Raw genomic sequence first — 57671 nt, forward strand, 5'->3', positions numbered from 1 at the left:
GTAAACCTGCAGCGCCGCTGACAATAATGGCAGGTTTGTGAACGCCTTGATGTTTTAAGTTAAAGAAGTGGCGGATCCAAGCGCTTAAACCAATTAAGGTGCACAGTATTAACCAGCTGTGGCTATGTTGGTAAATCATTGGGTAATGATTGCTAATCATCAAAAAAATCACCGGCAGGGTGAGGTAATTATTGTGCACCGATCGGCGTTTAGCTTCTAAACCCGGTGCGGGGTCTACGGTTTCGCCTGCGCTAACTTGTGCCACCATTTGCTTTTGGCCGGGAATAATTTTAATCCAAACGTTGGCCACCATAATGGTGCCAATTAACGCACCCATATGAATAAATGCCCCGCGGCCACTAAATACTTGAGTGAAGCCATAACAAAATAGCGCGCCAATGATTACCAAGCTCAAGCTAAGCAGCAGAGGTTTGTTGGCAATGGGCGAACGTAATAACCCTTCGTATAGGGCAAAGCCTAAAGTAATACCGCCCACTCCTAAGGCAATAGCTTGAGTGGTACCTAGTGCCATTATTTGGGGGTCGATTAAGTAGGCGTCGGCCCGTAAATAATAAATCCAAAACAGCAGCAAGGTGCCGCTTATCCAAGTGCTATAGGCTTCCCATTTAAACCAATGCAGTTTCTCGGGCATTTTCTCTGGGCCGACTTGGTATTTGGCAACTTCGTAAAAGCCTCCGCCATGCACAGCCCATAAGTCGCCTTTAATGCCTTTTTGTTTTTTCCAATCTGGCGGCGTCTTTAGGTTGTTGTCTAACCAAACAAAATAAAAGCTCGCACCTATCCAGGCGATGCCTGCAATAACATGAAACCATTTAATAAATAGTGCTAACCATTCATACAGCTGTGGCCACATAGTGTTGTCCTTTTTTATAAACTTGCTTACCTGCTACATAGGTGGCGTTAATCATGCGGTCGTCACCTAAGGTGTTAATGGCAAATAACTGTTCACTTAAATCGCGCGCTTTATTTAAGCGCTGGCTAAGCATTGGCGTGGGCTGCATATCAAGTTCAACAAAGTCCGCTTCGCTGCCCACATTTAAATTGCCTACTTGGGTGTCTACGCCCATGGCAACGGCTGCGCCTTGAGTACACAAATACAAGGAATCGAAAGGGCTTAGGCTGGTTTGTTGTAGCTGACATACCTTGTAGGCATCGGCTTGGTTAGCAAACATGCTTAGGCTAGTACCGCCGCCAACATCGCTGGCGAGGGCGACCGAAACCCCGTTGGCTTGGGCACGCTGGTAGTTAAATAATCCGCTGCCTAAAAACAGGTTTGATGAAGGGCAAAAATTGATGGTAGCGCCCGATGCGGCTAAAGCGATGTATTCCCTGTCGGTGAGATGGATACCATGTCCAAATAGCGACTTTTCTCTAACTAAATCATGGGCTTCGTACACTGCCAAGTAGTCGGAGTAATCAGGGAATAGCTCGTTAATCCATTGCACTTCGTTGGGGTTTTCAGACAAGTGAGTTTGAATGAATGTGTCTGGATGTTCATTGGCTAATTGGCCAGCCTTAGCCAGTTGAGCTTCACTAGAAGTGGGCGCAAACCGTGGAGTAATGGCGTACAACTGACGACCATTTTTATGCCACTGCTCAATCAATTGCTTGCTCTCGTAATAGCCACTATCTGGAGTATCTTGCAGCGCCGCGGGGCAGTTTCTGTCCATTAATACTTTGCCGCAAATCATCCGTGCGTTATGGCTTTGGGCGGCTTCAAAAAAGCTAGTGACGGATTGCGGATGAACCGTGGCATACACGCTGGCAGTGGTGGTGCCATGAGCAAATAGTTGCTGTAAGAAAAACTCAGCTTGGCCGCGGGCGTATGCGGCCTCAATAAACTGTTGTTCTGCAGGGAAGGTGTAGGTATTTAGCCAATCTAATAGTTGCTTGCCAAAACTGGCAATCACTTCAACTTGGGGATAATGCACATGGCTATCAATTAAGCCCGGAATGATTAAGCCTTGATGTTCAACAATGGGTAATTGCGCTAGCGGCGTAGTCTCTGCTTGAAGGAAGTCTTTAGCGTCACCAAGGTGAGCAATAAGACCGTGCTTAACCATTAATACGCCATCTTCCCAATATTGATAATGCTCACTGGGATTTAGGCTGGCTTTAGGAAAATGCAATATGCTGCCGCGATGAATCTGTCGCGTCATATTAGCTGCCTCGATAGGTTGAGTAGCTAAAGCCACTTAATAGCAGAGGAATGTGGTAATGGGCTTGGCTTTCTTCGCTGTTAAACACCACATCAGCTAAGGGAAAGAAGCACTGTTTAAAGTGTTCATTACAGTAGTCTTCGGTGATAAAACGCAGGCAGTAACAATCGGCGTCTAACTGTAATTCGGCAAAGCTAAAGCGGCCATCTTGATTAGTGACGCCTTTAGCTAAACTCTGAGTTTCGCCAAATCGAAAAATTTCTACGGGAATGCCAGCCGCAGGCTGGCCACAACTGGTATCTAGTACATGGCAGCTCAATGTGCTCAAAATAAGTTCTCCATTCTAATAAGGCTGATTTGCTGCTGTTGCTTGGCAGCAGTGATTAATTCCTGTTGGCGACTTTGGCCATAACGTTGCTGTAATAAGTGCAGCATTTGTTCGGCTGACTTACCGCTGGCGCACACGATGAAAATGAAGCCGTAACGGCGTAGGTAATCTTGATTTAGTTTAAGTAGCGCGTGTAGGGTAGTTTGTTGAGCATCGGCCACTTGGGCTTGTTCAGCTTGGCTTAAGTTTTTGCCTTGGCTGTATTTTTTTTGCAGGCTGCTTAAATCACCAATCATCGGGTGACCAGCAAAGGCCTCTAACCAGTCCTGCTCAGTTAGCTGACTAAAGGCTTGCATGGCCATTTGGTAGCAATGCTCGGGTGATTGAAAAGGGCGTAAACTGGCCAGCTGTTGCAGCCAGGTTTTACTGGTGCATATACTGGCCATTTCGCTAATAAACTGGCTAAGCGGCAAGTTGTTTAACTCACTTAGCGTTTGTTGCACTTGGTTATTGCTCATTGCTTTCTCCGGCCAGTTGTTTACGCAGAGAGTTAACCGTTTGCCACTGTTGTTTATGTTGGTTTCTTTTAGTGCTGATTAAGACTGGCTGATCAGCGTTTGAGTAATCGTTATGCAATAGGCTGATCAGTTGGGCACTCACCGACACGGCTACTTGCATTGGTAATTTCCCTTTCACTTCAGGTAAGCCAATAGGACACACCAATTGCTCACTAAGCTCTGGCTTAGCCAGCTTTTCTGCTAGTCGGTATTTAAATCGCTGGGCTTTGATGGCCGAACCAATCACGCCGACAAAGTGTAAATCTTGGCGCGTTAGTGCGGCCAAACTCAGTTCAAAATCTAAACTATGGTCTTGGCTTAAAATCAGCACATTACTGGCTGATTTTAGTTCGCTAATGGTTTGTACTGGCTCTGGATGATAGTGGGTGTTCACACCTAATTTGGCGATTGAGTCCAACCAGTCTTGTCGATTATCAATCACCTCTAGGCTAAACGGCAGTTGTGACAGTATTTGGCACAGTGCATGGCTAACATGGCCTGCGCCATAAATGGTGATATGTGCTTGTTTAACCGCGAAATATTCAAACAGTACTTGCACCGCGCCACCGCAACATTGGGCTAAATCGGCCGCTAATGAAAAACGCTCTATTTGAGTACCGTTTTGGCCGTGTCGCAGATGATCACGGGCGTGCTTGATCACCTGATATTCTAGATTTCCACCACCTAGGGTATCGAATTGCTGCTGTTGGCTAATCACCATTTTTGCACCATTCGCACGGGGAGTAGAACCCGCTTCAGCAATAACCGTCGCAATGCAATAAGCCTGTTGTTGCTCCTTCAAATAGCCACACGCGTCTAACCAATTGTGAGGTTGTAAACTCTGATTCCAGTTATGCATCTTGCGCCTCCAAATAATCAAATTGGCGTTGGCAGGCCATAAGTATTCGCTCGCCAGTGGCGGGAGCATTTAACTGCGGTGCGAGCTGATGCTGGCTAATTGATGCAACCGCATCATAAATGGCGCACCAGGCGCTAATGGCTAACATAAAGGGGGGTTCGCCCACCGCCTTTGAGCGGTAGATGCTGTGTTCGGGGTTCATTTGGTCAAACAAACTAATGTTCATTTGTTTAGGGTAATCGCCAATAGTGGGGATTTTGTAGTTAGCTGGGCTTTGACTTAGCAGGCGACCTTGCTCATTCCACACTAATTCTTCAGTGGTTAGCCAACCTACACCTTGAATAAACGCGCCTTCAATTTGGCCAATATCAATGGCAGGATTAAGGCTAGCGCCCACATCATGCAGAATATCGACTCGGTCTAGGCTCATTTCTCCGGTAAGGGTATCTATGCTTATTTCGCTACAAGCAGCGCCTAAGGAAAAGTAGTAAAACGGTCGGCCTTCGGCTTGCTCACGGTTGTACCAAATCTTCGGTGTTTTATAGAAGCCCGTGGCAGAAAGTGACACCCGATGCATGTACGCTTGCTGCACCAGTTCACCCCAGCTAATAGTATTTTCACCTACAATAACTTGGCCATTTTCAAATTGAATGTGCTCTTCGCTGACTTGGTAGTGGCTTTGCGCAAAATCTAACAAACGTTGCTTAATGTCTGCGGCCGCCAAATGCGCTGCCATGCCGTTTAGGTCACTGCCCGAAGACGCTGCGGTAGGCGAGGTATTCGGTACTTTGTCGGTACGCGTGGATGTGATGAGCACGTAGTCAAAAGGAATACCAAGAGTTTGCGCCACAATTTGCTGCACCTTGGTATGTAAACCTTGGCCCATTTCAGTACCGCCATGGTTTAGCTGAACACTGCCGTCGGTATACACGTTAATTAATGCACCCGCTTGGTTAAGGTGTTTGGCAGTAAAAGAAATGCCAAACTTAACTGGGCTTAGCGCCAGCCCTTTTTTAATGGTGGGATTACTGTGGTTCCATTGGTTTATTTGTTGGCGCCGCTTACGGTAGTCGGCATTTTGTTCAAGTTGTTTGAGCAAGTTACACATATCTTGGTGCTGCTCAACGGGCATGCCGTAATGGGTGGTGGCATTGCCTGCGTGGTAAAGGTTTTTGTAGCGAACATCTAAGGCGTCTTGGCCAGTAGCAATGGCAATGTCTTGCATGGCTTGCTCGATAAGCATCATGCCTTGAGGGCCACCAAAACCACGAAAGGCTGTGTGCGATACGGTATCGGTTTTAAGGCGATTACCCACTACTTCTGCCTGACTTAGGCTGTAGGCGTTGTCACTATGGAACATCGCTCGGTCAACAATGGCGTCAGACAAATCTGGCGAGTGACCACATAGCCCGTTTACTTCTAGCTTGGCACTTTCAATCACACCATCACGGCTTACACCTAGTTGATAGCGATTGTAAAAGGGATGGCGTTTACCGGTTACCGCCATATCTACGCTGCGTGGTAAACGAATTTTTACTGGCTTACCGGTTCGCCAAGCCGCGAGGCTAGCCAAGCATGCCCATTGGGCGGCTTGGGTTTCTTTGCCGCCAAAGCCGCCACCCATGCGGCGCATATCTACCGTGACTCGATGAAAGGCAATATTGAGCACTTCGGCAATCAGTTTTTGTACTTCGCTAGGATGCTGTGAAGAGGTATACAGTAAAATACCGTCTTCGCTTGGCATCGCTAGGCTTACTTGCCCTTCTAAATAGAAGTGTTCTTGTCCACCGATGTGTTGCTCGCCGCTGAGCACAAGTTCGCTTTGCTTAAGTGTGTCTTGGCTTACCGCTTTGCCCATTCGATGAGCAGGGCGAACAAAGGGAGTTGGGTTGCTGGCTTGTTTAGCTTGCGCAGCGTTTAATATAGGCTCTGCTTGTTGCTGATATTGCACTACATTTTGGCTTGCTTGCGCTGCAACTTGCCAGGCACGCTGGTGGTTATGGCAGAGTACTAGCGCAATCGGTTGCTGGTGATAGCGAATCTCCTGCTCACTGAGCAAGGGGTCACCTGGGAATATTGGCCCAATATCTTGATGACCGGGAATATCGTCACAGCGAATAACCGCCACTACGTCTGGATTGTCACTGAGTGAGTCAAGTTGTTGCTGACTAATACTACCCTTGGCAATTTGGCTGGTAATAACAGCAGCGTGTAAACACCCTGCGGGCAGGTTTTGGTCGTCTACAAATAGTGCCTCGCCAGCCACTTGTTTCGCTGCACTTTCGTGAGGGACAGATTGGCCTACAATCTCGCTAACACCCACTTGATGTAATTGCTGAGTCGTTAGTTTACGCATGGGCAGCTAACCTCGTTGGCAATTGGTGGCAGTATAAATAGAAGCGCTTGAGCAGGTTTTGCACTAGCATCACTCGATAAGCAGCGCTGGCTCTTACATCGTCAATCGGCTTGATAAATTGCGGCACCAACGCTTGTAGTTGTTTAAGCTTTTTGGGGGTAAAGGTTTCGCCTAGCAAACAGTTTTCTAGCTCAGCTAAGCGCACTGACTTTGCGGCTACACCACCGGCAGAAATCACGCAGTGGCTTACCAGTTTATTGCTGTCGTATTTGAGCGCTACGGCTAATACCACCGTGGCAATATCATCTTCATAGCGCTTACTGACTTTGTAGATTTGATGCTGAATGTCGGGGTCTAAATCGGGCAAGTGAATTGCGCTAATCCATTGCTCTGGCTTTAAGCGCGTTTCACGGTAACCAGTGATGTAATCTTCTGGAGCATATAGTTCGGTGCTGTAGCCATCATCTAATTCAATTTTTCCGTTCAAACTGATCAAAAGCGGTGCGATATCGCCAATAGGTGAGGCGTTACCCAAACTGCCGCCTAAGGTGGCGCGGTGGCGAATGGTGATACTGCCTAATCGCGCAAAAATCTCATCGGTAGTGGGGTAGTGTTGCTGCATAAAAGTATGAACGTCACTTAAGGGTACGGCGGCGCCTATCCGCCAGCCACCGTCAAGTCGTTCGATTTTGCTTAACTCTGGTAGGGCGGTGAGATCGATGATCTTGGGAATGCGCTGATGCAGCTGCGTAACTTCTAAGGCTAAATCTGTGCCGCCGCCTATCCATTTCGCGTCGGGGTGTTGTTGGCGTATTTCGGCAAGCTCTTGGCGGTTATTAGGTTGCCAATAATTAACGCTATCTAGCGGCTCACATTCGCCCATCCAGTGTTGTACAGCAGCTTCATTTTGCTGAATATGATCATCGGCTGCGGGCGCAGCGGCTACTTGTTGAGCGGCTTCTATTAGCGGGCCATAGCCGGTGCAGCGACACAGGTTGCCAGCTAGGTAGTCTTCGGGATGTTCAGGTTGTTGCTTTTGGCGTGATAAGGCATACAAAGACATTACAAAGCCAGGAGTACAAAATCCGCACTGGCTGCCGTGTTTATCTACTACCGCTTGTTGAACCGGGTGTAATTGCTGGCCTTGCTTTAAATACTCTACAGTGATGATTTGTTTGCTATGCAAAGAATGTAGCGGAGTGATACAGCTATTAATTTGCTGGTAGCTTAATTTACCGTGAGCGGTCTTGCTCACCATTACCACGGTACACGCGCCACAATCGCCACTGGCGCAGCCTTCTTTAGTCCCCACTAAGTTGCGTTGTTCACGCAAGAAGTTAAGCAGCATGGTGTCTGCCGCTTGCTGACTGAGCGCTATCGCTTGGTCGTTAATCATTAGCTGTAACATACTGCTCCTACCTTTGTTACAAACTTAAAGCTGTCTACATGGTCAACTTTAAAGTTAAATTTTTTAATTGGTTTCAGTGTCGCTGCGATAGGCGTAGGTATCGGCAAAACGCGATAAAATCCAATCGCCGGCGCTAATCTCTGAATACTTCGATGATTCACCCTCGGCCAAACATGAAGGCAAAGTGTTTACCGGCGTATCAAAATCTGGCTCTACAAAAAAAGGCATAGAGAAACGGGTAGTTTGCTTGTTAGGGCTGGTGACCCGATGTGGCGTAGATTTGTACTTACCATTTGTCCAACGCTGCATTAAATCACCGATATTGACGACAAAACTGTTTGCTACTGGTGTGGCATCTAACCAATTGCCGCTTTTGTCCTGCACTTGCAAGCCCCCAATGTGATCTTGATAAAGCAAGGTGATGCAACCGTAGTCGGTATGTGCGCCAGCACCGTTACTACTATTTAGCTGTGGCGGATAATGAATCAGCCGCAACACACTAATCGGGCAGCTAAAGTTTTTACTAAAAAAGTCTTCCGCTTGGCCTAAAGCAATAGCCATTGCCTGTAGTATTTTGAGTCCAACCTGCAGGGTGAGTTCGTAATGCTGCTGCATTAGCTGAGCAAAGCCGTCAAGATTGGGGTACTGGTTGGGTCCGTACAGCAGTGAACATTTGGCCACTTGTGGGTGATAGGGGCTTAAATCCAAGGCCATATCATAGGTTTCTTTAAAATCTTTCGGCCCTGCTGGGTCTAATTGTTCCGCGCTAACTTGGCCCCAACCACGGTGATTAACCGAGCGTTGTATATCGATTTTGCTTTTTTCATCTTCGCTTAAGGCAAAAAACTGGGCGGCCATGCTTTGCACCGCTGCAAATTGCTCTGGTGGAATACCATGACCGGTCACGTAAAAGAAACCTTTGTCTCTACAAGCTGCATCTATCGCGTCCACCACTTCTTGCCAACTTTGGCTGTCTGCTTGGTTTAGTGCGGCAATGTCAACAATAGGTAATGCTAAGGTCATGCTTGTATCTCTTAGTGAGCCCAGCTAAACGCTGGGCTTTTAAGTCAAATGCTACTTTGGAATGGTGGCGTCGATACCTTCTACGTACCACATCACGCTGGCTAGCTCTTTGTCGTTTAGAGTTTTACCCGCCGGGATAACTTCCTTGCCTTGGTTGTCTTTCATCGGGCCAGTGAAAGGATGGAATTGGCCAGACTTAATTTTAGCTTCTGAACTGCTAATGGCGGCTTTTACCTCTTCGGGTAAGGTTGGGTTAACCGATACCACCTGAAGGATTTCTTCGGCAAAACCACCCCAGTAATCTTCTGGTTTCCAAGAACCGGCCATCACTTCTTCTACAGTACGAATATAATGTGGTGCCCACACATCTCGAATTGAGAACATATGTGCGGTAGGGGCAAAATGACTCATGTCAGAGGCTTGTCCAATGCCCATCATGCCGCGTTTTTCTGCTGCGATAAGTGGCGCGGGGCTGTCGGTGTGTTGCAAAATAATGTCTACACCTTGGTCCATTAAGGCATTGGCAGCGTCGGCTTCTTTACCGGGGTCGTACCAGGTATTTACCCAAACAATTTTAATTTGTACGTCTGGGTTAACGCTTTTAGCACCAAGGTATACCGCATTAATATCGCGAATGACTTCTGGAATAGGGAAAGAGGCAATGTAACCAATAACGTTAGTTTTGGTGGTCATGCCTGCTGCTACCCCCGATACATAACGTCCTTCATAGGTACGAAGTATGTAGGTAGAGACATTTTTGCTGCGCTTGTAGCCGGTGGCGTGTTCAAAACGTACTTTAGGAAAACGCTTAGCCGCTTTAATAGTGGGGTTCATAAATCCAAACGAGGTAGTGAAAATCACATCGTGGCCCGATTTTGCCAGCTGAGTAATCACTCGCTCGGCATCTGCACCTTCTGGTACATTTTCTACAAAAGTGGTGCTTACTTTGCCGCCAAAGTGTTGCTCCATCTCGATACGACCTTGATCGTGCTCATAACTCCAACCGTGATCACCTACTGGGCCAACGTAGACAAAACCTACTTTTAGTGGCTCGTCTGCTGCCATGCTAGCAGGGGCAAGTAAACTGCTTACAGCAAACGCCGCTGCGCTTATCCATTTATTTAGTTTCATTAAGAACTCCGTTTCTATTTCGGCAGTGAGGTGTTGATTAGTGATAGCAAAAAGCTGGCCACTTGGTCATGTTTTTTGATTTAAGTCAAAAAAGCCCATTTGCACAAGCTTTGTTGAGATTACTGGTAATAATTGTTACAGCGCTAGTGGCTGTTGATTGTTAAATAGTGGTGCAGCGTTTAATTGAAAACGCACCACACTTAGGCATTCAGCACCGTTTAGCTTTTACCAAGCATAGTTGATGTAGCCAAAATGTTGCGGCTGTGATTTATAGGAATAAAAAGGAGAGGGGAACTAGCCGCTAAGCTTGATGCCGCGGCTAGTGGTTTTGCTTTATTTTGCGCTTTATTCTACAAAGCGTATTAATTGATTAGCTTGACTACCACACTGCCACTGCTGAATAGCAGCAGCTTTGTTAGCGCTGGCATTTTTTACATCAATACAGGCGTTAGATTTTTTAGCGCGCAGTTCAAACCACCCGTTTTGCTTGTCTACTAACTTCCAAGCTTGGTTGGGGTTATTTGCTCCACAATTGTATTGCTGAATTGCCGCGCCATTGGCTTGACTACCATTGGTTAAGTCCACACACTTTTCGCTTACTTGTGCTTCAATCGCAAACCAATTATCACCTAAGTCGGTAAACATAAAACGCTGGTTAGTATTTTGAGTATTACAGTCCCATTGGTGGTATTGGCTGCCATTTTCAGTTCTACCGTTGGCTACGTCCATGCACTTATAGCTGTGTTTAAACTGTAGGTTAGTCCAAGACCTTGGTGGGGTAATGCCTTCTGCAACAACGCTTAAGTTGTTTATTTGGTCGCTAGCTATATTACTTTGCCATTCGGTACCTACTGGTCGAATGCTGTTTTTAAGCGTGTAACCGTTTGACGCTACAGGTATGTCATCTAATTCAAGATTTAGCTGAGCAATGCCTTCGCCTGCCTCTACCGTAGTGGTAGCTTGGGTCAGCCATTGATCGTTTAACCACAGCTCTACAACTATATCGCGATGTTCAGTGGCGCTATATTCAACATCAAATTGCTGTTGCTGAGCGTGCGCTAACATTTTCTCGGTTACGAGCAATTTAGTGCTGTCTTCGCTAGGAAGAGCATTAACAATAGTAATGTTAGTGATTTGCTCAAAATCGATGTTTTGTTGCCACGAAGCACCAACCGGGCGAATAGACCCTTTAAGGATGTAGGTGGTGCTACCTACCACAGGTGCAGTGCCTAGTTTAACGGTAACGCTCGCTCGGCCGTCACCGGGTTTCACAGTGGTTTTGCCGGCTGCTAGCCAATTGTCATCGTTCCAAATTTCAACGACTAGGTCGCGCTCTATCATTGCTGAATAATCTAGTTCAACGGTGTATTGCAAGGCGCTAGTTAACTCACTGAAGCTGTCTACAAATACCAGTTGATCGAAGCCCGCGCCATTATCATCTTCAATACTAATGTCGTTGATCTGGCTTTGTTGAATAATGCTGGCAACGTCGCCGCCTTGTGGGCGGATATTGGTTTTGAGTATGTAATCTTCTTCGCCTGCTTGAGTCGGCGTATTTAAGCTGATCTCGAAGGTTTTACTGCCTTTACCTGCGGCTACATTTTGGGTTTGTCCTGCTAGGTAGGTTTGGCCATTCCACAGCGATACCACAAGATCACGGCTCATAGAGGCTTCATAGTTCACCGTTACGGCGTAATTGCTACCAGGTGCAAGGCTGATGATTTGTTCTGCAAAGCTAATTTTGTCTTCGTTTGAGGTGGCATTGCTTTGGTTGTGAACCTCTAAAACTACCGAGCTAACACGGCCGTCAGAGTCAGGGAAAGTAAGGCTAATGGTGTTATTTTTTGCTAACAGTTGATTGCTTACAGGTATGCGTAATGTACCAAAAAAGTCATCCCGCGAGCTTTGGTCGCCACCTTTCCAGTTACTGGGTACCGAAACTGCGGTGCCATTTACTTTCACAATTGGCTGTTTTGATTTGTTGTGTTTACGGCCAATACTCACTTTAAGTATCGAATCGCCATTCGCTAAATCAACATTGTTAATGCCAAAGTTAAGCGCTTGATTAGCTGTAATTTTTTGCAGGTTAGTACTGCTGTAATAATTGTTTACCTTAACGGTATTATTTAACTCAAGGTTGCCGTTGAAGCGATAAGCCAATACTACGGTTTCACCAGGAATTAAATCTACAGAATTAGGTGTGTTAATGCTGGCTTGGTCTTGGTAAATAGGGGCTTTGTTGGTATAAATCTTTAGGGACTTTTTACTCACATTGGCAATACTGCCAAAGCTATTTACAAAATCTAAGTTCACTTGTTGATTGCTTTCAGACAAGCTATTTAGGGCTACGTAAGCGGTGTCACCATCAACAAAAGCATGTACTTGTACATCTTCATAATCAGAGAGTGTTTTTACCCGTAGGCCTTTTACTTCAGACCATAACTGGTAGAAGTGGATTCGCGGTGTCCAAAAGAACTTAGTGGGTTTGCCATTCACAATGCTGGTGGGATCGGGGCGTGATACTACGGCTCCGTAAGGTTCCCAGTTATTGGCAGCGTTATAGTGCCAAGCGGCTTTACCGGTAATAAACGGAATAGACGTAAGCAAACGGTCTTGGCGGTCTATTAGTTGAAATAGCATGTTGTTAATTGAGCGAACCGACTGCACGCTGGCAATGTCGCTGTAACTATCGCCATAGCCTTTTTCAATTCCACCGTATTCGGTAATGGCTAGGGGTTTAACTTGGTCCCACTTGTGGTAACTGTAGCTTTCAACTAAATCTAAGATTGCGTCTAAGTTACTGCCAGAGCGCTGGCTATTTGCTCCGGTTACGTTAACTCCATCGTATAAATGCACCGAAAACGCATCCATGTATGGACCTGCGCTATCCATAAACATCTTCATACGTGTATCAAAGTGTTTAAAGTCCCACAATTCCATGGATGGCCACGCACCGGCATAACCAATTAATTGGGTATTGATGTTTTCTTGGTCAAACTTTTTGCCAATTTGCTTAAATAGCTCGGTAATTTTGCTACGCGCTAGATCGTCATCGATGCCAAATTCACCGGCATGTACAAAGGGTTCGTTGATTGGCTCATAGAAAATAGGGCGCGTGCTGTCGTCAAAGTAATATTTGAAGTAGTTGGCGGCCCATTCTGCGGCTTTTACCGGATCTTGGTTAGCTGCGAACGCATTGCGAGGGTGATCGGTAACGATGTAACGATCTGAAAAGTAGGCATAGTTTCTATGGTTCTTAGTGTTAGCCACATTTTTTGCGCCGTTGGTTTTGGCGGTGGCTTCATTAGGGTAAGAATCGTGCCCTTTGTGCGCTGAGAAGGGGCTCCAAAAGCCGCGACCAAAGCCTGCGTTTAGCTCGTTAGTTAGGTAATCCAATTCGTCACTGGTGACTTGGTTTTCTGAGTGGGTGGTATGTAGATTAAAGTATTTCTCTCGGTCTAACTTAGACACGCCACCAATAAATTTTTGGGTGCTTAAATCAATCGTAACGGTGGGTGCTGCATAAGACCCGCTGCTGACTAACAAGCTAAACGTCGCTCCGATCAGTGCCGAGGCAGTTGATAATCGCATTTGTATCTCCATGATAGTGTTTTAAAAAACATGTGGCATGGGTGTTAGTTAAATGCCTTGTTATAAGCCTGAGTCTTCGCGACTCAAGTTTGGCTACAACAAATCTAGTTTGCGCAAGGTAACACTCATATCATCCTGATATTGCTAAGCTTTGTCCCTGTATCTTATTACTTGCTTGGATTACTTTTATTGGGGGGCGAACTTAAACCAGTTATGGCTGGGCAAGATACTAGAACAGGCTTAATTGATATTTAAATTAAGAATTGAGTTTGTCACTAAGCTGTGAGGTATATCACGCAAAATTCTTGGTTTTAGTGCTTACGTGTCGTTAATGAAAGACAGTTATCTGACTGTTATTTATAGTTTTTTAATGCTTGTTTATGATTGGCACTTTTAGTAACTCTAGTAATGGCAAACAGCAGAAAAACGGTTAAAGCTACCGGTTTAAACAAATCGCTTATTAGGCTTTTGGAAGTGACACCATGTGGTGCAGGGTTTGCTAAATTCGCACCAATATCACGCTTGCTACAGATGTTTTTGCTGGCACATTCTACTCGGCATTATTTTCTCCCTTCGCGCTCTACACCTTTGATACAGGCCGCTTGTAGAACTCCCGAATGTTACAAAAAGGTAAATTGGCAAGTTTATTGCGTTATTAAGCTGACTGAGTGGTCAGGTTGGGCGGCGATAGCCGAACGCTAATGAACGGAGCCAAAGATGAAAACCGAAGCATCGCAGGAACTCATTTACACGCTAGACGAGCAGCCCAAAGCGACCGAAGCTTTTTTTGCAGGATTACAGCATGTGTTGGCTTGTTTTGTTGGAGTGATTACCCCAACACTGATTATTGGTGGCGTACTAGGTCTAGGTGAACACATCCCTTATTTGATTAGTATGGCCTTGATTGTATCGGGCGTAGGCACCTTTATTCAGGCGAAGAAAATTGGCCCAATAGGCGCAGGCATGATTTGTGTGCAAGGTACTAGCTTTGCATTTTTGGGTTCGGTATTGGCCGCTGGTTTTATTGCCAAAAGCCAAGGTGGCGGACCAGAAGAAATGCTATCGCTTATATTTGGCGTATGTTTTTTAGGTGCCTTTATCGAGATATTTCTTTCTCAGTGTTTAGTGGCGATGAAGCGCATTATTACACCGCTGGTGACCGGTATTGTTATCACTATTATCGGGATCTCACTGATTAAAGTGGGCATGACAGATTTGGCGGGTGGCTTTAAAGCGCCTGACTTTGGGAGCTTACCAAACCTCGGTTTAGGGTTTGTGGTATTGGCGGTGATTATTGGTTTAAACCGCTGCTCAAATCCTTGGTTACGTTTATCATCAATTGTGATTGGATTGGCGATAGGCATGGTGATTGCCGCGTTCATGGGTAAGTTGGACTTTTCAGCAGTGGGCACTCAACCTTGGGTGAGCATTCCTATGCCGTTTAAATACGGTTTTAACTTTGATTGGGTGGCTTTTTTACCGGTTGCACTTATTTACTTCATCACCGCCATTGAATCTGCCGGAGATATCACCGCCAACTGCGCGATATCGCAGCAGCCAATTAAAGGCGACGCTTATTTAAAACGTATTCGTGGCGGCGTATTGGCTGATGGAGTTAACTCTTTGTTAGCGGCAACATTTAACACCTTTCCCAATACTACTTTTAGTCAGAACAACGGAGTGATTCAACTGACTGGCGTGGCTAGCCGTTATATTGGTTACTACATTGCGGCCATTTTGGTGGTGCTGGGTTTGTTCCCAGTATTGGGTGCGGTGCTACAACAGATCCCTAAACCTGTGTTAGGTGGAGCAACCCTTGTTATGTTTGGTACGGTTGCTGCTGCGGGCATAAAAATTATCGCCAGCGAGGCACTTAATCGCCGTAAGTTACTCATAATGGCGGTGTCTTTTGGGGTAGGGTTAGGTGTGACCATGGTGCCTGATTTACTGCAACACGCGCCTAAACTGGCTCAAAATGTTTTTGGTTCTGCGGTGACTTCGGGCGGCTTAATTGCTATTGCACTAAGTTTATTGCTATCCGAGGAACAGGTCGAATCGTCAAGTTCGGTGGAGACTTCTGCCCGCGATTCATCTGGTTAAAGTTTGTTCACTAGCTAGCTTGAATAAACGGCGAGCTTTTGGCAGAATGACGGCAGGTGCTAAAGGGGCGCCTGCCCGCCAAGAGGAACTCACCCTTAAGTACGCTAAGTTTAGCGACCTATCATTACGACACTGTATGTCATTCTGAATATTGTTTTGCGGGGAACAACATAAGTATTTAGGAACATAGAGATGTTATCAGCTATTGAAGAACTTAAGATCCGCAGTAAAATTTTGCTTAAACAGCGTCATACTGCCGACTCTCCGTTACCCGCCTTAGCCAAAGGCAAATCACCACAACTTAAACACGCTTTATTGTATGTAGCACGCCAAGCGGGATTTAACGATTGGCAACACGCCCAAGCGGTATTGTCCTGTGAACAAAGCGAGCCTAAACAACAAGATAGTGGCAAGTTTTGGTATTCCAATGCTTGCATGGCGTTGCTTAACCACTGGTGTGCTAGCTACCAAGAAGCTCTAGCACTGCAGACTAAAAGGGGCGGGGTAATACTGCCTTACAAAAGCCAGTTTGTGGTGGCCGACGGGGTGTATTTGCAAGCACTGGGTTTAGCCGCCAACGATCCCTTATGGGAAAGCCTTAACCATGATTGGTGCCAAGGCTCGCAAGCCGTTCGCCAAGAATTAGCCTATAAGCGTTTATTAGCAATGCAAACTGCCCGTTATAAAGTGTGTTAAAACGTCAGTGATCCTTAAAACTAAAAGAGGTGAGTGTTGCTCGCCTCTACTACTGCTTTTTATCAGTATGTATAAATAGTTTTAAATCGCGCTTTTGTATTGGCCGTTTGACTAAACAATGCCAAGGTGTTGCAAATGTGATTATTTATCAAACCTATCTCAAGACATTTTAATGCAGACGATTATCGAGTTAGTAAAACAAGATCTTCTTCGAATACAGGCGCTTGAGCACGTTCGAGCCTTAACCTTACCCGATTGCTATATTGCCGCTGGATTTGTTCGAAACTTAGTGTGGGACCATTTGCATAACAAGGTAGTACCTACCAAGCTAAACGATGTAGATGTTATCTATTTTGATAGCAGCGAAACTGGCCCTGACAAATATTTGGCCTATGAGAAAGTGCTTAGCAGCGCAATGCCTAGTTTAAATTGGCAAGTACGTAATCAAGCCATCATGCATAAACGCAATGGCGACCCGCAATACCTGAACTCATTAGATGCAATGCGTTATTGGCCTGAGAAAGAAACCGCGGTGGCAATTCGCTTGCTGGATAAGCATCGCTTCGAGTGTATTGCTGCATTTGGTTTTGACTCTTTGTTTAGGGCACAAATAAGCTATAACCCTAAGCGGCAGAGAGCGGTATTTGAGCAGCGGGTAAACGCGAAAGGCTGGTTAACAGCATGGCCAAATCTACAACTTATTTATGAGTAAAAGCAGATAAGTAGATACGAGTGTTCCACTTCTTCACACACTAAGCCTAGGCCATTGAAAGAGCAGATTATTCTAGCTATTGCTCTTACTGGCTTTTTGCTTGATGCTAATGATTCACTTGTTAATCTACAGGCTTAAACAAGTCTTTTACTGTGTTACTAAACTGATTCTTAGTGCGCCTAACAAGAACGCGCTAGTTATGTAGGATACATAATGGCTGAATTTGTAATGAATGCGGGTGGGGAGCGGTTTCGTTTCGCCAGCTTAAAAGAGTTAATGGCGAAGGCTTCACCCTTGAGAAGTGGTGACCAGTTGGCTGGTGTTACTGCTTCTAGCGATCACCAGCGGGTAGCGGGGCAAATGGCCTTAGCCGAGCTGCCTTTAAGCCATTTTCTTAATGAAGCTTTAATTCCTTACGAACAAGATGAAGTAACGCGACTGATTGTTGATAGTCATGATGCTCAAGCCTTTAAGTTTATTGCTCATCTGAACGTGGGCGATTTGCGTAATTACCTGCTAAATGAACAGGTCGGCGCGGCGGAGCTGGCAGCCTTAGCACCCGCGTTTACGCCTGAAATGTTGGCAGCAGTTAGCAAGTTGATGCGTATCCAAGATCTCATTTTGGTTGCCAGCAAGTGTGAAGTAGTGACGGCATTTCGCAATACCTTGGGATTAAGTGGAACCTTGTCGACGCGTTTACAGCCTAATCATCCTACCGACGATCCCGCCGGTGTGGCGGCGAGCATTTTAGATGGCTTATTGTATGCCAATGGTGATGCGGTGATTGGTATTAATCCCGCTACCGATAATTTGCAGGCTGTTACCACCTTAATGAAGATGCTGGATGAAGTGATTCAGCATTATCAAATTCCCACTCAAAGTTGCGTGCTTAGCCACGTAACTACCCACTTAGAAGCGATCAGCTTAGGCGCACCAGTAGATTTGGTGTTTCAATCTATTGCGGGTACCGAGCAAGCTAATCAAGGTTTTGGTATTAATTTAGCGTTGTTAGATGAAGCCTACAGTGCTGCGCTATCGCTCAAGCGTGGCACTAAAGGTAACAACGTGATGTATTTTGAAACCGGCCAAGGTAGCGCGCTTAGTTCAAACAGTCATCATGGGGTTGACCAGCAAACCTGCGAAGCCAGAGCCTATGCGGTCGCGCGGCGTTACAAGCCCTTATTGGTTAATACCGTGGTGGGTTTTATTGGCCCTGAATATTTGTATAACGGTAAGCAGATTATTAGAGCCGGTTTAGAAGACCATTTTTGTGGCAAGTTAATGGGCTTACCTATGGGCTGCGACATTTGTTACACCAACCATGCTGACGCCGACCAAGATGACATGGACATGTTATTGGTGCAGTTAGTCAGTGCTGGGGTTAACTTTATAATGGGCATTCCTGGCTCAGATGACATTATGTTGAACTATCAAACCACCTCTTTTCATGATGCCTTATTTGCTCGGCAGATTTCTGGGAAAAAACCTGCGCCAGAGTTTGAGGCTTGGTTACAACAGCAACAGATTACTGATGACCGTGGTCAATTAGCACTTAAGCAGCAGTTGCCAAAAGCCTTTGATGTGGTGAGTAAGGAGTTGCACAAGTGAGCGATGACAAATCTAAATCATTGGTGACTAAACCTGCGCTCGCAGAGTTGGTGATTGAGAACCCTTGGCAATCATTAAAAACACACACCGATGCGAGAATTGCCTTAGGCAGAGCGGGTTCTAGCTTACCCACCAAAGCACATTTAGCTTTTCAATTAGCTCATGCGCAAGCGCGAGACGCTGTACTAATGCCTTTGGATTATCAACAGCTAGCGGAGGATTTAGCCCACTTTGACCTAGGTGTTAATCACCTCAGCTCGCAAGCCTGCGATAGAGCTACGTACTTACAACGTCCCGATTTAGGCCGGTTGCTTGATGAGCCATCGAAACAAACCTTAGCGAATGACTTCGCTAGTTACGATATTGTGCTAGTGCTGACCGAAGGACTATCTTCTGCCGCAATTAGAGAAAACGCCAGCTCAATGTTAGCCGCTTTGGTGCCTAAGGTGGTTGGCTTAGGTTTATCTATCGCGCCATTGATAATTGTTGAACAAGGCCGAGTAGCTGTAGGTGATGATGTAGCTCACGCCTTGGGAGCGAAAATGGTGGCAATACTGGTGGGCGAGCGGCCAGGTTTAAGCTCGCCCGATAGCTTAGGCATCTATTTTACCTATCAGGCTTATCCTGGCATTGAAGAAGCCAAACGCAATTGTTTATCTAACATTCGCTCGGCAGGCATGTCGGTTGACGACGCGGCATTTCGCTTAGCTTATTTAATTGAGCAAGCTAATCAGTTGGGGTACTCAGGCGTAGAGCTGAAGGACAAAACTAAAAGCAGTAATGCCAAGGTTGGTCAAAACTTTTTGCTTCCTTAGGCAAAGTGACAATAGAGTTGTCGACCTTAGAGGGTAAGTGCTCATTAGTGACCCTAAAGAGGCTATGTTTAGAGTAATGACAGTCAATAATGGGTTACTCAATGCCGCAACCCATTATCGATAAAAGAGGTGAAGGGTTAACGGAACTGAGGCATAAAGTCTAAATTTTCGTCAATCGTTTCATTTAACGCTTCTTCTAAAATACTGCCTGTTGTGACTAATGGATTCAGAATTAGCGCTCGGTGGGCGATATTACGATCACCTGTTACTGCTGCTTCAACGGTTAGTGTTTCAAAGTCTTTCATCATTTGAATAAGGCGTAATGTATCTGAAGGGAACGGTGAAACGTTTAGTGGTACGGGGCCAGAGCGAGTAATCATACTACTTACTTCAACCGCACAATCATCTGGCAGACCAGCTATAGTGCCATTGTTGCGTGTATTAACGTGCATGATGGTACGTTTGTCGTTGTAAATTGAGCTCATTAGCTCACAAGCTGCTTCAGAGTAATATTGACCGCCTCGTTTCTCTAGCTCTTTAGGTTTCTCGCTAAGAGCTGGATTACGATAGATATCGAACAGGCGTTCTTCCATTGCTTTAACTACTTCACCGCGGGTGCCCTCGTCATTTGCCTCTACAATTTCTTGCTGCATGATATCTTGGCTAGTGTAGTAATAACGTAAGTAAGCACATGGAATCATGCCCATGTTACGCAGTAACTGTTCGGGCCAATCAAATGCCGGTATGTTCGCAGGAACCAGCGTATCGTTACCCGACAGCATCTCATCAACGATGTCTTCGAGTTTGTCTTGACCGTTAATAAGTACTTGTCGAGCAAAAATGAAGTGGTTTAATCCCGCAACTTGTAAGACAAAGTCTTGCTCGTTTACATCAAGCATTTTGGCAATGCCTTTTTGCATGATAACCGGCACATTACATAAGCCGACTGCTTTCACCTTGGTATGTTTTAAAATGGCTTCGGTCACCATGCCTGATGGATTGGTAAAATTGAGTAACCAAGCATTTGGACACAACTCTTCCATTTCATGGGCAATTTCAAGTGCGATAGGGATAGTACGGCAAGCATTAGCAAAACCACCAAGACCGTTGGTTTCTTGCCCAATCATGCCGTATTTTAGAGAAATACGTTCATCGCGAATACGACCTTCGAGACAACCCGCGCGGAACTGAGAGCAAACAAAATCAGCATCTTTTAAGGCTTCTTTACGATCCAGTGTGACATGCACATTTATGTGTTCCAAATTGTTTTTAGCGAGCATACGGCGTGTTAGATCACCGATAATGTTGACCTTGTCGTGGCCTTCTTCGATGTCTACCAGCCAAAGTTGACCGATAGGAAGTTCGCTGCTGCGATGAATTAGGCCTTCAATAAGCTCTGGAGTGTAACTAGAACCAGCACCAATAATGGTGATTTTAAGTTGGTTTTTCATATGAGGCTTCTCTATACGGATTAATTGAGTTAATTAAAGGTCTTTCCATTAAGGGCGACAAACTAAAATAAATGTTATATACATTAGCTACACTAATTCATAAGCATAATGTTTAGTTTAATGGACAAAAAACAACAGCAACTCACCAACATGCACACATTCAGTGTGGCGGCTAAGTTTTTAAGCTTTACTAAAGCGGCGGAAGAGTTGTTTATTTCTCAGGGGGCGGTAAGTCAACGAATCAAGCAGTTAGAGCTGCAACTCGGCTTTATGTTGTTTGTAAGGCTGACAAGGCGTTTAAAACTCACCGTAGAAGGAGAGCGCTTACTACAAGCGCTTAATCAATCTTTTGACCTGATTTTTTCTGAGATAGACGATATTAGGTTCAAGGAGTTAAGGGGAGAGTTGTATCTTGGCGTTGCGCCGACATTTGCGCAAAGCTGGTTGTTAAAGCGTTTACCTGAATTTCAAGCGATGTACCCCAATTTGAATATCAAGCTAAGAGTGAAGGCGAGTCCGTTAAATTTTCAACATGAACCAGTGGATTTGGCTATCTATTATAGCGAAAGGCACCACGCTGAGTTTTTCAGCCAAAAGCTATTTGATGAATACATTACTCCGGTTTGTTCGCCTAGTTATTATGAGAATCAATTGAATACTGTTGATAACAAAGGTGAGCCGCTTGAAAGTAACCTGCTGTTAGCTGAAAATTTTAGTGACCTGACTTTAATCCATTGTTCTGAATCGCTTGAATCGAACCAACCTCAACATGAATGGAAGTTATGGCTTGAAAAGCAAAGTGATGAGCAAGTGAAACGATTAGTGCTTCCTGAGGCTAGCATGATAGTTAACCATGCCGACATGGCAAATTCAGCCGCGAGTTACTCAATGGGCATGGCGATGGGAAGAATTGCGCTAATAGAAGAAAAGTTGCAGACGAAAGCGCTAATCGCGCCTTTTGAAAGCGTATCTTCAGGACGTGCTTACCATTTAATTTGCCCTCAAGGGCAGCAAACAAGGCCAAGAAATAAGGCTTTTATTGATTGGTTGATGGCCTGCTTAGCTAAGGCATAAGCCATCAACTACTACAATACTTGGTCAAACTGGCTAAAGGCTTAATATCTCGTAGCCATCAACAAAGGTGTTGTAAAACTGAGCCATTACTTGTTTACAGTGATTAGAGCAGTAAGTGTTGGTTGACGGAAATGTTTAGAAGGTTGCGATAGCTTAAGTAGCTAAGGCTTTAAACATAATTAAACAATCTACCAAGCCTTGTTCGCTGTGTTGATAACCATTGGGAATGGTGCCGATAACATCGAATCCCAGCTTTTTCCACAGAGCAATGGCCGCCTCATTGGTAGAGACAACCGAGTTAAATTGCATGGCGCTAAAGCCGAGTTGTAATGCCTGCTGTTGAGAGTGCAAGCAAAGCTGCCGAGCAATACCTTTGCCGCGAGCCGTTTCACTAACCATATATCCACAGTTACACACATGGCTACCAGGTCCCATTGCATTAGCTTTTAGGTAGTAGCTTGCTAGTATTTCACCATTTTCTTCATATACAAAACACTTAGCTGGCAATACACACCAAAGCTCATAGGCTTCTCGCTCACTCATATTCGGATCAAAGGCGTAAGTCTGTTGGGCGCGAATCACTGCCTCGAAGCTTGGCCAGAAGGCGCTAAAATCCGCTTGGGTCATGGCTCTTATCATTTGAGTCTTCCTTTGGTATTCGCCGCTTCGCTTTGAGGAGTGCAGAGAGTTATGTGTTTACATTAACTGTTTTTGTTGGTTGGCAAAAGTCACAAAACTGTCGCTCATGGTCATGCCCAGGTCTTGATGATCCCAGCTATCGAGCAAGGCATGATAACCCTCTTTCCCCGCTAAGGTGTAAGCCGAAGAGACCCCTCGGTAGTTCTTATCTAGCTCAAGCGCCTGCCACATATTGCCGTAGCGTAGTTCTACCTTGCTTACACGTTGGCCTGCAGGTTTATCACCTTGGTAGTGGTAACGCAGTTTGTAAAAGTAGGGAAAGCTGCCGTCTCCAGTGCCTATAAAGCCATTGTTCGTGGCGTTATCTATAGAGCTTTCAATAACTTGCAATAATTGTTTACCTGATACTAGATAGCTAACAATGGCAATTTCAAAGGGTAATAAACGGCCGCATATTTCCGCTTTAGTAAGCGGGCCCGCTTTTAAGGACACACGCACACCGCCAGCGTTATGTAAGGCAAAATCGGTGGGCTGTTTGGCGTTAGCGGCTTGATAAAAACCTTGGCATACCAGTGGTGATACTTCACTGCCCTCGGGTAACTTGCTGGTGGGCATTCTAGAGTGCAATAATGGCTTGCTCAATGTAGTCACAACTTGGCGGCGCATTTCGTCAATTACTGGACGATATTCTTGGTTGATGATCTTGGCCATTTGCTGATCATCAGGGTAGTGGCTCACTAAGGAACTCGCCGCCAAATAATCGGCAATTTGAGCGCGTATCTCGGGTGATACTGGCTGACCATGTTGCAAAGCTTGCCACTGGTTATCGATTAAAAAACTCACGCCGCCATCTACCGAAATAACCTTACCTTCGCTATCAAATTCTAAGCGTTCTAAGCCGATAGATTCAGCATGTTTACCCGCTTGCAGAATGAGGCAGCCATGATGCCAATGCTGGCTTTGTTGAGTACTTTCAATACCAATTTCAGAGAAATCACCGGTTAATGTGTGTGAGTGGCCACCAACGATCAGGCTTATGCCAGATACGGCCTCCGCTAAGGCTAAATCTCCGCTATGGCCTAAATGGCTTAATACCAAGATGTGTTTTATGCCTTGTTGTTGCAAATGGTCAACGGTGGCTTGGGTAGTCGTAATGGCGTTTAAAAAGTGGCAATCGGCATCGGGGCAACCAATGTTATGCATCAGGTCGTGGGTAATACCAATAATCGCCAGTTGTTTATCGCCTAATGGCTTAAGTAGGTACTCAGCTATTTGTTGCTGATTGTCGTAGCAATAGAGGTTTTTATGGGGCGCTAAAGGTTGCGGTTTCTGTTGATCTTCTTGGCTTAAATCCATGTTGCCAGCAAGCAAGGCGAACTTAGCTTGATCAACAAATTGTGATACTGGCGCGTTACCAAGATCAAACTCATGGTTGCCAATGGTCATGGCGTCAGGCATAAGCAAGTTAAGTAAACGGGCGTTAGCTAAGCCTTTGAATTGGCTAAAATACAAACTGCCTTGAAAGCTGTCACCTGCATGTAGCAATATACTAGGTACCTGCTGTTGTTTCGCTATTTTCCGCTGTTCGGCTACTGCACTAGCAATACGCGCATAACCTCCGCATTGCGCATCAATTTGGTAGCGTTGTCCATGTAAGTTGATGTGAAAATGGACTAAAGAAGACTCAAAATGGGAGTGGGTATCGTTGATATGAGCCAAGTAAAGCGAATAAGTCATAGAGTCTCCAACAAGCGGGAAGGCATGATACGCCAATTTATTACTTCGCTTGAACCATTCAGTGATATTTATTTTCCCACTGGCGGTGTTAACCACCAAAAGAACAAAGCCTCTAGTAAATAGAGGCTTTGAATCAGCTTGATACTAGAGTGTTAATGGCGTCTAGAATCAAAGGGCTTGGCCAAGCTCATGGGGGCTGCCAGCTTTTGCCGAATAGGGTTAGAGCTAATAATTACCATCACTACAATAGTGGCTACATATGGCATCATTGCTAGCAAGTTGGGTGAAATGGTAAAGCCGATACCTTGCATCACTAAGTGCAAGATAGACGCAACACCAAACAAGTAGGCGCCAACCATTAAGTAACCCACGCGCCATGAGGCAAATACAACTAAAGATAAAGCAATCCAGCCGCGGCCTGCGGTCATGTTTTCCATCCACATTGGCGTGTAAGAAAGAGACATATAAGCACCGGCTAAACCAGCAAACGCACCGCCAATAAGTACCGCGATATAACGTACTTTAATCACTTTAATGCCTAAAGCGTTGGCCGAGTAGGGGTTTTCGCCTACCGCGCGCAAGGTTAAGCCCGCACGGGTTTTGTTTACTACCCACCAGCATATTGCTACCAATACAAAGCTGCCATAAACCAGTATGTCGTGGTTAAACAGCAATGGGCCAACAAAAGGAATGTCGCTCAGTAAAGGGATCGCAATGGGTTTAAATCCATTAACGGTAGAGCCCACTAAGCTTGCGCCCAAAAAGGCACTTAAGCCTGAACCAAAAATGGTTAATGCTAAGCCAGTGGCGACTTGGTTGGTATTTAAGTTAAGTGATAGTAGCGCGAAAATACCCGCCATCATCATGCCTGCCACCATGGCAAGCAACAAACCTAAGGCTAAATTGCCACTAAAATAAGCCCCCGCAAACCCAGCCATAGCACCCATTAACATCATGCCCTCTTGGCCTAAATTAAGTACGCCCGATTTCTCGCAAATTAGTTCGCCCAAGGCTACTAGCAATAACGGTGTGCCGGTTTTGATGGCCGCCACTAAAATTTGTTGAAACAGTTCCATGTCCATTAAGCGGCTCCTTACTTAGTGCTAACTGGGGCAGTTTTAGAGTTTGATTTATTGGGCTGCCAGACGATTTTGTAGTGAATGAGAAAGTCACACGCGAGCAAGAAAAACAGCAAGATGCCTTGGAATAGGCCAGTAATTGCTGTGGGCATACCCAACTCAATTTGGGCTAAATCGCTGCCCATGTACAAGGTACCCATGAAAAAGGCCGCGAAGATAATACCAAAGGGATTAAGCCTGCCAAGGTAAGCCACAATAATGGCTGCATAGCCATAGCCTGGCGATACTTGTGGAATGAGCTGACCAATGGGGCCGGTCACTTCTGCCACGCCAGCAAAGCCAGCCAGCGCACCAGCACTCAGCATAACGCTCCAAATAATAAACTTACTGCTGTAACCTGCGTATCGCGCGGCCGGTTGGTCTGAGCCAAATACGCGCAGCTGAAATCCCGGTAAGGTGCGGTACAAGATAATCCCCGAACCAATGGCAAAAATTACCGCTAATACAATGCTGATTGAGGCACGACCATCTTCCATGATAGTGGGCAGTAGCACTGCATCAGCAAAAATTGCTGATTCAGGAAAACCGAATCCATCGGGGTCGATGAGCGGACCGTGTACTCCCCATAACAGCAGATACAAACCAATGTAATTAAGCATGATGGTGGTAAGAATAAGATTGGTATGAAACAGCTGATGCAGCAGGGTAGGTATAGCTGCCCAAAACATGCCTGCCACCGCGCCAGCGAGCAGCGTAATGGCTAACCAGCCATAACCTGAATCATCATTGGCTTGCAGCGCAAAATATGAGCCCACCACTGCGCCAACTAGCAATTGTCCTTCGGCACCAATATTCCAAATGTTCGCTTTGTAACACAGTGCTAATCCGGTGGCACACAATAACAAAGGCGTGGTTTTCACCATTAATTCGCCTAAGTTATAGCTGTCGCTAAGCGGATCGATAATGAATACTTTAAAAGCGGTGGTGGGGTTTATGTCTAAGGCAAAAAACATAATGCTAGATACCAGCATAGTGAGCCCAATCGCAATCAGTGGTGACAGCCAAGACATCAGTTTGGAAGACTCTAAGCGTGCTTGAGTTTTAAGCATGTTTTAAGTCCTCCTTTGGCTTGTCATCATTCATGAAGCTGCCAGCAATCCATTTACCTACCTCTTCAATGCTGGTTTGTTCGGTGTGAACCGCATGCGATAACTGCCCTTCGTATAAGGCGGCAATGCGGTCTGAAATCATGAACAATTCATCAATATCTTCCGATACCACTAAAATGGCAGCGCCGTTATCACGCAGCTCAATGAGTTGGCGATGAATGGAACTGGCCGCGCCTATATCTACCCCCCAAGTAGGATGAGCACAAATGAGTACTTCTGGGTTTTGATCCACTTCGCGACCAATAATAAACTTCTGTAGATTACCGCCCGACAAGCTCTTAGCTTGCGCGTGGGCGTTGTGACATTTCACGTCGTTGCGGTGAATAATCGACTTGGCTAACTCAACCACTTTATGCGGCAAAATGAGACCGCGACTCACCAAGCCCTTGCGTGCGCTAGTCAGCAAGGTGTTGTCGGCTAGGCTCATGTCTGGCACTGCGCCTTGGCCTAGGCGATCGGCTGGCACGTAACTCATGCCCAGTAAGCGCCGTTCGCCAGCATTTAGCTTGGCCACTTTGCGCCCATTTATTAGTATGCTGCCGGCCTCTGCTCGCGTATCTTCGCCACTTAAGGCTTCTAATAAATCTTCTTGGCCATTACCGGCTACGCCAGCAATGCCGAGTATTTCGCCTTTATGCAGGCTAAGGTTTACCTTTTTGAGTCCGGTACCAAAAGGATTAGTAGGCGGCACGCTTAAATCTCGGGTGACTAGCAGCTCGTCTGAGCCAATGGTTTTATGGTAGCGCTCCGACAACACGGCTTCACTGCCAACCATCATTCTGGCGATAGAATCTGGCGTTTCATTAGCGGGTACACATTCACCGCTCACTTTACCGCCACGCAATATTACAGCCCGGTTGCACAATGCAGTGACTTCTTTCAGTTTGTGGCTAATAAACAAAATGCTGCAGCCTTCACTGGCTAGCGTGCGCAATACGTTAAATAAACCGGCGACTTCTTGCGGGGTGAGTACCGAAGTCGGTTCATCAAGAATCAGCAGTTTAACGTTTTGAATTAAACAGCGAAGTATCTCTAAGCGTTGGCGCTCGCCAATGCTTAAGTTATGTACGTAGCGGTCTGGGTCTACTTTCAGCTCGTAGGCTGCGCTGAGTTCAATTATTTTGGCGCGCAAAGTGGCTGCGTCTTTCACAAAGCCTGCATCAAGGCTGAGCTCTATGTTCTCTTGCACGGTGAGAGTTTCAAATACCGAGAAGTGTTGAAACACCATACCAATGCCCATGCTTCGTGCCATATTGGGCGAGCGGATCACTACTTCCTTTCCTTGCCAAAGTAGGCTGCCTTCGTCTGCCTGTACGACGCCGTAAATCATTTTTACTAGGGTAGATTTTCCTGCACCGTTCTCTCCAAGTAGGGCCAGTATTTCCCCTTTGGCTAACGTTAAGCTCACTTTGTCGTTGGCCACTACGCCGGGATAGCGCTTAGACACTTGCCATAACGACAACAAGAGATTGTCTTGTTTCATTTTGAGTCCATTCTTGTTTTTCTATCGATCGGTAAGCCATTTGCATTGCATAAATCTGACCAAGTGTTCAACTTCACTATTGTAGCTAATAAGTTGCAATTGTTTGTTTTTTGTTGTGCTTAGTTGGTGCGAAGTATGGCAATAAATGGCGCTTTATGGTGCGTTCATGGCTTTTTTTAGCAAACTGCAGTTTGCACTAGTGATTTATAAGTTAATCATTAATAATGCTTTCGTAAGTAATATGACGCTTAAAAAGGTGGAACAAGGAGAGTGATTCAGCATGGCTAAAGCTACGGCAACCCAAAGTGGCGCAATTAGAAAAAAGAATGAAAAGGTCATCTTAAAAGCGGCGACCAATGAGTTCGTGAAACACGGTTATCAAGGCACTTCATTGCAAGCCATTGCCGATAGAGCTGAGCTGCCAAAAGCCAATATTCTCTACTACTTTAAATCTAAGCAGGGTTTGTATCGCGCCTTGTTAGAAGACATTCTTGCCATGTGGAATGACGCCTTTGAACATACCACCGCCGATGATGACCCGGCTGTGGCTATTAGTGCTTATATTCGCTCCAAAATGCGTTACAGCCGCAGCCACCCTAAAAGCTCACGTATATTTGCCATGGAAATTATCCAAGGTGCGCCTAACCTAAAAGACAATTTGCAGTTTCCCGTTATTGAATGGAGTAAGCAAAAATGCAGCTTGATTCAAACTTGGATAGACCAAGGAAAAATTCAGCCCATTGAACCGATTTATCTATTATTTTTGATTTGGGGAGCGACGCAGTTTTACGCGGATTTTGATACAGAAGTACGAATGATTCACGGTAAAGCCTTAAGCGTTGAAGAGTTTAGCCAAGCCGAACAAAACTTAGTGGATATAATTCTCCGTGGCATTGGTTTAACGCCATAAATTCATTTTCTTGAGCGTTTGGTCAGCTTTTTGCTTATCCTTTTAGCTATATGCTTAAAAGGATAAGAGTTGCCAAATGCTTGCAAACAACCCATCAGCCAGTAAAACTCTGTGGATAAAGAATCCCTTAGCTGTTTTTAGTGGGGCATTAAATGGCCCTAACGCCGAGCGTGACTTAGCCGGTGGCTTAGTGATTCAAGGTAGCCAAATTATTGAATGTGTGGCTGCCGGCAAACAGCCCTCTATTACCGTAGACCAACAACTAGACGCCAGCGACATGGTGTTGCTACCTGGCCTTATTAATACTCATCATCATTTTTATCAAACACTGACCCGTTGTTTACCCGCCGCCATTAATCAGCCTTTATTCCCATGGCTTAAAACCTTGTACCCCATCTGGAGTGGTTTAACACCCAAGCATATTGAGCTAGCCACTGAATTAGCTTGTTGGGAACTAATGCTAAGTGGCGCGACTACGGTGGCCGATCATCATTATGTTTTTAATCACGCCCTTAGTGAGGCAATAGACATACAAGCGGAGGTAGTGGGGCGCTTAGGTGTGCGCGCTACGCTAACGCGCGGCAGCATGAGTTTGTCGCAAAAAGATGGCGGCCTACCGCCTGACAGCGTGGTACAAACCGAGCAGCAAATCCTCGACGATAGCCTACGTTTAATAAAGCGTTATCACGATGCCAGCAACGGTAGCATGCTGAACTTGGCGTTAGCGCCATGCTCGCCGTTTTCGGTTACCGAGACATTAATGTGTGAAACCGCCCGCTTAGCTAAGCAGCAAGGTGTGCGTTTACATACTCACTTGGGCGAAACTATTGATGAGAACGATTTTTGCGTAGAAAAGCTGGGTATGCGGCCAGTAGATTACTTAGAGCATTGTGGCTGGATGGGCCCACAAACATGGCTTGCTCACGGCATTCATTTTGATGAAAGCGAGATACAGCGCTTAGGTGCCGCTCAAGTTGGTATTGCTCATTGTGCGACTTCTAACATGGTGTTGGCGTCGGGCATTTGTCCAACGCTAGAGCTAGAAGCCGCTGGCTGCAAGCTAGGTTTGGCGGTAGATGGTTCAGCCTCTAACGACAGCTCGAACATGATTCAAGAGTTACGTCATTCGCTTATGCAACAACGCTTACGTTATCGCGCAGACCAAATCACTCACCATCAAGTACTGAACTGGGCAACCCAAGGCAGTGCAGCGGTGTTAGGGCGCGATGATATAGGTGTATTAGCGCCAGGCAAACAAGCCGATATTGGTTTATATAAACTAGACGGGCTTAACTTTTCTGGGGCTCACGACCCATTAGCTGCGCTAGTTTTATGTGGTGCGAGTCAAGTGAGTAAGTTAATGGTGGCCGGTAAGTGGGTGATTGAAGATGCCGAGGCCACTCGCGAGCAGTTAAACCAACTTAAGGCACAGCATCATCAATTAGCTCTTCAGCTGGTGGGTTAGGAAGCAACATGACAGATAAAAAAGATAACTACCCCAGAGATTTAGTCGGCTATGGCCAACATCCCCCTCAGGTCAACTGGCCAAACAAGGCTAAAATTGCCCTGCAGTTTGTGGTTAATTTTGAAGAAGGTGGCGAGAACTGTGTATTGCATGGCGATAGTCATTCAGAGCAGTTTTTGTCTGAAATAGTGGGTGCTGCCGCTTATCCCGATCGCCATATGAGCATGGAGTCTATTTACGAATATGGCAGCCGCGCCGGATTTTGGCGCTTACATCGTTTGTTTGTAAGCCAAAATATTCCGGTTACCGTATTTGCGGTTGCCATGGCGCTGCAGCGCCATCCAGAAGCGGTAAAAGCGATGTTAGATGCTAATTGGGAAATCGCCAGTCATGGCTTACGTTGGATTCACTATCAAGACTTTAGCGAGCAGCAAGAGCGTGAACATATAGAGCAAGCCATAGCGATTCACCAACAAACCACTGGCAGTAAACCTAAAGGCTGGTATACCGGCCGAACTAGCCCAAACACCCTTAAATTGATTGCCGAGCGAGAAGACATTCTCTATAGCGCCGACAGCTATGCCGACGACTTACCCTATTGGGATAACAACTACAGCAAACCCTTATTAATGGTGCCTTATACCCTAGACACCAATGATATGCGCTTTGCCACGCCACAAGGCTTTAACAGTGGTGAACAGTTTTACCAGTATTTAAAAGACGCTTTTGACGTACTGTACTTTGAAGGTGAAACCGCCCCTAAAATGCTTAGCATAGGTTTGCATTGCCGAATAGTAGGGCGGCCAGCTAGGCTAGCCGCGCTGCAGCGTTTTATTCAATATACCCAGCAGTTTGAAGGCGTGTGGTATGCCACACGGGAGGAGATTGCAGAGCATTGGGTGACAGAGCAAGGCTGATAATGAAGTGAAGGTAAAAGCTGATAACGACTAGAAATAGTTATTAGCTTATATAAGCTAGATTGATGGTTCTATTTGTAGTTTGTATAGCGAGATAAGTTTAGCTTCTAGGATTTTCTTTATGTCAGATAAAACAGCGTTAAGGGCATAAACCTTCCTTTTAGTAATGGGCCCTAAAAGTAATTGACCACCTCAATTTGTTGAATTAATGCCAACTGACCTCTGATCTTTAGGCCTTGTTATACGCTTTCTTCTTTTTGAAAAACACCAAATAGATAAGTTCCAATACATCCGACTAGAAAAAGCATCCAACCAATATTTGTAGCACCTAATTCACCCAATACATCAAAGCCGGTAAACATCTCAATTAGTAACGATGACGATGAAGGTAAAACTAAGACCATAAACCAAGTGGCCTGTCCGCCTAGTTTTACTGCGCCCGCGCAATAAGGGCACACTCGCACATTTCTAGAAAACTGATACCACTTTGGAACATTGTGAACTGGTCTGCGGCCGAGTTGATTAAACGTAGGTTTTTCGCCACACCATGGGCATGTTTTCTTTAGCACGATGCTTCCTTTCCGTATTAAAGAATTCGATAATGGGCAATTGCACTGTGTGCTAGGCTTCAGCGCACCTAAATAGTCGCGCAATGTATTTAACCCTCTTGATTGATTTTTTAAGTACTACTGTTGTGCAGCAACAAAAATCCCTACATATAGCCAAATACAAAATCCTAAAGTATTTAGTGCCTTACCCAGCAATAAATGCCGAAAATACAACCCTACACAAAACAACATAGATGCTAAAAGCAACATTAAAGCATGTGCAGTATCTAAAAAAACTCCAAATGGGCCTAACAACAATGAAAAAAACAGAAGGCCAAGGCTCAATGATATAAAAACTAAAAATAGTAACGCTGGTTATATAAGCAAGCAGCCACTGTATAACTTGAGAGCGTAACAAATTGTTCAAGTTCATGATTTTCAGTCTTTTGGGCTACGTTTGCAGGTTGTTTTACGACACTTCCAAATTTATGTTGGTTAAGTGTCAACCATATTTAGGACGGAAACATAGACAAATAAAGCAGCACTTAGTGCTGCTTTGTGTAAATAATCTTATAGCTAACCGTCTAACAGTTCGTGGTCTTTAGGTAATTGACCTGCCAACCACAATACCAACTTGTGGCGCATTTCTGGGCCGGTCATTTTGTCTTTAGGTAGTGGGGTGAGGCGCTTATCTTCGGCTAATAGCATGTATAAAGCTTCTACTTTGTCTTTCTCTGAGATGCCTGAAGGAAACTTGGCAAAACCGCGTTGCAGTGCGTATACCTCGCCAATTTGTAAGGCTTTTTTGAGTAACTGCGCTTCATGTTTATACTTTTTCACTAATGGTCTCGCTACTGAGCAACTTTGTTCCAACATACGGTAAAGCGACCTTTAATAACAGCGCTTAAATCACTAATTGCAGGTCGCACCAATAACAATGGTTTAGTTGTCGAAAAAATAGTCGCTTAGGCTAAGTACTCCATGCCGAGGCAAAGGTCTAGATAAGCAAGTGACATCAGTTCTTTTTCATCAGCTCTGCAAATCGTGTTGACGCAAAATTTAGCCCCGCACTGCCTCCACCTAATAAACCGCCAGTAATTAATACGTCTGCAATTCTTATTAAGTGGCCATGTATGCCGCATATTTCAGTTAAGTTCATCATCACATCGCTAAGAATACTAAGCCCTAGTGATGCCAGTACAATACCCGAGATAAACACAAAAAAGGTCACATCGCGGTTGCAGGTAGATTGATGCCTAGCTAGCGAGAACTCGTAACTGTGTTTAATGCAAAGTAGCGCGGCACGGTACTCATCGGCGTTGTCTTCTGGCGGAATAAGCAAATCAACCATTTGCTTATCTAGCACTTTTTGGGCGACTTGGATCTCTCGCTCAAATACCATTTTTAGTACATTAAGGTGTTGGCTTTCATCTGACAGGGTTTCTTTAATTCTGGATATTCTTAAGGTCCAGTCTGCTACTTTTCGATTTCGGTAGTTACTCACAAATACCGCAGCAGCGCGCTCTACCGCAACCACAATAAATAGGTATTTGAGAAAAATATCGCTGCCTTTATCGGATAGCTCGGGATTGACCACCAGAAAGTGAATGTCTTTATAACCCCAGTAGAACGCAGCAATGAGGCTGGTAACAAAGATAAAAACTGCAACCACCACTTGCCAAGTGCCGGTAGATTTTTTGCTAGGGTGTGAATTGCTATTAGCCATAAGCTTTAGTCCTGATTGTTCGAGCAATCGGTCATTTGCTATTAAGCGCCCACCATAAGCTGTGGGTTCTACCCATAGTTTAGTCGCTGCTTAGTGGCTTGTGGGATGAATCACCAAACTAAGCTTATGGCTAGCGGCAAGTGATATGGCTTGGAATGACTAAATGCGATGGGCTCAATAACTAAGATTGGACGAAGTTAGTTAACTGTAGCAATAGTGTTCGGTTGCCGTTAAAATCCCGCGCAGTAAAAATAAGGCTGTTAGCCCAAGTATAGTGAGTTTGAAACAATGACTAGAAAGATAGAGTTGCTTGCCCCTGGTGGTGATGTAGAAGCCATTAAAGCGGCGGTAATTGCCGGGGCGAATGCGGTGTATTGTGGCTTAGATACCTTTAATGCCCGTAACCGAGCTTCTAACCTTTCTTTTGAAGATCTCAGTGGCATATTACGCTTAGCGCATAAGTACGACTGTGAAGTGTTTTTAACGCTAAATGTGGTGATTCTTGAACAAGAAATTCCCGCCATGGTTAAGCTGCTGAACAAACTGGTCAATTCCGGTATCGACGGCATTATTGTTCAAGACCTAGGAGTATTTAACTTAGTTAAAAAGCACTTTCCTAGCTTGGACATTCACGCTTCTACCCAGCTTACTACGCATAACGAAGGCCAAATTGAATTTTTGGCTAAACTCGGAGCTACGCGAGTGAACTTATCGCGAGAGCTAAATCTACCGGAAATTAAAACCCTAACTGCCTTAGCGCACCAGCACGACGTATTAACCGAAGTTTTTGTGCACGGTTCTTTGTGTATTGCCTTTTCTGGCCAGTGTTACTCAAGCTCGGTAAGTGTTGGAAACTCAGGTAACCGAGGCCGTTGTAGCCAAGCCTGTCGCGACGAATACGAAATTACCGCTGCTGGTAATCGTTTCCCGCTTAACTTAAAAGATAATTCGGCTTATTTTGATTTACCACAGTTGGTTGATGCTGAAGTAGACTCTCTCAAAATTGAAGGCCGAATTAAAGGCGCACACTACGTATACACAGTTGTTGATAGTTGGCGTAAGCAAGTTGATAAATTTGTAGAAAGCGGCCAGTTACTGGAAGATGACTCAAACCTACACCGAGTATTTAACCGCGATTTTACTAACTCGTTTTTGCAGGGCAACCTGACCAAAGATATGTTTATTGATAACCCTCGCGACCACAGTGTGCAGCATGCGGTGCAAAAATATAACGCCATATCGGTGGTAGAAATTAAAGAAGCCAGAAAAGGCCTTCACGCCGAACGTAACGAAATTGGTGAAGAACTGGCCGAAAAGATTAAGTACCTAAGTATTGCCAAGCAACCTTTGGCAATGGCGTTCTCAGGCTCTTTAGATACCCCGCTATGTTTAACCATGACCATTGGTGATAACGACAAAGTGCATCGCCTGCAAACGACATCCTCGTTGCGAGTAGCCTCTAAAATTACGCTAAACGCCGAAGCCATTGAAAAACGTTTTAAAAACTTTGCTATTAACGATTTTAGCGTTGAGGCGTTTGATTGCAGTGAGCTAGATGAAAACTTAAGCCTTCCTTATAAAGAGTTAACCGAACTTAAAAACCAAGCGGCATTTCTACTGAATAACTCGGTGCCTATAGTGCCAGCGGTAGAAGTACCAGAGCTTGAGAAGCACCCGCGCATTACTAGCAAGCCAAGTATGTCGATACTGATTGCGGATGAAAAAGACCTACCGCTATGTGATTTAACCGAATCGGATATTTACTTTAAGTTGCCAGAGAGCTTTAAAAAGGGCTGTAACAAGTACATAGATATTTTCTTGCGTAACCCACGTTTAATCCCTTGGTTCCCCGCAGTGCTTATTGGTAAAGACTATTTAGAAGCGGTGCGTTTATTAGAACAAGTTCGCCCAGCAAAAATAGTAAGTAATAATACCGGTGTTGCTTACAAGGCATTTGAAATGGACATTGAGTGGATAGCCGGCCCATTCTTAAACACCACTAACTCTTACGCTTTGCTTACCCTTAAGGAAGAGTTGAATTGTGCGGGCGCCTTTATATCTAACGAAATAAACCGCCTGCAAATTAGAAACATTACTCGCCCAGACAACTTTAAAATGCTCTACAGCATCTACCATCCTATTTTGATGATGACCAGCCGCCAGTGCTTCTTCCAGCAAACTGTTGGCTGTAACAAACCCGCGATTGAAGACGGTTGCATGCTCAAATGTACTAAGGCTACCACTATCACTAACGTGAAAGGTGTGTCGTTTGCTGTAGATAAGCAAAAGGGTGGTTACCCGAGTATTTACAACCACGAGCAGTTCTTAAACTTTGATATTGTGAATGACCTCGCTGGGCAGTTTGACGAATTCTTTATCGACTTAACCAACATTGGAGCCGGCTCTAAAGCAGAGTTAGATAAAGCTGAATTAGTCACTCAATTTGAGCGCTTTCTACAAGGCGATGAGCAAGCACAGCAACACTTAAGTGAGATGGTCACCGTAAGGACCAATGCACAATATAGCCAAGGTTTGTAAGTAGGCGCTTGATAAAGCGTTAGCTATCTAGGGGCTATTTTAAAGCCCGTTTGTTAGCAAGTAATCTAGCTTTGCTTAGCCCTTAAGCGGCTAGATTACTTCGCGAACACATTTCTGCTCCAACAACGGTAAACCTGTTGTAGCTGGTCGTGTTCTTATACCTAAGATTACATTGATTAACCCTCGGTTAAGCGCGATGGTTCTGTTTGTCACTCCTTATATCTATTCATTTATCTTTCTATTCCCCTATTTACTGACGTTCTTATTTTTATATCTTCAGGTTGCTGATAATATTGGCTTTATAGGAAGGGCGCCTTCTAATAACAAGCGTCAGTAATGATCAGATAGCATAACAAGGAGTAGTGATGAATAAAGAACAGGCTCAAGAATACATCAAAGGTAATCTGAATGAGGGTGATGCGCTTATTGGTTTTTTTCAAGCTATTAGCCCTCCCAATATTTGGTTGTTTTTCTTGATCGGGCCTCTTTTTGTATTAAGTATGAAATCCTATTTCTTAGCGGTGACCGAGAAAGGTATCTCGTTCCATAAACTCAGCATGTTAGGTAAGTTTAAAGAGCATGACTTTTTCGAATTTGATGAGATTGAAAGCGTGAAAATAGGCAAGGGATTGCTTCAAAGGCCAATGAAGTTTACCTTTAAAAATAATCGAAAAGTAACGGTAAAAGCCCAGCTTAAGGGTGTAGAAAAGATTGCAAAATTGTTGCCTGATGTACAGCAACACATCGAGAAAAACATACCTTTAGCTCAATGATTCTATTCCTTATCACAGTAGCCATTTATGTTGGCCTATTAGTTTCTATCAAGCCTGCGCCAAACAGTTTGAAGGCCAGTGCTGTCACTTATAAAGAGAACCTTCAGAGTGTGTGGGCATCGATCTGTTCGGGGGTCTTAATCATTGTGGTATTTCTACTCACCACTAATTTTGGCTTTATTACTGTCGATGAATATTTGTATCACACATTGGCTTTGAGTAATGATGGTGAACAGTTTTTTAAATGGCCATTACAGTCGATAACCCATCTCTTTGTTCATGGGAATTTAGTCCATCTTGCAGCCAATGTTGTTGGTTTAGGCCTCGCTTCTGCTTATGAGCGCAGAGTTGGAGCTAAAAGGTATTTTGCTGTCCTTGTTGTTGGGGCTTTAGCATCTATACCGTCAATATTATTCTATTCGGAAAGTATTGCTGTATGCGGTATTTCAGGCGGTGTCTTTGGTCTTGCTGCAGCCTATTTTACCGATGAAGAGGAGTTAACGCTTAAAGAGTGGTTGTCTGCCATTTTTCTGTTCTCGTTTATGGCATTAATGCTGGCTTTCTACTCAGAGTTCGACAGTGATGCTAACGACACCTTGGATATGGGCGTTGACCATATAGGCCATCTGCTCGGTGCGTTAGGGGCAATTTTATATTGCCGCTTAAAACCGCTGGGCGTGGTGCAATTAAAGCCGAATCACTAAGCGTTAGCTTTGAAAGATGAAATACCAAAGGCCTAAGGTATTCCTTTGGCCTTGGTATTTTTTACTTGTTTTTGTAGGTGTTAATTAGCTCATCACAACTTCTTCGCAAGCTGAAATATCTCGCACAAAATCCTCATCATGACTCACCAAAATAAACGCACCTTTATAGGCGTTTAATGCCTCTGCCAGTAGTTGCTTCGACTCTATGTCTAAGTGGTTATCGGGTTCATCTAACAGCAGCAATGGTGAATTAGCCATGTGGCTTACCATTAACATGGCTAGTTTCATTTTTTCGCCACCGCTTAGCAGGGCAACTTCTCGGTCTACTAAGTCTCGCCTAAAACCAATACCTGCTAAGAGTGTGCGTGCAGTGCTGTGATGTAGGCCGCTGCAATGTGTGGTTAAGTTATCTAGCAGGCTCGTTAAGGGATTGAGTAAACCAAAATGCTGATCCATATACACGGTGTTGGTATTTACAGTAATAAGGCCGCTGTATTGAGTCTCTGCTCCGTTTATTGCTTTTAGTAAGGTGGATTTACCACAACCGTTCGCGCCACTTAAGTGGACCCTTTCGGTTTGCGACAGGCTAAAGGTAACAGGATCGCTGTTGCCTAAGGCTAGGCAACATTGCTTAATGCTTAACAAGCTACGTTTCTTGGTTTGCTCCGATTGTTGCAAGTACAATGCTTGCGGTTTTAGCTGTTCTTTTTGTTGCTGTAAGGTCTGCAGTTTATCTTGGCTTCGCTCACGTTGGTTTTGTTGCATAGTAGCCGTTGCAGAGAGGCTTTGGCCTGCGCGTTCTTTCATTGCGTCGAGTAATATTTTTGGCTGGCTGCCCGATCTTCTTATTCGGTTGCCTTTGGCCTCCCGCTGCTGAGCCTTTTCCTTATTGGCTTGGGCTTGCCGTTCTATCTTCTTTTGCTCCGACTTTACTTGCGTAATTTGTTTGTCTAAAGCGTTACTTTGCGCAGAAGACTGAGCCCAATACTCGTCGTAGTTGCCGCTATAGAAACGCAAACCTAAACGCGTGAGCTGATAAATAGCGCTCACTTGCCTTAGCAGTTGGCGGTCGTGACTAACTATTAATGCCCGGCCTTGGTAGTGCTTTAGTTGCTCTATTAACCACAGCCGGCCATTTGAATCTAGATGGTTAGTGGGTTCATCCAGCAATAAAATGTCGGCGTCGGATTCAAATAAGCGATGCAATTGGAGTAGGGCAAGCTGCCCACCGCTTAAGTTGTGGCAATACGCGTCAAGATTTTCACTAATATTTAGTTTTTCTAAGGTGTGCTGAGCGCGAGTTTTTACTTCCCAGTCTTCACCCAGCATATCAAAATGCTTTGGCTCACAGCTGCCTTGCTCAATCGCATGGTAAGCCGCCAGTTTTTCGCTAATACCCGAATATTCATCAATACGAATATTGCTGTTTAATAAGTGCGACGGTAATTGTGAGTAAAAGCCAATGTTACCTTGGCGGGTTACGCTGCCTTGGGTGGCGTTAAGCTGGCCAAGTAATAAGGAAACAAACAAAGATTTTCCTACGCCATTGCGGCCCACTAAGCCGCTTAAACCTGGCGCTAAGTTAAAGTTTATTTTATTAAATAACCATTCACCGCTATCGAGCTGAAATGATAATTGGGTGGTTGATAATACAGGCATAATTCTGCCTCCCTTTACGTTAAACGTGTAAAAGGGGTCGGGCCATTCTATTCAATGAGAATGGCTTAGCCGTTACTTAGGTGAGATTGCCAGGACAAAGATCGAACGCGATCTAAAACAGCAATATGCTCAAATTTTGCAGATAAGAAATGACGAAAGTAACGCCCACTAACCCCGAGTGTCCAAATGGTTGATATAAATTGGATGTCAGGTGGTTAGTACTTCATTATGGCGTTAGCTCCATTGGATTAGGTGGGGGGATTATAGAGAATCACTGGCTAAAACTTCAACAATTATTTATAGGCCATACAAATAAGCGAATTAGGGCGATAATTTGAGGCTTGAGTTTGATCAGTTTCTATCAAGCTAGCCCCGCTCAATAAAACATGCCTTCAACATAGATGCCTACGCGGTAGTATTGCTCTTATCTTTTTGCTGCTTTCTCACAGTGAATTCGCGACTCTCCTTTTCCTTGAGGTCTGCATCTTTCTATCATGAGTTTTTTGTCATTTTGGTTTTTAAGTCGCTGAATCAACAAGGTTTAAGTGATAGCATTGATTTGGCTAAATGAGAGAGCTAAGAAGATTCTCTTGTTTAAACAATAGGGAGCCTTTCGGTACGCAGTTATGTGCCTTGGTGGGTTCGTTGGTAGAGCGCAAGAATGTAATACAAGTTCGAATTAACCTCCCTGTCGATCTGAGCAAGTAGGGGAGTAAATCGTAATATTGATTATAATTTCCCTCCGGACTCATACTCTGACACGAGGTTTACTTGTGTAGATTGCGGCATTAAAGAAACATGGGCAGCTCAACAACAGAAGTTCCACCAAGCAAAGCTATAGCATTCAAGAGAAATAAATGAGATTCATCAATATATTCATACTCTTAAGTATTCTGGGACTGACTGGTTGTATGGATACATATAATCATCGGCAATATTTATTAGTTCCAGAATTATCCAAAGATCAGGTAGAAGAACTTAAGCAAAAGTTAACTATAGCTTTTGAGCCTATTCTTGAAAAACATGGATTGTATCGTTCAACTCCGAATTCAAAAGTAGAAGGGGTTATTCTTTATTATTCAGATGGAGGTAATTTCGGAATTGGAGTCGGGGGACGAAATACCAGCCAAGGCGTTGTGATTGATATTACCCATTTTCACCCTGGCCGTGGTGAAACTCCTCGTTATTCTGAAATTGTGGAAGAGCTGGTTAAGACCTTAAGGGATCTGGAAAATTTTTCATATATCGAGTTAGATTATCGTAGCCAGATAGAAATCTGATGAATGCTAGCAAGCGATTCAATCCGGATAAAAGCAGTTAGTTTCTACTTCTTCGCAGCTGATTTTGGCTAACAATTTTGTGTCTGTAGTTTAATTGTTTTAAAAGGGAGAGAGCGTTAATGAGTATTGAAGTTAACTTGGTCAACTCATTTACTGTTAATGGAAAAGGCGGAAACCCTGCTGGTGTTGTTCTTAATTCGGAACAACTATCGAACGCTCAAAAACTAAACATTGCGCAAGCTGTTGGGTATTCTGAAACAGCTTTTGTTTCTAGCGATGATGAAGCTGGTTACGAAGTCTCTTTCTTTACTACCACTGGGGAAGTTGATTTTTGCGGCCACGCTACACTCGCTGCGTTTTTTACCATGCACCAAAACGGTATTCTTGCTGCAGGCTGTTATGTTCAGCGCACAAAAGCAGGATTGTTGTCTGTGACTATCGAACCAGATGGTAAGGTCGTTATGGAGCAGCAACTACCTAAAAAAATTGATAGTTTTACATACCAAGAAATCTCAAATGTTATAGGTATAGAAAGAGACATACTAGCAAGCACTAAGTTACCTATTGAGGTTATTTCAACAGGACTCGCTGATGTGATTATTCCTGTACCTAAAGGATGTTTAGATTCAATAGAACCTGATGATGCGCTTATCGCTGATTTTTGCGAACAGAATAAGCTGGTAGGTTTTCATGTTTTTGAGCTTTGTAAGTTGGAAAGTAAACTTACAGCAAGCTGTCGTAACTTTGCCCCGTTGTTTGGTATCCCTGAAGAGTCTGCTACAGGTAGCGCTAGTGGCGCCTTAGCGTGCTATATTTCAGAGCATTTAACACTGGGTAGTGATTATGTTTTTGAGCAAGGCAGGGCGATGGGAAGTGCGTCTATTATTACCGCATCTATTCAATCTGAACATTCAAGAGTAATTGATGTAAAGGTGGGTGGTTTTGCAACTAGCATTGGTACGCTAGTCATCTCTTTGTAACAGGCACTTAAAGAAGGATTGTGCTTGTCGCCGTTTAGTCGAACGATTTCTTACCCTCAACCAGCAAAATCTTTGTAAGCCATCCAAACCCTTCAGTTATATCCTTAAGTATCTTTGCTGAGTGCATACGATTGCCCTTGGGTTTGAGTTCCAAAGCTCGGGCACTCAATAAAGTGGTCAAATTGTATTGCCTACCGAGCTAAACTAAATGCTAGTCTTATTGGCCATGTAGTGTATTAGCCCGCATTAAACAAAGGATTGTTAAACGCATAATGAAAACCTTACCCATTTTGTACTCTCTGCAAAACTGCCCTTACGCAATGCGTGCGCGCTTGGCAATACTCCTTGCTCAGCAAACAATACACTTACGCCCCATAGTGATGAAAAAAAAACCCGCAGAGATGCTGGCGGTATCACCTAAAGCCACCGTACCAGTGCTAGTGATTGAGCCTTTAGTCGATGGGAAGCAAGGCGCTAAACAGCATTCTAGCGAAGCACAAATTATTGATGAGAGCTTAGACATTATGTTGTGGGCGTTGCAACGTAATGACCCCGAAGACTTACTGCGTGCATCTAATCCTGATGAGCTTGCTGAAATGCTTAATATTATCGAACAAAATGATAAGCAGTTTAAGCCCGATCTCGAGCGCTACAAAGACGCTAAACGTTACCACCACGGCGATTTAGAAGCATGTAGATTAAAGTGCGAGCCCTTTGTTCAGGCGCTAGAGTGGCGCTTAAGCCAGCATGCCTTTTTGATGGGGGAGAAAGCCAGCTTATTGGATTACGCCTTATTACCTTTTGTTCGCCAGTTCTCAAAGGTGAATCGTCAGCTTTACTTGCAGGGGCCATATACTCATTTGCAAGCTTGGTTAAATGCCCATTTGCAAAGCCGTTTGTTCTCAAAGGCAATGTTCAAATTTCCACTGTGGCTAGACACGCAGGAAGATATTTTATTCGGTGACTAGCTCGCTTTTCTACAAAAAATTGAGCAAAACGAAAAAGGACACCCATACTTCTTTTGTGGTTTGCCTAGCAAATACAAATTCATGTTGAAAATTTGCTATTGATCACGCGTTTTTGACCAAAAGTAAAGTACTAGGTTTTACACTTCACTGCATTAATAATACAATAGTATTAATTATTTTTATTGAATCCCTCTCCACTTTTTATTGAATAAGAGAGCTAGTATGAGCAAGCAAAAATCCCTTGATGCCATTAGAAAAATGAAGTTAGAAAATGATACTTCAGCTGGCAACCTGGTAGATCTACTTCCTATCGAAGTACAAAAACGCGATTTTGATTTATCGTTTTTAGATAACTTGAGTGAAGCGCGACCGCGCCTTCTTGTTCAAGGTAAAGACCTTACTGAATTTCAAGCCAAGGTGAAAGCTGACCCATCATTTTGTATGTACGATGATTTCATCAGAAACTCGACCGTTAAGTTCTATGAAACAGCACCGTTTGAAGAGCCTCAAGCCTATCCTGAAGAAACAGTAGGTAAAGCCTCTCTTTGGCGACCTTACTGGCGCCAAATGTACGTTGACTGCCAAATGGCGCTTAATGCCACACGTAACCTCGCTATTGCGGGTATCGTAAGTGAAGACGAAGAGCTTATTGCAAAAGCCAAGGCATGGACATTAAAGCTGGCCACCTACGATCCAGAAGGTGTTACGTCACGCGGTTACAACGATGAAGCTGCATTCCGTGTAGTGGCTGCCATGGCATGGGGTTACGACTGGTTAAATGGCCACTTTACCGCCCAAGAGCGTGAAACCGTAAAAGATGCCTTGATTGTTCGCTTAGACGAAATCATGCACCACCTTAAGGTAACGGTTGACCTGCTAAACAACCCACTAAACAGCCACGGTGTGCGTTCAATCTCTTCTGCGATTATTCCTACCTGTATCGCGCTTTATCACGATCACCCAAAAGCCGGTGAGTACATTGCCTATGCGCTAGAGTACTACGCAGTGCATTACCCACCATGGGGCGGTGTAGATGGCGGTTGGGCAGAAGGCCCAGATTACTGGAATACTCAAACAGCCTTCCTAGGCGAAGCATTTGATCTATTAAAAGCCTACTGTGGCGTAGACATGTTTAACAAAACATTCTACGAAAACACTGGCGATTTCCCACTGTACTGTATGCCTGTTCACTCTAAGCGAGCGAGCTTTTGTGACCAATCATCAATTGGTGATTACCCAGGCCTTAAACTGGCTTACAACATTAAGCATTACGCGGGTGTTAACCAAAAGCCAGAGTACGTGTGGTACTACAACCAACTTAAAAGCCGCGATACCGAAGCACATACTAAATTCTACAACTTTGGTTGGTGGGACTTTGGTTATGACGATCTTCGCTTCAATATCCTTTGGGATGCACCAGAAGAAAAAGCGCCGTCTAACGACCCGCTACTTAAAGTATTCCCAATCACTGGTTGGGCAGCATTCCACAATAAAATGTGCGAGCGCGATGAGCACATTCATATGGTATTTAAGTGTTCTCCGTTTGGCTCTATCAGCCACTCACATGGCGACCAAAACGCGTTTACATTACACGCCTTTGGCGAAACGCTTGCTTCGGTAACCGGTTATTACGGTGGTTTTGGGGTAGACATGCACACTAAGTGGCGTCGTCATACCTTCTCTAAAAACTTGCCGCTGTTTGGTGGTAAAGGCCAATATGGTGAGAACAAGAACACCAAGTTTGAAGGGCACCAAGACCGATACTGTATCGAAGCGGGTGGTAACATCACAGATTACGATACAGAATCTGATGTGAAGTTTGTTGAAGGCGACGCGACCGCTTCTTACAAGTTCTTTACGCCTGAAATTGAGTCTTACAAACGTAAGGTTTGGTTTGTTAAGGGCAAAGTGTTTGTCATGCAAGACAAAGCTACGCTAACCGAAGAGAAAGATCTTACGTGGTTAATGCATACAACTTATGCAACAGAGACCGCCGACAAATCTTTTGCTATTCAAGGTGAAAAAGCTAACTTAAACGTTCAATTCATTAATGAAAGTGCAGATAAGATCTTATCGGTGAAAAACGTTGAAGGTTTCGGTGAAGTAGATCCATACGAATTTAAAGATCTTGAAGTACACCGCCATGTAGAAGTTGAGTTTAAAGCCGCGAAAGAACACAACATTCTTACGCTGCTAGTGCCTAACAAAAACAGCGGCGAGAGCGTAAACGTTTCTCACAAGTTGGTGGGTAATACTTTAGAACTAAGCGTAGATGGTGAAGTAGTTACTATTGAATTGTAATTGCTTAATGAGTTTGCATTAAAAACTCAGCCACGAAGCGTTATCAAAAGCCATCCTTATTGAGGGTGGCTTTTTTGCTATTGGGTCTATTCAATATTATTTTATCGACCTTAAGCTCAACAGTGTTGATTTAAGTCATTTAATACAATGCCTTATGTGAATTTATTTTGCTCTCAAGCTGTATGATGAAAAAGGGATAGTTAATGTAGTTGCTGTAATGATACGAAATCAGGGATGTAGGGTGGTGTTATGAGTGGATACATCTATCCATTTCTCACCATCTTGATTTGGTCGGGAAGTTATATTGTAAGTAAGCTGGCTGTAGGCAATATTGAGCCGGCTACTTTGGCTTTTTACCGCTGTTTTGTAGCACTTGTAGTGATGACACCACTAGTGCTTCCTGCTGCGGTTCGTCAATGGCAGGCGATAAAAAGTAATATTAGCTATTTGTTGATATTGGCCGCTACGGGAATGGTACTTAGCCAAACCATGACCTATTTCTCTGCTTACCATACCAGTGCCGCCAAAATGTCTTTGATAAACTCGATGATCCCCATTGTTAGCATCGTTTTTAGCGCTATGTTGTTACAAACTTCTGTTAGGGCTTATCAGTCGCTAGGCATTGCAATATCGCTTATCGGCGTTGGTTTTATTGTATCAAGCGGGGAGGTACTGCAAGTTCTTAGCACGCAGCTCAACCGTGGTGACTTAATGATGGGCGTAGGCACGCTGTCTTATGGTTTTTATACCGTATTACTAAAAAAGTGGCCGGTTACGCTATCGGGCGCAGTGCTTATTTATGTTCAGTTGTTTCTCGGCTCGTTAATGTTGTTGCCGAATATGTTGGTGATGAGCGAGAGCGTTGTTCCATCACAACAGGCTATTCCGCTAATATTGTACGCATCATGTGCGCTCTCTATGGTTGCCCCTTGGCTTTGGAAGCGCTCAATTGACCGAGTAGGGGTGATGAAAACCTCGCTGTCTATGAACTTGATGCCAGTACTTGTATTTATGATTAGTTACTTGTTTTTGGATGAACGCTTTGAGCTTTACCATTTATGGGGAACACTGCTGATTTTATCGGGTTTGTTGATTGTTCAGTTCAGAAGCTTGATTAAGATGTATAGAGGCAAAAAAGGCTAAAGTAGCGTTCAAAGTTCTTTGGTAATCATCTATTTAGCTGAAACAAAAAAGCTCAAGCATTGGCTTGAGCTTTTATAGTTTTTATCGGCAAACAAACTAGCCGTTAGCTACCTTTAACTGCTGTTCTTGGCTGGCCAAGTACTCTTCGTAAGTACCTTGGAAATCCACCACCTGTTGGTCTTTAATTTCAACAATGCGGGTCGCTAGTGACGAAACAAACTCGCGGTCGTGGCTGACAAAAATAAGTGTGCCGTCGTATAGTTCTAACGCACTGTTTAGGGCTTCAATTGCTTCCATATCTAAGTGGTTGGTCGGCTCGTCCATTACCAGCACGTTGCGGTTTTGCAGCATTAATTTGCCAAACAACAAGCGGTTTTTTTCACCACCAGAACATACTTTGGCTTTTTTGTTAAAGTCGTCGGCAGTAAACAATAAACGGCCGAGTAAACCACGTACCATTAGGTCGTCGTGTTTGGCATTACGCCATTGCGACATCCAATCAAACAAAGTGAGGTCGTTATCAAAGTCACTGGTGCTGTCTTGCGGGCAGTAACCTACTTCAGCGTTTTCAGACCACTTAACAGTGCCGCTATTAGCCGGTAGTTGCTCAATTAAACAGCGTAAAAAGGTAGTTTTACCTGCGCCATTCTCACCAATTACCGCCAGCTTTGCGCCCGCTTCTAAAATGATGTTGCCATTGCTAAATAGCTCGCCGTCTTCAAAGCCATGGCCAAGGTTTTCTGTTACTAGCGCTTGGCGGTGTAGTTTTTTCTCTTGGCTTAAGCTAATTGATGGGCTGCGGCGGCTAGAGGCTTTTACTTCATCAAGTGTGATCTTTTCCATGCGTTTAGCACGAGATGTCGCCTGTTTCGCTTTAGAGGCGTTTGCCGAGAAGCGGTTAACAAAGGCTTGTAGCTCGTCTATTTCAGCACTCTTTTTAGCGTTTTCGGTATGTAGCTGTTCTCTAATTAGCGAAGACGCTTCAATGAACTTCTCGTAGTTACCCGGATAAATACGCAACTCGCCATAATCAATGTCGGCCATGTGGGTACACACTGAGTTTAAAAAGTGGCGGTCGTGCGAAATAATAATCATGGTGCATTTACGCTGGTTAAGCACCGTGCCTAGCCATTCAATGGTATGAATGTCCAAGTTGTTGGTGGGCTCGTCGAGCAGCAGAATGTCTGGGTTGGCAAACAAGGCTTGAGCTAACAATACGCGTAGTTTCCAGCCGGGAGCCACTTGAGCCATTAAACCGTAATGAAACTCTTCAGCAATACCAGCCTCTAGTAAAATTTCGCCAGCGCGGCTTTCGGCGCTGTAGCCGTCCATTTCAGCAAATTCAGTTTCAAGGTTGGCCACTTTCATGCCGTCTTCTTCAGACATCTCTGGCAGCGAGTAAATGCGGTCACGCTCTTGTTTTACTTTCCACAGTGCTGCATCACCCATAATTACCGTATCAACCACGGTGTATTCTTCAAAGGCGAATTGGTCTTGGCTTAGGGTACCTACTGTTTCTCCAGGCGTGATAGATACGTTGCCAGAGCTTGGCACTAATTCACCACTTAGAATCTTCATAAAGGTTGATTTACCGCAACCGTTAGCGCCAATTAAGCCATAACGATTACCGTTACCAAACTTAGCTGAGATGTTTTCGAACAAAGGCGTAGCGCCAAACTGCATGGTGATGTTTGCGGTAGAAATCAAAAGGTAATCCCGATTAGATAAATAAGACTGTTAAGCAAGCACGCAAAGGTAAGCGTATAAGGGGGCGCACTATAAAGAAAAGTGTGACCAATGTCGAGTTAAGTTGTATGAAGTTTAAACAGTGTTAAGCGGATTATTGCTTTTATTAGTACCCAATTCTTTAGTACTTGGCAACAAGTTCTAGCAAGTGTTGGCTAGGTGATTTTGGTGACCTTATTAGCCACTTAAAGCGCCGTTGCGAATAGTTACAGCACTCTTCAAGTTAAGAGGTTTGCAGCTTCGGTGCTTACCAACGCTGAATATGCTTTAGCGCAGCATTAAACCAGTGCTGACCTCTAGCTCGCAAAACGAGTAGGAGTACTATGTTACTTGGTATCTCAATAGCACCTTGTTATCTAATACAGCTCAATATTGCGATCAAACTCACTCAGCCTCTACTCTCAAATAATAGTTCGGTTTAGTCATCATCGGCTAAGATAAAGCCTGGCCCGTTTTCAAAGATTAGATCATCGAGTTCTAAAAATTTCCCAGTTCGTGAAACAACTCCCGTCTTTTGAATAGGAGCATGATTCTCTTTATCCAATACTCGCAAAGGCTCTCCTTTACCTTCAGCTAACCACTTATCTCCCCATTGCATTAAAGTCATGAGCGTAGGTAACAACTCTTTTCCTGAAGGTGTTAGCACATAGCGAGACCGCGTTGAACTGACTGGAATTTTTTCCAGAATATTATTCGACACCATGTTATCCAAGCGAGCCGTCAGAATATTTCGAGAGATACCTAATCTCTCAAGCAGCCCTGAAAATGTATCAATACCGCGAAATGAAGCCAAGACTATAAGAATTGACCACTGGTCTCCAATGATGTTGAGCGTTCTTGAAACCGAGCAAGGATAATTGGAGATGTTTTTTCTAGTCATAGCTTTCATTTCTTCAGTTTGTTGCCCCACATCTTACCTCTTTTACTCATAAATGCAATATAGTTAAGTCTCCTAAGGAAACCAAGTGGCGCATCTGACGCATACTTGAGGGAAGCACTCTCCTGGCACTTATACTGTTTATTTTATGGTGTCTTCAGCCAATAACTCACGATGTAAGCATTATTTAAATATATATTTAAGTTGCATAAGGAGACCTATTGATCTATCTTGCATACAACACCTATGCGGATACCGCATAAGTAAAGCGCAAAAATCAAAAACCTCATTCTGTGGACATCCCATTCAGTTCCATAAGAAGACTAACTTAGAGAGCGATAAAATATGAAAACCTATCAAGTAAGCCAACCTGGTGGTCTCGATAATCTAACAATCACTGAGCAAGATATTCCAAAGCCACGCCCTGGTGAAGTTCTCGTCCGCTGGCGTGCAAGTTCACTGAACTTTCATGATTATTTGGTGGGCGTAGGCGGTATCCCTGTAGAGAATGGACGTGTCCCAATGTCTGATGGTGCAGGTGAAGTTGTTGCGGTTGGTAATGAAGTGAGAAACTGGAAGCAAGGCGATAAAGTAATGAGTCTGTTTTTCCCAAACTGGATAAATGGGAAACCCACTCCTCTAAACCAAGGCATGAGTGGTGACACTATGGATGGCTATGCGAGAGAATACTCTTGCATCAATGCTAATTCACTCACCCGTATGCCTAGCAACTACACTTTTGAGCAAGCCGCAACCTTACCATGTGCTGCACTGACTGCGTGGCGCGCATTAATGGTCGAAGGCAATCTTCAAGCTGGCGAATCTGTTTTAATCCAAGGCACTGGCGGTATGTCTATTTTTGCCTTACAAATTGCCAAAGCGGCCGGTGCATATGTTTATGCAACGTCTTCATCAGAAGACAAAATGAAGCGTTTGAAAGAACTAGGTGCAGATGAAGTCTTTAATTATCGAACCGACGCTGAATGGGGAAAAACAATTGCGAAACGCTCTGGCGGCATCGATCACGTACTAGATGTTGGAGCGAGTGCTACGTTAGCACATTCAATTGATGCCGTTGCTATCGGTGGTCACTTAGCTTTAATTGGGGTTTTGGGCAGTACAAGTGCTGAAATAGATATGGTGTCATTGATACTTCGTCATATTAAAGTGACAGGACTCGCTGTAGGTAGCAGAGAGATGCAAGAGAAAATGGTTGCAGCTTTTGAAGTTAATGACATTCATCCGATTATCGATAAGAGCTTCGGTTTTGATGAACTAAAACAAGCCTTCGAATATCAAGCCAGTGGTTCGCACTTTGGTAAAATCGTTGTGAATTTTGAAGACTAGTTCATCCTCTGTAAAAGGAAGCTTTGTCTCAAGGTTTCCTTTTACTCACTCCGACTAAATTCAACCAGCATTTCTTCAGCATTCTTAACTAAAAGGCAGTGCAAAATCTCATTTGTAACAATGTCCAGTCAGACTTTACAACTCTTTGTCGGGTATTGCTGAGTTGTGTTACGTAGCTAAAACTATTGGCCTCTCCCCTAAAGTGCTTTTGTTGTTAGGGCTGAGTTAACCTCGAAGCCAAGATCTCACAAGTAACGCAATTAAATAAATGCTTGCCTACAACGCGCTGAAATCCATTCGGAAAACACCACAATAGATTAAATAGCCGAGGGTATTGAGGCCACAAAGCCTATAGATCGCAGTGCAATAACGAAGATGCTAGCCAATCAATCAGGGGTAATTACTGCCACCAATAACAAAGCCCTCTGGCGAGGGCTTTGTATTGCTTCACATTGGCAACTTTCTATATTGCTGAGTTTTATCAGATTTAATCAGAACTCACGCATTTAAAATGGCCAACAAGCGCATCCAAATCTAATGCCATTGATTTGAGTTGATCACTAGAGGTTTCGATATTTTGTGAGGCCAATAAGCTGCGTTGACTGCTATCGTTGATATTGACAACATGGGTGTTTATTTCGTTAATCACGATTGATTGTTGTTCAGTCGCTGTTGCAATTTGGGTATTGAGATCAGAGATGTGCTTCACTCTGTCTACTACTTGGCTCAGCTGCGCACTGGTTTGGCTCGCGGCCTCTACGCTTAACTTTGCGTGTTCGCGGCTTCGATGAACAGAGCTAACAGCATCTTTAGCGCCGTTTTGTAAATCAATAATCATTTGATTTATTTCTACTGTAGATTGATTGGTGCGTTGAGCAAGGTTACGAACCTCGTCAGCAACTACCGCAAACCCACGGCCTTGTTGTCCAGCTCTTGCGGCCTCAATGGCGGCATTTAACGCGAGTAAATTGGTTTGTTCTGATATTCCTTGTATCACCTCTACTACCTTAACAATAGCAATACTCTGCTTCTCTAGGTTGTCGATGCTAGCGTAAACCTGTTCCATTTCTTTAGACATTACGTCAATGGTTTCTGAGGATTTATTCACAACTATTTGTGCGCCGGCCATTTTATCGGTGGCTTCATTAGTGGCTTGCGCAGCAACGCTAGCGTTTTGCGCAATATCGGTAATGGTTGAGCTCATTTCATTCATGGCCACCGAGACTTGATTAGCTTCTTTACGCTGTTTATCTAACGCTATCTTTGATTCTTTTGCGTCGTTGTTTACGTTTCCAGAAGCCGCTTTAACTTTGGTAGATGTTAAAGACACATCTTGTACAACCGTTTGCACATTTTTGACGAAGTTATTAAATCCAGAGGCTAAACTGGCGATTTCTCGTATGTTCCCTTCCTCGATTCGAGAAGTTAAATCTCCGTTATCTTCACCTAGCTCTTGAAACGTTTGCGACATCTTTTCTATTGGTTTAATTAAGCTATTGGCGAGAATGGTACAAACAGCAATGAAAGCGCCAATAATAATGATTAAAACAATAATAATGTGCGTTCTAGCTTCATTTAATCCAGCGTAAAGCTCACTTTTGGGCACTTCTGCAACAACGTACCAATCTAAGCTTTGTATATAACTAGATGCAATAATGTATTTGTCGGTATGAATAAATGAGAAGTCTCGTTTTGTAAATAGCGATTGAGTATCATAGCCCTTATAGAAATCGGCTACTTTTTGATTATCGTTAAATGCATATTGCTTATGCACTTTAGTGAAGCCTTCATGGTCAACCAGATAGACAAAGCCTGTTTTCTCAATGGTGTATTCGTTTAAGGTATTAATCATGGTATCAAAGGACTTAGATACTCCAGCAAGTCCTCGGCCATTAGGCTGTTGGTAATTGATGTATACATCGGTTTTTCCATTACTGCCTTTATAGACACTTGAGCCTACAGCCACACCGCTATTTTTTAATCGTTGAAACCAACCATCACGCGTTAAGTTCATTACTCGAAGAAACCCATCTTGGTTCCAAAATTTATCTGTTTTCTTATCTGCAAAAGACGTATTGCTAAATTGATTGTCTTTGGCAATGCCATTTAAATATTGAGTTAACAGTTGTTCGCCTTGTGCGCTTTCGCCTTGCTCAAGCCAACCAATAATCATTGGGTTATGGGAAATAGAGCGAGCGATCATTTCCATCGAAACTATTTCGCTGTCTATAGAGTTTCTTATTTTCTGAACAAGATTAGGTAAGTCTAGTTGTTCCAGGCGGGTTACCATAAGGTTTCTTGATGTTGATTGTCCAACGTAAGCGACAATAGCAGTGGAAGCAATAATGGCTAAAAGCATCGTTGTTATCATACGGTTCTTTATTGATAACGTAAGAAATCCTTTCATTTATATGTCCTTGTATATCTAAAACTTATTTCAATATGTAGCCGTGATGATTTAAAACAATAGCGTATGAATATTTTTGTTTTTCGATCGTTTTTTAATCTACTCCCGCCTTTTATTATTTTAATGCTATTTCTTATTTAAATAAACGGTTTGATTTTGTCTCTGGTGTTTATTTGATCTTAATCTTGTTTATTTGAATTCATAATTTTTAGGTGGTTAGTGTAAATATGTTATTTAGTTGACTCCTTATCGTAATCTAGTGCTTTGAGGTGAATACTTATTCGCCGGGGGATGATTTATTTATTTTTATTGTTCTTTGTGTTGTTGTTTGTTTTATATTTTGGCTTCTTAAGTTATTGATTCATTTGGGTTATTTAAATATATTCGCCGGGTGTTTAACTTCAATGTTATTGAAGCGGTGCTTTAACGAGCACTTGTTAATGATTTGTTTGTGGGAAGTTTATTTTAAGGAATCTTTTTACATCTTATCTTTTTATATTTAAAGGAATGAAAGGGATTTAAATGAAAAGGAATGCAATTGCATTTTCTATTGCAGCTTTATTAGGAATGGGTTTCACCACTTCTGTATCAGCTATTACTTTGTATGAAACGGCTGAGGGCGATTACGTAAAACTGAATGGCCGCATAGAAGTAGGTGGTTGGTTTGGCAAGTCTCACAATGACCTTGGAGAAGAGTGGACTTGGTACCAAGGCTACGCCGATGACACCTTTGCCGATATTAGTTTTGAAGGCAGAACTGGTGATGTGTACGGTGTTCTTGATATCGATTTTGAACGCATGACTTGGACTCAAGACAATGAATTTCAAACCGTTTTGGATAAGGTTTACGTTGGCTGGGAGTTTTTGCCAGAGCACTTTGTAGAATTTGGTAGAAACGATACCGCTTATGATGATGTTGACTCTCACGGTGATTTTTCTGTAGATAGCGCACGTGAAGTAAAAGAGGCTGGCGACCAAGATAATACGATTAAATATCAAGGAAGTTACAACAACGTACAGATGGGTATGTCTTACTCATTAAGAGGCTGGGACGAATACCTAACAGACTCTCGTGAAGGCGCGGTATTTAATGGTTATGTGGGTTACTTTGCTGACAACTGGTCATTACTATTTGGTGGTGAAACAGCAAAAGAATACGGCGAAATATATTCTCTACACGGTACTTATTTCCTCGGTGATTGGGGCTTTGGTGGTTTAGTTTCCGTTGAAGACCGACAAGAGGAGAATGGTTACTTATCTCAAGATAATATTATTGCTGTTTTATCCGCTTCTTACCAAATTACAAGTACTGTAGAAGCCGTTGTAACGTATTCTAATATTAGCTTTGACGAAGAATATAAGTATTACGAAGAAGAGCAGGTTAACGAAGATTGGTTCACCGTAGGTGTGAACTATCATTATCGCCCTAATGTACGTCTTGCAGCGGAAGTAACAAGCGGTGGCGAAGATGGAACATTCAGTTATGCCAAGCTTTATTACAGTTTCTAGTTGTTCACTAATCATGATGTTTTTTGAAATATAAGCTACTAACCACGAGTGCTTAGGCAATGTTTGGTATGTTTTTAAATCATTGCCTGATTTTTCTCCAGTGTATAGTTTATGTCCAAAAATGAAATGACATTACATCAAGGTTTTTCTACTAGATTAAGAATGTTGTTTATATTAAACCAATATAATTTAACTTATATATTTATTACGCTTTCTTTTTATTTTCCTTATTTATATAAATAGTAAGAATGACTTAGTTAGCTTGTGTGATTTTTGGTTTGCCTGTAATGAATGCAGAAAATATAGACAACTACCCTGTGTTTACTATTGCCGCAGCTTAATAGAGGTGTCGTAAATACCAAACTATTAGCAATGGTAAGCACAGCTTGTAGCAATACTTATATTAAAGGTTACACATATGGATATTTATAAATACTCTGCTGTATCGTTAGCGCTGTTTGCACTAACAGCAAATGCAGAGGTGTTTAGCCCGCAGGCCGCTAATGCAGGGATTGAGTTATCACAAAAAACAACCGAAACAATGTTGTTTACTGCGCAAAGCCTAGCGGCAGAAGAGCCCGCTTTTGACCAAGAAGCCACCATTGCCACCTTGCAAGGAGAGGGGCCTCACTCGCCATTTACCGATCCAGATAACAATAAATTTTACTCAGATGAAGTGTTTAAAGTACAAGGTGTTATTACTTATCTTAAGGCCTCAAATGGAGTGATGACACGAGGTTTTTACATTCAAGATCCTCAAGTTGATGAAAGCAGTTGTGCATCTAGTGGAATATTTGTTTATCAAAATCCTTATGGATTAGATCTGAACGTAGGGGATGAGGTGTATGTTTATGCCAAGGTTCAGGAATACTATGGCTTGTCTCAACTAAGCAGTGTACAAGGTGTTGTAAAGACCGGCGTAACCAGCGTTATTGAGCCTACCCCGTTACTGGTTAAAGATTGTGTTGTTGATGGGGTATCAGAGCAAGATAACTTTGAGATTACGCTAGAGCGTTACGAGAACATGCTGGTGCGCTTTGATGAGCAATCACACATGAAAGTCGCGCGTACGTTTGGTTTTGACTACAGTGATTTTCGCAATAATATGACCGCCTCTCACGGTACTCTCAACTATCATCCTAATCAAAAAAATGTGCCAGGTTCAGACGAGGCAATTGCCGCTGTGCAGGCAAATGAAATGCGTAGGGTGATTATTGAGTCAGAAGATAAAGCGGCAAATGGTGTTGTACCGTGGTATCCCAACTTTGGTAAAGATGACGGAACGGGAACTACTACTGATTATATTCGTGTTGGCGCCACGATAGATGGCATGGAAGGGATTGTTAATTACTCATACGATGAGTATCGCTTGTTTGTAACAAATACCGCCGATGCCAGCTTTTTCAACCATAGTGGAATTGAACGAACGGCGCGTCCTGATGTGAAAGAAGCAGATGTTAAAATTGGTGCTTTTAACGTTTTAAACTTCTTCACGTCTCCTTTTGGTGGCGCTAATAACCCTTTAGAGCAAAATCGAGGAGCAGAGAAATTTGCCGACTTTGAAACTCAGGGAGCCAAGTTAGCAAGCGCCATGTTAGCCATTGACGCCGATATTTTTAGCTTTTTAGAAGTAGAAAATAACGGTTACGACGCCATGTCATCAATCGTTACCATTACTCAGTTACTGAACGCAGAACTGCCACGTGAGAAGCACTATGCGGTTATGCGCCACTCTGACTCAAAAATTGTGGGCAGTGACGCTATTAGTACCAAAATTATCTACCGTCCTTCGGTAGTGAGTCTTGAAAGCGTAAAGATTATTAACATGCCTGAGCAGCATGTTCATCCTCGCTATTGGCCAACAGGTGTTGAAGCTAGCTCTGCATTTCAGCGTGCGTCAATGACGGGTACCTTTACGGTAAATGGCAGTGGTGAGCGGCTAATTTTGTCTACCAATCATTTTAAATCGAAAGGGTCAGAATGTTGGGAAGATTACGACCAAGAAACTGGTGAACTAACAGATATAGATGCGCAGGGTAATTGTGAGAACTTCCGCGTTTCTGCTGCTTATCATTTAGGCGAGACTTTAGCGGAGTTAGAGGGTCACAAGATCATTCTTGGTGATTTAAACTCTTATGCTAAAGAAGACGCGATAATGCTGTTAACCAATACTGCGCCTTCTGGTTATCCGCTTAAAGCAGCACGTAATACTTACGTAAATGGCAATGAGTTGCACGGCAATGGAGGCGCAGTGCTGAGTGATCGCTACAACTACGTTGACATTATTGGGCAACTGCATCCTGATGGTTTTAGTTACGCTTATGGCGATACCGTTGGTAATTTAGATTACACCTTAATTTCCCCAAGCCTTGTTCCGCATGTTGTAGATGCAACGGAATGGAATATTAATTCTCGTGAATCCACTTTGTTTGAATACTCAACGGCGTATACCGGGGAGTTTCCAAAATATACAGACCCTTACCGGTCGTCTGACCATGATCCTGCCATTTTAACCTTAGCGTTTTTAGACAAGCATGAGTTAGGGGAGTCTATCGACTTACCTACCACGCCTAAGGACATGCCAAGTGAAAATCATCCTAAGCAGGGTGACACCTTTACTGCTGTTGTGGATTTAACCCAGTTAGGTGAAACAAGCCTGCAAATAGGGGAAACCATTCAAACGATTATTTCAGATAGAAATCAATATGATGTGTCTACTTACTCACGCAGTCAAACTCGCGTATTGAATAGCAGTGATATTCAGCGAGGGTGGGTTTCTATGCCGTTAATCAACGTTGGGTATGGAGAAAACCTTGTGTCTTACCTTCACAACGACAGCTTAATCAGTGAGCGTTCAATGCTGGTGAACGAGCAAGATAAAACACATGGCGGTAGCGCTGCGGGTTACTTAATGATGATGTTAGTAATGGTGGGCTTTATTCGCCGCCGTCAGGCTTAGGGATAAAAGGAAAACCTTATGAGACTTAAAAATACCTATGCTGCCATGGCGTTATGTTTACTTGCTGTAGGGTGTGCAAAGGAGCATGAATACGATAATACCATGTTGGTAATTGAAGTGATGACCGACAGAGCTGCGGGTGAGTTATCTTGGGCTTTGTATGATGCCGACGCGAATAAAATTCGCCAAAGCCAGGACTATGACAACGAAACCTATTACGAAGAAGTGATTGCTCTACAACCGAATAGTTATCGTTTTGTGTTAACCGATACCGGTAATGATGGGATTTGTTGTACTCATGGTGCTGGGCGAGTGACGCTAAAGCTTGATGGAGAGGTAATTGCTAACGTCGAGGAGTTTGACGAAAACGGCGAACTGTTTGTTGACGAATACATTTCTCGTTTTGACGTTGCTAACTACACGGGTCACCTTGCCACAAACTTACGGCCTGAGTATCAAGCCGCCGAAGGTTTACGTGGTTACGAACTAAAAACAGCGCTGCATCAGATAAGTTCTGCCAACCACACAATTCAAAGCACTAGTTTAATCAATGACTTTATTGCTGAAAATGACTTGGACGTATACTTCGATGATAAGCAAGGTGTGGACATTGTCGATATATTTTCAGAAAACCCTACTGGCCAGGACCCTTATAATTACCTGCCCATTGTTGACGTTTGTGAAAGTGGTTCATATCCCGATGAAGAAGGCGTTTGTTACAGCTATGCCCGCATGTTTCGTACAGAGTTGCTAGGTAGCAGCAATCGTTATCCGATGGATCGTGATATTCACCATATTTTTGGTGTAGACAGCAGTATTGGGTCGTTACACCGTACCGATAGCAATAATGCTAAACCCTTTGGTTTTGTTAGCCCTTACGATAGCCAATGGAAGGGAAAAAATGGTACCGAATATGGT

At 43.9% G+C, this 57671-nt stretch carries 45 protein-coding genes (2 of these 45 only partly in view); 22 read left to right on the forward strand and 23 right to left on the reverse strand.

Annotated features, from left to right (window positions below; all coding sequences use genetic code 11):
* From Q4549_RS00305 to Q4549_RS00350, 10 genes are all read right to left on the reverse strand, one after another.
* A protein-coding gene (locus tag Q4549_RS00305; protein ID WP_303553567.1) for a urate hydroxylase PuuD crosses the window boundary here: on the reverse strand, positions 1-874 show its 5' portion. It extends 332 nt beyond the left edge of the window; only the first 874 of its 1206 coding nucleotides appear in the window; its start codon is at positions 872-874; its stop codon lies beyond the left edge, outside the window.
* Positions 855-2180: a guanine deaminase gene (gene guaD, locus Q4549_RS00310; protein ID WP_303553566.1), complete on the reverse strand. Its 1326-nt coding sequence runs from the start codon at positions 2178-2180 to the stop codon at positions 855-857. The genes Q4549_RS00305 and guaD overlap by 20 nt, the downstream gene beginning before the upstream one ends.
* A gap of 1 nt (position 2181) precedes the next feature.
* Positions 2182-2508: a hydroxyisourate hydrolase gene (uraH, locus tag Q4549_RS00315; protein WP_303553565.1), complete on the reverse strand. Its 327-nt coding sequence runs from the start codon at positions 2506-2508 to the stop codon at positions 2182-2184.
* Positions 2505-3026 carry a 2-oxo-4-hydroxy-4-carboxy-5-ureidoimidazoline decarboxylase gene (gene uraD, locus Q4549_RS00320; RefSeq protein WP_303553564.1) on the reverse strand — a complete coding sequence of 174 codons (522 nt, stop codon included), beginning with the start codon at positions 3024-3026 and terminating at the stop codon, positions 2505-2507. The genes uraH and uraD overlap by 4 nt, the downstream gene beginning before the upstream one ends.
* Complete coding sequence (gene xdhC / locus Q4549_RS00325) at positions 3016-3924, reverse strand: xanthine dehydrogenase accessory protein XdhC (protein WP_303553563.1); 909 nt, start codon at positions 3922-3924, stop codon at positions 3016-3018. The genes uraD and xdhC overlap by 11 nt, the downstream gene beginning before the upstream one ends.
* A complete protein-coding gene (gene xdhB / locus Q4549_RS00330; protein ID WP_303553562.1) occupies positions 3917-6280 on the reverse strand; it encodes a xanthine dehydrogenase molybdopterin binding subunit in 2364 nt (787 codons plus the stop codon). The genes xdhC and xdhB overlap by 8 nt, the downstream gene beginning before the upstream one ends.
* The gene (gene xdhA / locus Q4549_RS00335) at positions 6273-7688 is read right to left on the reverse strand and encodes a xanthine dehydrogenase small subunit (protein WP_303553561.1); all 1416 of its coding nucleotides are present in this window, start codon (positions 7686-7688) and stop codon (positions 6273-6275) included. The genes xdhB and xdhA overlap by 8 nt, the downstream gene beginning before the upstream one ends.
* A gap of 63 nt (positions 7689-7751) precedes the next feature.
* On the reverse strand, positions 7752-8711 hold the full coding sequence (locus Q4549_RS00340; protein ID WP_303553560.1) for an isopenicillin N synthase family oxygenase: 960 nt from the start codon (positions 8709-8711) through the stop codon (positions 7752-7754).
* A 51-nt stretch (positions 8712-8762) separates the two neighbouring features.
* Positions 8763-9842, reverse strand: coding sequence for a BMP family ABC transporter substrate-binding protein (locus Q4549_RS00345; RefSeq protein WP_303553559.1), 1080 nt, complete (start codon positions 9840-9842; stop codon positions 8763-8765).
* Positions 9843-10187: 345 nt separating this feature from the next.
* Complete coding sequence (locus tag Q4549_RS00350; protein WP_303553558.1) at positions 10188-13433, reverse strand: RICIN domain-containing protein; 3246 nt, start codon at positions 13431-13433, stop codon at positions 10188-10190.
* Positions 13434-14150: 717 nt separating this feature from the next.
* Here Q4549_RS00350 and Q4549_RS00355 point away from each other — a divergent pair.
* From Q4549_RS00355 to eutC, 5 genes are all read left to right on the forward strand, one after another.
* A complete protein-coding gene (locus Q4549_RS00355) occupies positions 14151-15533 on the forward strand; it encodes a nucleobase:cation symporter-2 family protein (RefSeq protein WP_303553557.1) in 1383 nt (460 codons plus the stop codon).
* Between the two features lie 192 nt (positions 15534-15725).
* On the forward strand, positions 15726-16229 hold the full coding sequence (locus Q4549_RS00360) for a hypothetical protein (protein WP_303553556.1): 504 nt from the start codon (positions 15726-15728) through the stop codon (positions 16227-16229).
* Between the two features lie 172 nt (positions 16230-16401).
* Positions 16402-16941 carry a nucleotidyltransferase family protein gene (locus tag Q4549_RS00365; protein WP_303553555.1) on the forward strand — a complete coding sequence of 180 codons (540 nt, stop codon included), beginning with the start codon at positions 16402-16404 and terminating at the stop codon, positions 16939-16941.
* A gap of 213 nt (positions 16942-17154) precedes the next feature.
* On the forward strand, positions 17155-18549 hold the full coding sequence (locus Q4549_RS00370) for an ethanolamine ammonia-lyase subunit EutB (protein ID WP_303553554.1): 1395 nt from the start codon (positions 17155-17157) through the stop codon (positions 18547-18549).
* Positions 18546-19364 (forward strand): ethanolamine ammonia-lyase subunit EutC, encoded by an 819-nt coding sequence (eutC, locus tag Q4549_RS00375; protein ID WP_303553553.1) that lies wholly within the window; start codon positions 18546-18548, stop codon positions 19362-19364. The genes Q4549_RS00370 and eutC overlap by 4 nt, the downstream gene beginning before the upstream one ends.
* Positions 19365-19501: 137 nt before the next feature.
* Here the strand turns inward: eutC and Q4549_RS00380 are convergent, their stop codons facing one another.
* The gene (locus tag Q4549_RS00380; protein ID WP_303553552.1) at positions 19502-20815 is read right to left on the reverse strand and encodes a 6-phospho-beta-glucosidase; all 1314 of its coding nucleotides are present in this window, start codon (positions 20813-20815) and stop codon (positions 19502-19504) included.
* A gap of 120 nt (positions 20816-20935) precedes the next feature.
* On the opposite strand from Q4549_RS00380, the gene Q4549_RS00385 reads away from it, so the two are divergent.
* Positions 20936-21889 (forward strand): LysR substrate-binding domain-containing protein, encoded by a 954-nt coding sequence (locus Q4549_RS00385; RefSeq protein ID WP_303515266.1) that lies wholly within the window; start codon positions 20936-20938, stop codon positions 21887-21889.
* A gap of 153 nt (positions 21890-22042) precedes the next feature.
* On the opposite strand, the gene Q4549_RS00390 is transcribed toward Q4549_RS00385, so the two are convergent.
* The 5 genes from Q4549_RS00390 to Q4549_RS00410 form a co-directional block, all read right to left on the reverse strand.
* On the reverse strand, positions 22043-22528 hold the full coding sequence (locus Q4549_RS00390) for a GNAT family N-acetyltransferase (RefSeq protein WP_303553550.1): 486 nt from the start codon (positions 22526-22528) through the stop codon (positions 22043-22045).
* A 57-nt stretch (positions 22529-22585) separates the two neighbouring features.
* Complete coding sequence (locus tag Q4549_RS00395) at positions 22586-24265, reverse strand: bifunctional UDP-sugar hydrolase/5'-nucleotidase (protein WP_303553549.1); 1680 nt, start codon at positions 24263-24265, stop codon at positions 22586-22588.
* A 152-nt stretch (positions 24266-24417) separates the two neighbouring features.
* The gene (locus tag Q4549_RS00400; RefSeq protein ID WP_303553548.1) at positions 24418-25347 is read right to left on the reverse strand and encodes an ABC transporter permease; all 930 of its coding nucleotides are present in this window, start codon (positions 25345-25347) and stop codon (positions 24418-24420) included.
* Between the two features lie 11 nt (positions 25348-25358).
* A complete protein-coding gene (locus Q4549_RS00405; protein WP_303553547.1) occupies positions 25359-26453 on the reverse strand; it encodes an ABC transporter permease in 1095 nt (364 codons plus the stop codon).
* A complete protein-coding gene (locus tag Q4549_RS00410; RefSeq protein ID WP_303553546.1) occupies positions 26446-27996 on the reverse strand; it encodes an ABC transporter ATP-binding protein in 1551 nt (516 codons plus the stop codon). The genes Q4549_RS00405 and Q4549_RS00410 overlap by 8 nt, the downstream gene beginning before the upstream one ends.
* Before the next feature lie 280 nt (positions 27997-28276).
* On the opposite strand from Q4549_RS00410, the gene Q4549_RS00415 reads away from it, so the two are divergent.
* The 3 genes from Q4549_RS00415 (at position 28277) to puuE (ending at position 31288) form a co-directional block, all read left to right on the forward strand.
* Positions 28277-28906, forward strand: a complete 630-nt coding sequence (locus tag Q4549_RS00415; RefSeq protein WP_303515254.1) for a TetR/AcrR family transcriptional regulator — start codon at positions 28277-28279, stop codon at positions 28904-28906.
* Positions 28907-28982: 76 nt separating this feature from the next.
* The gene (locus Q4549_RS00420; RefSeq protein ID WP_303553545.1) at positions 28983-30371 is read left to right on the forward strand and encodes an 8-oxoguanine deaminase; all 1389 of its coding nucleotides are present in this window, start codon (positions 28983-28985) and stop codon (positions 30369-30371) included.
* An 8-nt stretch (positions 30372-30379) separates the two neighbouring features.
* Complete coding sequence (gene puuE, locus Q4549_RS00425; RefSeq protein WP_303553544.1) at positions 30380-31288, forward strand: allantoinase PuuE; 909 nt, start codon at positions 30380-30382, stop codon at positions 31286-31288.
* 239 nt (positions 31289-31527) lie between these two features.
* Here the strand turns inward: puuE and Q4549_RS00430 are convergent, their stop codons facing one another.
* From Q4549_RS00430 to Q4549_RS00440, 3 genes are all read right to left on the reverse strand, one after another.
* Positions 31528-31857, reverse strand: a complete 330-nt coding sequence (locus tag Q4549_RS00430) for a hypothetical protein (RefSeq protein WP_303553543.1) — start codon at positions 31855-31857, stop codon at positions 31528-31530.
* 555 nt (positions 31858-32412) lie between these two features.
* On the reverse strand, positions 32413-32676 hold the full coding sequence (locus Q4549_RS00435) for a DUF5062 family protein (RefSeq protein WP_303553542.1): 264 nt from the start codon (positions 32674-32676) through the stop codon (positions 32413-32415).
* Between the two features lie 175 nt (positions 32677-32851).
* On the reverse strand, positions 32852-33562 hold the full coding sequence (locus Q4549_RS00440; protein WP_303515231.1) for a hypothetical protein: 711 nt from the start codon (positions 33560-33562) through the stop codon (positions 32852-32854).
* Between the two features lie 288 nt (positions 33563-33850).
* On the opposite strand from Q4549_RS00440, the gene Q4549_RS00445 reads away from it, so the two are divergent.
* From Q4549_RS00445 to Q4549_RS00455, 3 genes are all read left to right on the forward strand, one after another.
* A complete protein-coding gene (locus Q4549_RS00445) occupies positions 33851-36100 on the forward strand; it encodes a peptidase U32 family protein (protein ID WP_303553541.1) in 2250 nt (749 codons plus the stop codon).
* 365 nt (positions 36101-36465) lie between these two features.
* A complete protein-coding gene (locus Q4549_RS00450; protein WP_303553609.1) occupies positions 36466-36873 on the forward strand; it encodes a PH domain-containing protein in 408 nt (135 codons plus the stop codon).
* A complete protein-coding gene (locus Q4549_RS00455) occupies positions 36870-37577 on the forward strand; it encodes a rhomboid family intramembrane serine protease (RefSeq protein WP_303553540.1) in 708 nt (235 codons plus the stop codon). The genes Q4549_RS00450 and Q4549_RS00455 overlap by 4 nt, the downstream gene beginning before the upstream one ends.
* Before the next feature lie 84 nt (positions 37578-37661).
* Here the strand turns inward: Q4549_RS00455 and Q4549_RS00460 are convergent, their stop codons facing one another.
* Positions 37662-39236, reverse strand: a complete 1575-nt coding sequence (locus tag Q4549_RS00460; protein ID WP_303553538.1) for an ABC-F family ATP-binding cassette domain-containing protein — start codon at positions 39234-39236, stop codon at positions 37662-37664.
* 724 nt (positions 39237-39960) lie between these two features.
* On the opposite strand from Q4549_RS00460, the gene Q4549_RS21855 reads away from it, so the two are divergent.
* The 6 genes from Q4549_RS21855 (at position 39961) to Q4549_RS00485 (ending at position 45908) form a co-directional block, all read left to right on the forward strand.
* Positions 39961-40077 carry a zinc-ribbon domain containing protein gene (locus Q4549_RS21855; protein ID WP_368411615.1) on the forward strand — a complete coding sequence of 39 codons (117 nt, stop codon included), beginning with the start codon at positions 39961-39963 and terminating at the stop codon, positions 40075-40077.
* Between the two features lie 70 nt (positions 40078-40147).
* Positions 40148-40516, forward strand: coding sequence for a hypothetical protein (locus Q4549_RS00465; protein WP_137675126.1), 369 nt, complete (start codon positions 40148-40150; stop codon positions 40514-40516).
* A gap of 119 nt (positions 40517-40635) precedes the next feature.
* Positions 40636-41496, forward strand: a complete 861-nt coding sequence (locus Q4549_RS00470; protein ID WP_303553537.1) for a PhzF family phenazine biosynthesis protein — start codon at positions 40636-40638, stop codon at positions 41494-41496.
* A gap of 272 nt (positions 41497-41768) precedes the next feature.
* Positions 41769-42464: a glutathione S-transferase gene (locus Q4549_RS00475; RefSeq protein WP_303553536.1), complete on the forward strand. Its 696-nt coding sequence runs from the start codon at positions 41769-41771 to the stop codon at positions 42462-42464.
* A 222-nt stretch (positions 42465-42686) separates the two neighbouring features.
* Positions 42687-44765 (forward strand): DUF4962 domain-containing protein, encoded by a 2079-nt coding sequence (locus Q4549_RS00480; protein ID WP_303553535.1) that lies wholly within the window; start codon positions 42687-42689, stop codon positions 44763-44765.
* Between the two features lie 249 nt (positions 44766-45014).
* Positions 45015-45908: a DMT family transporter gene (locus tag Q4549_RS00485; RefSeq protein WP_303553534.1), complete on the forward strand. Its 894-nt coding sequence runs from the start codon at positions 45015-45017 to the stop codon at positions 45906-45908.
* Between the two features lie 96 nt (positions 45909-46004).
* Here Q4549_RS00485 and Q4549_RS00490 read toward each other — a convergent pair whose 3' ends face one another.
* Positions 46005-47615: an ABC-F family ATPase gene (locus Q4549_RS00490; protein ID WP_303553533.1), complete on the reverse strand. Its 1611-nt coding sequence runs from the start codon at positions 47613-47615 to the stop codon at positions 46005-46007.
* Between the two features lie 457 nt (positions 47616-48072).
* Complete coding sequence (locus tag Q4549_RS00495; RefSeq protein ID WP_303553532.1) at positions 48073-48564, reverse strand: helix-turn-helix domain-containing protein; 492 nt, start codon at positions 48562-48564, stop codon at positions 48073-48075.
* 312 nt (positions 48565-48876) lie between these two features.
* Between Q4549_RS00495 and Q4549_RS00500 the strand changes: the two genes are divergently transcribed.
* Positions 48877-49878, forward strand: a complete 1002-nt coding sequence (locus Q4549_RS00500; protein WP_303553531.1) for an NAD(P)-dependent alcohol dehydrogenase — start codon at positions 48877-48879, stop codon at positions 49876-49878.
* A 487-nt stretch (positions 49879-50365) separates the two neighbouring features.
* On the opposite strand, the gene Q4549_RS00505 is transcribed toward Q4549_RS00500, so the two are convergent.
* The gene (locus tag Q4549_RS00505) at positions 50366-52168 is read right to left on the reverse strand and encodes a methyl-accepting chemotaxis protein (protein ID WP_303557064.1); all 1803 of its coding nucleotides are present in this window, start codon (positions 52166-52168) and stop codon (positions 50366-50368) included.
* Positions 52169-52807: 639 nt separating this feature from the next.
* Here Q4549_RS00505 and Q4549_RS00510 point away from each other — a divergent pair.
* The 3 genes from Q4549_RS00510 to Q4549_RS00520 all read left to right on the forward strand — a co-directional run.
* Entirely contained in the window at positions 52808-53794 is a 987-nt protein-coding gene (locus Q4549_RS00510; RefSeq protein ID WP_303515188.1) for a hypothetical protein, read from the forward strand.
* 418 nt (positions 53795-54212) lie between these two features.
* Positions 54213-56753, forward strand: a complete 2541-nt coding sequence (locus Q4549_RS00515; protein ID WP_303553529.1) for an ExeM/NucH family extracellular endonuclease — start codon at positions 54213-54215, stop codon at positions 56751-56753.
* An 18-nt stretch (positions 56754-56771) separates the two neighbouring features.
* Positions 56772-57671, forward strand: the 5' portion of a protein-coding gene (locus Q4549_RS00520) for an endonuclease (RefSeq protein ID WP_303553528.1). The gene runs 378 nt beyond the window's last position; the window shows 900 of its 1278 coding nt (coding positions 1-900); the start codon lies at positions 56772-56774; its stop codon lies off the right edge, out of view.

It is taken from the genome of Agarivorans sp. 2_MG-2023 (assembly GCF_030548085.1).
In the GTDB taxonomy this organism is placed as follows: Bacteria; Pseudomonadota; Gammaproteobacteria; order Enterobacterales; family Celerinatantimonadaceae; genus Agarivorans.

Bases quoted from the DNA above. Each gene is read 5' to 3' on its own strand.
- Q4549_RS00470 (WP_303553537.1), top strand. From the start codon at position 40,636: ATGAGTATTGAAGTTAACTTGGTCAACTCATTTACTGTTAATGGAAAA.
- Q4549_RS00515 (WP_303553529.1), top strand. From the start codon at position 54,213: ATGGATATTTATAAATACTCTGCTGTATCGTTAGCGCTGTTTGCACTA.
- Q4549_RS00410 (WP_303553546.1), bottom strand. From the start codon at position 27,996: ATGAAACAAGACAATCTCTTGTTGTCGTTATGGCAAGTGTCTAAGCGC.
- Q4549_RS00450 (WP_303553609.1), top strand. From the start codon at position 36,466: ATGAATAAAGAACAGGCTCAAGAATACATCAAAGGTAATCTGAATGAG.
- Q4549_RS00350 (WP_303553558.1), bottom strand. From the start codon at position 13,433: ATGCGATTATCAACTGCCTCGGCACTGATCGGAGCGACGTTTAGCTTG.
- Q4549_RS00505 (WP_303557064.1), bottom strand. From the start codon at position 52,168: ATGGTAACCCGCCTGGAACAACTAGACTTACCTAATCTTGTTCAGAAA.
- Q4549_RS00415 (WP_303515254.1), top strand. From the start codon at position 28,277: ATGGCTAAAGCTACGGCAACCCAAAGTGGCGCAATTAGAAAAAAGAAT.
- Q4549_RS00510 (WP_303515188.1), top strand. From the start codon at position 52,808: ATGAAAAGGAATGCAATTGCATTTTCTATTGCAGCTTTATTAGGAATG.
- Q4549_RS00480 (WP_303553535.1), top strand. From the start codon at position 42,687: ATGAGCAAGCAAAAATCCCTTGATGCCATTAGAAAAATGAAGTTAGAA.
- Q4549_RS00340 (WP_303553560.1), bottom strand. From the start codon at position 8,711: ATGACCTTAGCATTACCTATTGTTGACATTGCCGCACTAAACCAAGCA.
- puuE (WP_303553544.1), top strand. From the start codon at position 30,380: ATGACAGATAAAAAAGATAACTACCCCAGAGATTTAGTCGGCTATGGC.
- Q4549_RS00440 (WP_303515231.1), bottom strand. From the start codon at position 33,562: ATGGCTAATAGCAATTCACACCCTAGCAAAAAATCTACCGGCACTTGG.
- Q4549_RS00455 (WP_303553540.1), top strand. From the start codon at position 36,870: ATGATTCTATTCCTTATCACAGTAGCCATTTATGTTGGCCTATTAGTT.
- Q4549_RS00380 (WP_303553552.1), bottom strand. From the start codon at position 20,815: ATGAAAAACCAACTTAAAATCACCATTATTGGTGCTGGTTCTAGTTAC.
- Q4549_RS00400 (WP_303553548.1), bottom strand. From the start codon at position 25,347: ATGGACATGGAACTGTTTCAACAAATTTTAGTGGCGGCCATCAAAACC.
- Q4549_RS00360 (WP_303553556.1), top strand. From the start codon at position 15,726: ATGTTATCAGCTATTGAAGAACTTAAGATCCGCAGTAAAATTTTGCTT.
- Q4549_RS00500 (WP_303553531.1), top strand. From the start codon at position 48,877: ATGAAAACCTATCAAGTAAGCCAACCTGGTGGTCTCGATAATCTAACA.
- Q4549_RS00445 (WP_303553541.1), top strand. From the start codon at position 33,851: ATGACTAGAAAGATAGAGTTGCTTGCCCCTGGTGGTGATGTAGAAGCC.
- xdhC (WP_303553563.1), bottom strand. From the start codon at position 3,924: ATGCATAACTGGAATCAGAGTTTACAACCTCACAATTGGTTAGACGCG.
- xdhA (WP_303553561.1), bottom strand. From the start codon at position 7,688: ATGTTACAGCTAATGATTAACGACCAAGCGATAGCGCTCAGTCAGCAA.
- Q4549_RS00345 (WP_303553559.1), bottom strand. From the start codon at position 9,842: ATGAAACTAAATAAATGGATAAGCGCAGCGGCGTTTGCTGTAAGCAGT.
- Q4549_RS00355 (WP_303553557.1), top strand. From the start codon at position 14,151: ATGAAAACCGAAGCATCGCAGGAACTCATTTACACGCTAGACGAGCAG.
- uraD (WP_303553564.1), bottom strand. From the start codon at position 3,026: ATGAGCAATAACCAAGTGCAACAAACGCTAAGTGAGTTAAACAACTTG.
- Q4549_RS00370 (WP_303553554.1), top strand. From the start codon at position 17,155: ATGGCTGAATTTGTAATGAATGCGGGTGGGGAGCGGTTTCGTTTCGCC.
- Q4549_RS00475 (WP_303553536.1), top strand. From the start codon at position 41,769: ATGAAAACCTTACCCATTTTGTACTCTCTGCAAAACTGCCCTTACGCA.
- Q4549_RS00420 (WP_303553545.1), top strand. From the start codon at position 28,983: ATGCTTGCAAACAACCCATCAGCCAGTAAAACTCTGTGGATAAAGAAT.
- Q4549_RS00485 (WP_303553534.1), top strand. From the start codon at position 45,015: ATGAGTGGATACATCTATCCATTTCTCACCATCTTGATTTGGTCGGGA.
- Q4549_RS00385 (WP_303515266.1), top strand. From the start codon at position 20,936: ATGGACAAAAAACAACAGCAACTCACCAACATGCACACATTCAGTGTG.
- Q4549_RS00390 (WP_303553550.1), bottom strand. From the start codon at position 22,528: ATGATAAGAGCCATGACCCAAGCGGATTTTAGCGCCTTCTGGCCAAGC.
- guaD (WP_303553566.1), bottom strand. From the start codon at position 2,180: ATGACGCGACAGATTCATCGCGGCAGCATATTGCATTTTCCTAAAGCC.
- Q4549_RS00405 (WP_303553547.1), bottom strand. From the start codon at position 26,453: ATGCTTAAAACTCAAGCACGCTTAGAGTCTTCCAAACTGATGTCTTGG.
- Q4549_RS00460 (WP_303553538.1), bottom strand. From the start codon at position 39,236: ATGCCTGTATTATCAACCACCCAATTATCATTTCAGCTCGATAGCGGT.
- Q4549_RS00465 (WP_137675126.1), top strand. From the start codon at position 40,148: ATGGATACATATAATCATCGGCAATATTTATTAGTTCCAGAATTATCC.
- Q4549_RS00365 (WP_303553555.1), top strand. From the start codon at position 16,402: ATGCAGACGATTATCGAGTTAGTAAAACAAGATCTTCTTCGAATACAG.
- xdhB (WP_303553562.1), bottom strand. From the start codon at position 6,280: ATGCGTAAACTAACGACTCAGCAATTACATCAAGTGGGTGTTAGCGAG.
- Q4549_RS00395 (WP_303553549.1), bottom strand. From the start codon at position 24,265: ATGACTTATTCGCTTTACTTGGCTCATATCAACGATACCCACTCCCAT.